Consider the following 57,671-nt stretch of genomic DNA (forward strand, 5'->3'; position numbering starts at 1 on the left):
CTGTGATCAGGTTGGTAAACCCCATCCGAATAACCTTTTAAAAGACCCTTATCAATCCATTTTTTCATTTCTTTCTCTGCCCAATGACGGTTAATGTCAGTTGGTGTCGAACTATTGCTCGAAGCTCCGAGCGCAAAGCTCGGTAAAGCAATAAAGACGCATAACATAAGGATGATTGCCTTGGAAATAAACTTCATTGGTTTCAATTTATCGTCTCCCTCGCTGTATAGTACAGGGATACTTTACCATCGTTGCTTATATACGACAATATTTTCAAACAATTATAGTTCTAAACGACTATAATTAATTCAATGAATGTAGGTCTTTTTAATCACAACATTATAAAAACCTCGCCTACGGCCAGGTCGTTGTTTAAACCCATACGTCCAGGCATGGGCGGGGAATTGGGTATGCAATGGTGTCAGAAAATATTCCATAAAATGGTTGATACGTATTGTATCATGTGATACGATACGGATATTACCAGTATAGAGGACGGTTAGACTGATGGAAACAAAAAGAGTCGATATGAATATTCCAATTGCCTTGCTCGCACTAATTGACGATTATCAAGAAAAGGAATTTTTGTCCAATCGCACAGTAGCAATACTAGAATTAGTACGAAAAGGATTACAAAATGATTTAAAATTAATCACCACTAGAACCACATCGGATAATTCACAAATAATAAAATAAAACCTTTGGAGGGAATCATCATGTTACACATTGTAAATTATTTTTACCTTGAGTCAGAGGACAAGATGAGCGAGTATGGAAATATGAAAGAAATAAACTATCAAAAGAAAAACGAGTATTATTTTCGCTGCATAGTGAATTTCTTTAAAAGTAGCATTTATTTCAATCCATCTGCAAAACATTATTTCATTTGCAATAAGAATGAACATCTAAATTTTATTCGTGGATTTGATTTTTTGAAATTTTGTAATGACAACAACATTGAAATAATAAAACAAAATACCCATTACACAAAACCAACAAAAAAATGGGCAGGTTCTATGTACTTTTTTGATGCTTTATCTCACTTTGAAAATGCAGACTCTTCAAATAGATTTGACAATGACCTTTTCTTATTTTTTGATAATGACGTAATTATCAACGCATCTCTTGAAGAATACTTTGAAACTCATAAAGACTCTGATTGGTTCGCTTACGACATTTCAGAAGAAATGAAAAAAAAGTCCTCGTTTCATGGAGTTAATTTAATGAAAATGGATAAAAAATTTACAACAATTGGTGGAGAGGCAGTAGGTTTTCGAGGTCGCTTCATCAAACCATTTTTAGCAGAGTTCAATAACATTTACGGAAAAGTTGAAGAATTTTATACAGAAGAACACTATCTATCACAAATTCTATCTGTAAATTTTAATAACACTTACAAGGGTAGCTATATTAATGATACATGCAAGCGAGTCTGGACAAATATGTTCGGTAAAGGTAACATACAAGAAAATGACAAAAACTTTAAAATTTTACACTTCCCCTCTGAAAAAGAATATGGCCTGTACTGGGCAAACAAATATTTTAATAATCGCGAGTATGACCCAAAAGCTACTTTGAGGTTTGTAGGAATTCTTCAAAAACCAACTCACATTATAATGAAATTTTATTTGAAAAAGGCAAGAAATAAATGGGAACAGATTAGATCCTAATCGTTAGCCAACGTGTGACGAATTCGGGTAATGTAAACTACTGCACGAATAGCAGTGTCATTGCAGCCTTAAGCTGTTACGTTTTCAACTCTCAAGTAACCTGCATTGCCTTGGGTTGCATGTGAAGCATACACATTTGACGGTAAGCCAATATAATCAATTGGTTCGACTGTAGTCCCTTTAATATGAACATCATTGTGGTTGACCTTCGTCTGCAATGGCAATCACAATTTTATCTTTGGATACGTCTAAACCTACATACTTTACGGCAATACTCATAGTAAACCGACTCCTTTTGTGTTTAGCTCTGATTTTGAAAGATTGGGTTGTTGTCTCGATAACATCATCCATTCTTCACAAAATTAACCTACGTTACGCAAAGTGGCAGTCGGTTTTGTTCATTTTAACTATTTCATTAAAACCGCCAGTTTTTAACCGGATTCGCGGAAATACGATGCCTTTTAAAGCATAGAGAACTGTAGTTCCGCTTAATGACCATTGCAGCCGAAAAGACTAGCCATATACGCATCGTAGTTCCGTTCGTCCTCACGACGTAAATACAAAAAGCCTCTCGCGAGGCTTTCATTTTGGCAACTATTCACAGCGTCCTTAATACGTGCCTCTGCTGCTATTGCCTGTGATTGTGCGGATGTTCATCCATGAAATAACAATTCCGGCAGCCCGGAACAGGTAGCCGACCACCGGAATGTAACTTAAAAACGAAAATACGACATTGATGATCGTCATATTCGTCGTACCGTTGCGGGCAAGCAGTGCAAGCACCAAGCTCACAAACACGAGCGGGATCACCCAGGTACTCGACCACACATATACGAAAGGAATAAGGCCTAGCAAATAACCGATGCCGATGCCGATTTCGGACAGCACTTGCAGCAAGTTTAGGATGCGAATCGTATCTGATCGCATGAAGCTCTCCTCCATTTCGGATAAAGGAATGCCAATCGCTTTCATTGTAGCATACCCGCTGCGAACAATCGTTAGCCCTATTAACGAGCTTCGTCCCTGAAACGCCGCCTGAAGATCCTATTCCGCTACAGTGGCGGCACTTTCCCGATGTCCCTGCTGCTGCAGCTGGTACATCTGGTAGTAGCGCCCGCTGAGCTGCATTAGCTCATCGTGATTGCCCTGCTCGACGATCTCGCCATGGTCGAGCACCAGAATCTGGTCGGCGTTCTTAATCGTCGACAGGCGGTGGGCAATGATGAAGGTGGTCCTCCCCTTCTTCAACACATCAAGCGCGGCCTGAATAACGGCCTCGGTTTCCGTATCGATGCTGGCTGTCGCCTCATCGAGGATCAGAATCGCCGGGTCAAACGCCAGTGCCCGGGCGAAAGAAACCAGCTGTCTCTGCCCGGCGGACAGCGTGCTGCCCTTCTCAATCACAGGCTCGTCGATGCCCTGCGGCAAGCTCCCGAACATCTCCGCGGCGCCCACGTCGCGGAGTGCCTGCTCCACCCGTTCCCGGGTAATGGACGAATCGTCCAAGCTAACGTTGGACGCGATCGTCCCTGTGAACAGGAACGGGTCTTGCAGTACGATGCCCATGTGCTGGCGCAGCAGCTGCTTGGGCATGTCGCGCACATCACGGCCGTCTACCGTGATCAAGCCTTCCTGCACATCATAGAAGCGGAACAGCAGATTCAGTATCGAGCTTTTGCCCGAACCGGTATGCCCAACCAGCGCCACCGTCTGTCCTTGCCTCGCCTCAAAAGAAATATCCTTCAGCACGTATTCCCCTTCTTTATAGGCAAAACGCACGCGCTCGAACTTAACGTTGCCTAAATAACGGTCGGCCTTCCCTTCAGCTACATCAGTGCCCTGCTCATCAAGCAATTCGAACACGCGATCCGCCGACACAATCGCCCGCTCCAGATTCGGCAGCTGATTCACGATACCGACCATCGGATGGAACATCCGGTTCAAATAATCGACGAAAGCATACAGGACGCCTACGCTTATTAATGTATTCATCGAGCTTCCGCCCACATACCAGATCAGTCCGAAGAAAAACAGATTCCGGATCACATTCATCAAATTATGCGAGGTGAACGAATTCAGGCTGAGCAACTTGTTCTGATACCGCGTATATTCATCGTTCAATTGATCGAATTCCTCGATCGATTCCTTTTGCCGGCGAAACGCTTGAATGATCGTCATCCCTTGAATCGACTCATTAATCATGCCGTTGATGGAGCTGAGGCGCTCTCGAATTTCATGATTATAGCGGGATGCGAATTTGCGGTACACGATAATCCACACATAGAGGATCGGGATAATCGGCAGCGTAATGAGCGCCAACCGGTAATCGAGCACGAACAAAGCGGCAATAATGCCGACGATATAGATCGTGCCTGTAAAAAAGTTCGCCAACACCTGAACATATAGATCCCGTACGGCCTCGGTGTCATTCGTGATGCGGGAGACGACTTTGCCGGCAGGCTGATTGTCAAAATAGTTAATCGGCAGCCTCTGGATTTGGGCGAACACATCGGTCCGCATGCGTTGAATAATGCGGTTTGCCACCGCCTGAAGCAAATACCGCTGCCCGTAAGTAAATCCGGCCCCCACAACAATCAGCGCCAAATAAATCGCTGCCAACCTCATCAAGCCAGTAAACTCCGGCTCATAAAAGGTGTAAAGCTCCTGCAGGCTTAGCTTCGTCGCCGGATACACCGCCTGTTTGCCGTCTTGCGTGATCGTGAGCTTCCCGTCTGACAGCTTTCTCACGCCGTCAAAGTCTATCGGCTGTTCGACAAAAGCGAATTGGCTGCCCGCCTGCAAAATGCGAACCTCTTTCCCCTTCGCTTCGCCTTCCGCGAAATGATCGCTTCTCTTGTACCATATGCCGTTATGCGGAACGGCTTTGTCGGTTTGCTTCACGGTCGCCAGCGCGTACCACGGCTTTTCAATGCCCAGAATGTGACGGTCGATCATTTGCTTCGCAATGAAAGGTCCCGCCAGCTCGGCTGCTACCGCTACGGCCAGAAATAGCAGCGCGATCAACAGTGGTTTTTTGAACAAAGTCGCATATTGGAATAATCGCTTGCCTGTATGTCTCATAAGAGGGCTTCACCTTCTTTTCTGTATATGGTTTAGAACGCTATCCTTCTACGCCTCAATTTGCTCTTCCAGCTGTTGCCGGTCGTACTGTTCCTTATACCAACCGCCAAGCGCCAAAAGCTGCTCATGCGTGCCTTCTTCCACGATATAGCCTTCATCGAGCACAAGGATCCAATCTGCGTGCTGGACGGCAGAGAGGCGGTGCGTTGTAATCAGCGTCGTCTTGCCGGCGCGCTCGGTTCGTATGCCGCGAATGATCTCCGCTTCCGTCTTGGCATCAACCGCAGAAAGCGCGTCATCCAGCATCAGAATTTCCGGGTCCACATAAAGGGCGCGCGCAATCGATACGCGCTGCTTCTGCCCTCCGGACAGGGCTACGCCCTTCTCGCCAACCAGCGTTTGCAAGCCATCCGGCAGGAACTCCACGTCCTTGCGGAATGCCGCCAGCTCCAGCGCTTGGTTAAGTTCCGCATCCGTTCCTTCATCGCGGCCGAACATGATGTTTTCTTGTACGGTTTTGGAGAAAAGGATCGGCTGCTGCGGCACATAGCCAATCCAGCCATGCAGCGTATCGACCGTTAACTGCTCAACAGGGGTACCTGATACAGCAATCGTCCCCTGCCCGAGCGGATATTCTCTAAGGAGCTGCTTGAGCAGCGTCGTTTTGCCGCTTCCCGTTCTGCCTACAATCCCGAGCGTTTGACCGCGCTGCAGGTCAAAGCTGATGTTCACCAGGTTATCGATCGAAGACGACGGATAACGGAATGTAACTCCTTTGAAAGCTATAGAATTCGGCAGCAGGAGTGTTGTCGCGTCAGGCGCATCCTTGACGTCAGGCTTGTAGCCGAGCGTCTCATTCACACGATCCAGTGAGGCATTCCCGCGCTGCATAATGTTCATCAGCTCGCCGATCGCGAACATCGGCCAGATCAACATGCCGAGGAACGTATTGAAGGATACTAATTCGCCCAACGTTAATTCACTGCGGAACACCATGTAGCCGCCATAGCAGAGCCCGATTAAATAGGAGAGGCCGACAAGGATTTTGACCGTTGGCTCAAATAGAGCGTCGATCTGTGCGACGGCAATATTTTTGCGGTACACATCGTCCGTCATCGTTTTGAAGCTTTCTTGACTCGCTTTCTCTTGGACGAAAGCGCGGACAACCCGAACACCCGCAATCGTCTCAAGCACTCTGTCGTTCATCGCTCCGAAAGCGTCCTGAGCACGCATAAACCGCTCATGGATGCGACCGCCGTACATTGTTATGGCAACCGCCATAATCGGCAACGGCAAAATCGAGGCAAGCGTCAGCTTCCAACTGATGAGAAAACCCATCATTGCGAGAATCGTCATCATGAACAGCGTGGAATCAATGAAGGTTAAAATACCGAAGCCTGCGGTCGTAGCTACCGCCTGCAAATCGTTCGTCGCTCTCGCCATAAGATCTCCTGTACGATTACGCTCATAGAAGGTCGGCGTCATACGCAGCAGATGTCTCATTAATTTGGACCGCAATATGCGCTCCAGCACAAAAGCACCGCCAAACAGCTGGTACAGCCAGACATAGGATAGCACATAGCCCACAACGATGAGTGCGCCCCAAAAAGCCAGCAGCTGGAACAGCTTCACGCCTGTTAACGTCCCTGTGTGTATACCGTCAATCGCGTAGCCGATCAGCTTCGGCGGAATTACATCAATGAAACCGACGAAAATCAATAATCCGACGGCTAACGTATACCGTTGCCAATTCATTCGGAAGAACCAGCTTAATTTTTTTAATACCGTAAACATATCTATCGTCACTCCTCTCAAATTGCCCGAATTGCCCGCATAGCCTGTAATCTCAGCATCTCTGTTCACGCAAAAAGGCACACCGCACGCAGCGATATGCCTTCTATGAAACATAAAAGCGCACGTTACGAACTTTCTTCGTAACCCGCGCTTTCGGATAAGCGTATTTGAGGATGCCGCAGCAGCCTTGTTAGATACAATCAACGCATGTCAGCTGTCGGACGGGTTACTGAATATGAAATTGGTTGGTTGATGCCGCTAAATCCATGATGAGCGCCCCGATCCATCCTAATCACATTCATCAGTAATCCCTCCTTTTCCAAAAGTTGTCTATTTCTCTTTACAAAAGTGATCTTAACACCCCTCCCCTTGAAGTGTCAACCGGAGAGAATACCTATAATCAACTGTCATCTTCCCCCTCGAATGTCACACATGTTTCATAATTATTCGGCATATGTTGGAGTAAAGGGTTATACAGAAGGGAAGGATTCACATGGTTGATCAGGTGTTCGCTTTGCTGGGCTGGATCCTCATTTTCGCCGTCATTATGGGCGGCACACTTATGGCTATTGCCCGATTTATCAGCCGGGATTCGACGAATTATGATATGGAATTTCTGTGGGATCACCGTTACTCCTTAGAGGAGCTGGAACTTGCAAAACGGGACTAAGCGTCGTATCGCCAATCTTGGCGGAATAAACCCAGGCGCCTCCTATTTGCGTAGAGGCCGTACCTCAGGTCCTTGTCTGAACCCATGCGTCCAGGCATGGGGAGGGAATTGGGCGTGGATTGGGTGTGGGATTCCAACCGCTATCGCTTTTCCACCCCACACCCATTCCCTTTTGTGTTCTACTTTGTGCTGCCTTCTTCTCTTTTCCTGACCTGTCTTCCATCCGGTATTCCTATGCATGAACACCCCTGTAAGATTCCAGATACATTTCCCCTCCGCAAGCTTCGTAAAAAAACAGAGGAGGCACCGCCGGACCGTCCATGCCCCAAGCATAGCGATATCGACGGAACTACAAAGCCTTATTCCACGATAACGTCCCTTTTCTACCCCGGAAGAGGAACTAGGGTGCGTTAAATGAGCGAAAATGTGCCTGAAACCCCACTATAACCCAGCATTTCCCACTCATAACGCACGGTAGTTCCGCGAAATGTCCCTACAACCGAAAATACCGCCTCTTAGAGCATCTACGTTCCGCTCACCCGTGCAAAAACACGATCTATCGCAGATCGAGGCGGAATTTCAATACTACAAACCGCTGATGCACTCCCGGATCGTCTACGTCCATCCTGTCATGTGCTCATACCGCACGATACGTGCGGAATCTCTCCGCTCTGCGAGCTCATCACACACACACCTGACGACATATGCTTTCTCCGTTAGAACGGGTAACCCTAATGCTTAAGTTCTGTAAAGAACTTAAGCATTCATATATGCAGAAAAAAGCCCAACCCCCTTCAAACTTAAGGGTTTTGGGCTTGCATCTGTTTGACCTTGCTTATTTCGCTGCGGGACTAGCCTGCGCATCCTGCGGCTTTTGCACGTCTGATCCGCCCTGGCGAGCCCCACTCTGACCCGGGCCTCCTTGGCCTGGACCGCCTTGACCTGATCCGCCGTTCTGCATCATAGGGCCGCCATTCATCGGCCTATGCACCATTTTGCCGCCCACATGTCCCGTATAGGAAACCAGAATCACAGCGACAAGCGCCCCTATCAAGTAGATCGGATTGCGGCCGATCTCTTTCTTTTTCCAAATCAGAAGCCCGAGTCTAACGATTGTTAACACAATTGCCGCGTACATTGTTAGAAAAGCGTAAAGCGCATGCGTCTGCACGAGCGGGTTGCGGGATTGTTCCGGTCCTGTGATGACCGATGCGATAGCGCCAAGCGTCCCTACTATCAGGCTGAGCAAACCAGCTGCATGCCATTCCCGCTTCTTGGCAATAAGCGCAAGCAAATCAAAAACCAAACTGAAGATTAGTAGAGCAATTGGAAAATGCGTAAAAATAAAGTGCGCGTTCTTGATCATGTAGTCCATTATTTCTCTCCTCATCATCTTTTTTATATTAAACTACAAAGTGTAGTTTAATTTCCGAAAAAGAGATTCAGGTGAAGGTCACCAGAATCAATAGAGCCACTATGGATATCATCGTGCGGATAATCGGCATTTTTAGCGAAAGCTGCGTTTGCGGCTCCAAGATGTGCATGATCCGCAAGTTAATTGAGGTTTCAGCGAATGAAGCGTAAGAAACTAAAGGGTGGGGCGCTTGTCCCCGCTTCAGCATTTTCAGCAGGGCGCTGCCCAAATCCGCTCTATTACACAGAGTAGAGACGGCGAATTGATCGGCCATAATCTCGATAATAATTTTGTATTTCTCCAGCACCCACCTGAATAAAGGGACATACCACATCGAGACCGAGAGCATCCCCAATAAGAAAATCGCCAGCGGATCGCGGTGATGCAGATGGAACCTCTCATGCTCGATGACGGCTTCCAGTTCCTTGGGGTCGAGCATTCGCAGGAGCGCTGTAGAGACAACGATTCGCGGTTTAATGACGCCGAGCGTAAGAGCAACCGGCGCCGTATGATGAATGACGGTAAGTTCATGTTGACGTAATTGAAATTGGTTGGTGAACGTCTGGGTCAGCTGTTCATCCTGGCAGGCAAGGAGCCGCTTGTTGGATCGGATCGAAACGATCGTCTGTCTGCCAATGACCCAGAAACATGCAGTGAACGTATAGAGAACAAGCATATGGAAAATATCGCATACCCAAGGAGTCCGCAGCACGCGAAACAGCTCAAAGCATACCTTGAACACATTAAATGAAATACGAATGCCGAACAGCAAGTGTAAAGAGAAGAAGGTCATTTGAAGCAAAATGAAGCCTGCCGTTGCAAGAGAAGCGTAAAGCATCCATTTGGACCGAGTTTCCCACATCATTTATCTGTCCTTTTTCAGTTCTTTGATTTTCTGCTCCAAGCGATCCAAGAGTTCAGGATCCACCTGATCCAAAGCGTCAACCAGATGCACAACGGCTTGGGAGCCAAACTCTTCAATGAGGTCGAACGTCAATTCCTTGGACTGCGCCTCCATGAAGGCCTCCCGCGTCATCACAGGGCGGTAGACAAAGGAGCGAATGTGGGATCTTTTCTGAAGAATCCCTTTCTCCACGAGCCGGTTCATCACCGTCATGACCGTGTTGAAGGACATTGCCTTCTCCTGATCGAGCTTATGGTGCACATCCTTGATCGTAATTTCCGACTCAGCGCTCCATAAAACCTCCATGATTCTGGCTTCGAGCGGTCCAAAAAAGCGGCCAAGCCCGCTGCTTTGAAACTTGAAATTTTGCATTTTCATCGTGAACACTCCCTACACTACACATTGTAGTAGAAATGGGAATACTCCGTCAAGGCTGTCTTCCCATTCTCCCGCTTTTACGACGGAACTACGGTGCGTTATTTTCTCAAATTGCGCGTTTTTAACCGAGTTCGCGGAACTACCGTGCGTTATGGAGGTCATTGCCAGCAAATAAACCATGATTTTCAATGCATAGAGCACTGTAGTTCCGCGAAATGACAATTGCAGCCAAAAAGGCAAGCCATAAGGCATCGTAGTTCCCTTCGCACACGCGGAAATAACATCCTTCAAAGAACACCCAAGGTCGATGAACCGCTTCAGCATGCCAATTCGCTTCAACCTTTCCCGCAAAACATATGCATGCTTATCTAAAAAACAGCCCTCGTCCTTTAACGGACAGGGGCTGCTCTTTTTAATGGAGACCTTGCAGTCTCGACTTCTCTTCGTCCAGCTCTTGCCTGGCTTGCTGCACGGCCGGTTCATCGGAATGAGACTGTGCCTGCGCAATTGCCCGCTCTGCCTGCAGAATGGCATTCTGCGCTTCATGAATCGTTTGATCCGTCGGATGCGACAATGCATGAGACACCGCGAAATGCACATTGCCTATTGAATTTTGCGCCGAGGAAAGCGGGTTTTGCGTCTGTAGACTGGAATCCTTAATCGTCATGCGTAGATAACCTCCTGCCATTGCTTAATTTCGTTACAACGGCTATGGTGAGGAAATTCCATCAATTTTATGCAAGAGCTTACGAGATCGCCGCGACAATTTTTCTTTTGACAGCCATGAAAAGGGCATATGCCACACTGGCTCCAAGTCCATTGAGCAAAATGTCGTCCACATCGAAAGTCCCTACGTGAAGCAGCATCTGCAAAATTTCCAAGGCGACCAGCGGGCAGCCGAACATCAGGATGAACGTCCCGTAAGCAGTGGCGCGGCGGAATAAGAAGGGCAAACATACCCCATAGGGCATAAAAACACCAATGTTGCCAAACATATTGATAACCCAGGTACGCCATGAAAAAGCATGCATATGGAACAAGTAGTGACCAATCGTTCGCAGTGGAATCACATTATACATGAACGAATCCGCTCGATGAATCCCTCGCCCGAACCCAAGAAACATCCAGTACAGCAAACAACTGGTATAGCTTGCGAACAGCAGCCACATGATCCACCGCAGCCTTCTGCTGTTCAGAAGCGCGTTCGCCCAAGAAACTACGATTCGTTCCACTGGGCTTATTTTTTCCCGCCATCCACAAATTTCATGGATTCGAAAGCTTGATTCAAGCGCGCCTCATTGGCTTCGGTTTGAACGGCCTCATCAATCCGAAGTGTGACGGTGTAGGCGATATTATTTTTCTGGAACAGGTAGATTGTCTCCTGATACGGTATTTTGTAGCTCGTATAATGAACGACATATTTCTTCGCATTCACATCATCAAACAGCGTCACATCGGAATCCGTGTACTTATATTCGTTATCTTTTTCATAACTCTTCTTCTGAGCCGCGTCTTCCGCTTTCACCAGATCCTCGAAGGTGGATTTCAGATCCGCTTGGATGGCCAATTGCCCCCCTGTGAAGAGGAATGTCTTGCTCGCCGGATCTTTGCCGCCATACGCCTTGCTGCTGGACCAATTCTCAGGAACTTGCAGCGTATATTTGTACTTCTCATTCAGGTAAGGAACTGCCCGGTTCGGATCCCTCAGCTCATCCAGATCTTGAATGAAGCCGAGCTCGCGGTCCATGCTGTCTTTATCTACCTTCAAGGATGCAGTCAACCCTTCCAAAAGGCTCTTCACATCCTCTTGATCTGTCTCCTTCGGATACGTAAGCTCTACCTCGTATTTGTACTTATCCTTGATGAAAAAGAGGGAATACCCCGCCGTCCACTGGCTGCCAAGTGAACTTGCGTAAGCGACTTTCAAAGCAGGCACCCCAGCGATGGTCAGCTCCTCAGGCTCTTTGATACTGCGGTACTTCGCGACATAAACTTCTTCAAATTGTTTGCGTTGACGCTCTTCCCAAGACTTAAGCGTATCGCCAGAGGAAGCGGATGTCACTTTTACATGCAAAGCCTGCGCATAATCGTCGCTGTAGAAGGAGGAGCCGCCCGAATACCCTTCCTGCTGCCAATTGGCCGGCAGATTGAAGGTTAAGCCGTACTCGTTCGTATACGTCGTATTGCCATCGGAAAATACCGAAATATCTTTCAGAGACTCATCTTTTCGGTCAAAAGAAGGCTGAAAGCTGTCCAGCAAATCGTTATAGCTGTTTTGTTTAAAATCATTATTGTAGTGCTCTTTGCTCACAAAGAGTTGCAGCGTGTACAGGCTGCCATTGTGCAAATACCCGCGGGTTTGAACGTAGCCCTTCTCCCCGGAGCGACCGACAACCTTCGCATAGGAAACCCCTTCGCGCTTCACATACTGACGCTCCAGAATCGTAAACGGCACGCTGTCGTAATCGTAATCGTCGTCATTCTCACTCGCCAACCGGTCCAGCAGCGCTGACGGAGACAATTTGTCACTCTGGTGGCTTTCCACATTAAGCGACAAGGAAAACTCGCCCTTCGCATCAACGAAGCTGACGGCGTCGCCTTCCTCGGATTGATGATTCTTGATCAGGCCTGCCGGATATTTCATCGACCACCCGAGATGGCTGTCGCCGATTTTGGTTTTACCGCGGTCTGCATCCAAACTGGCGCCATCCGCTTCTTGCGCCCACTTCGTCTCCTGGCTTTGCACTTCTCCAAGCGTAATCGATTTCGTCACGGAGGAACTTCCCGATTGAATCGTCAAGCTAACCGAATCGCCCGGCAAATATTTTTTAAGCGTCTCGTTGTAGTCCACCATTGTTTTTACGCTGCCGTTGCCGATCGAAGTGATGAAATCATCCTGCTTAATGCCCGCACTGGCAGCCGGGGAATCCGGATCGACATAAGCGACGCGCAAGCCTGTTGAGCTTGGCAGCCCTACAACGGCTTCCCAGCTTTCTTCCAGCTCCAGCCCCATATAAGGGCGCTTCACTTTCCCGTACAGTTGGAAATGCTTCAAGACATACTTCACCGTATCCACGGGGATGGCAAAGCCAAGGTTTTCAACACCGATATCGGCATATTTCATCGTATTGATCCCGATCACTTCGCCATTCATGTTAATCAGCGCGCCGCCGCTGTTACCCGGATTAATGGCCGCATCCGTCTGAATGAGCTGATACTGTGAGTTGACTGAACGGTCCAGTCCGCTGACGATACCCACCGTTACTGAATTTCGCAAAGCGAAGGAAATCGGTGTGCCAATCGCCGCCACGGTTTCCCCTACCTTAATATCGGAGGAAGCTGCGAACTTCGCTGGCGATAAGCCGGTTGCATTGATTTTAACCAAAGCGAGATCGCTCTCTTCGTCGATGTTCGTGGCGTGGCCATTATAGGTAGTGCCGTCTGAGGTGACGACAACGATATTTTTCATATCTTTGACCACATGGGCATTCGTCACGATGACACCGCCCGATTCTACGATGACACCGGTGCCGTGTGCGAGATTGAAGCGGTTTTTCTCTAGTGTTTTGTTCGACGTCTGCGTTGGCTTACCGATAATAGCCACAACGGACGGCGATGTCTTCTCTATCACTTTGGGAACCTCAGTATTGACCTCGGCAGCGTAAGCTGGCTGTAAGCCCGCTACGGACAGTACCAAGAAACCGGCGATTACCGCGGCGATCCCCTTCTTCGTAAATCTATTCCATTTCCCCATTCTAGTCTTCCTCTCTTGGCAAATGTTAGCAGTAGCTAGAATCTAGCATAATGAAGAACGAAGAATAATACAACTTTTTCCATAAAAATAGGCCCTCTAGCCCCTTACGTCACCCGCCCCGGATGTGTGTAAACAGTAAGCTGGTCTCTGCGGATAAAACCAACAATCGTAATCCCCAAATCATGCGCCAGCCGCAGCGCCAGATCGGTAGGCGCGGATTTCGACAGCAGGATGCCTACGCCGATTTTGGCGGCTTTCAGCGCCACTTCAGAGGACACCCGCCCGCTGAACGCAATGAGCTTATCGCGGGCGGGGACGCGGTGCCGCAGCATATGTCCATAGATTTTGTCCAACGCATTATGCCGTCCGATATCCGACCTTGTCAGCAGCAGCTTATCCGCTGTGCACAAAGCTGCATTGTGCAAGCCCCCGGTGGCCCGGAAATCCGCCGACTGCTCCTGCATGCCTTCCATTAAATGAAAGATCTGCGCAGTCGTCATGCACAGCGGTGTTCGAACCGTTTTGGCCGTTTGGGCGTCATTATGAAAATAAAACTGGCGGCTTTTCCCGCAGCAGGACCCAATGAACCGCTTCGACACCATCGCTTGATTAAGCTGATGCAGATGGCGCAGCTTCACATACGCAAAGCCGCGATCCGCTTCCCAAGAAAGCGTCTCGATCTGATTCACGAATCGGATGATTCCCTCCGAAGCCAGGAAACCCGTGACTAAGTCAACCACATCTGTGGGGGTGCAGACTAAAGTCGCGAATTCATCTCCGGCAATTTTAATGGTAAGGGGAGCTTCTGTAGCGATCGTGTCCTCCTGCTCAAGCATGTCCGTGCCATTATAGCGGCGAATGTTCCACGTTGTGGTCGCACGCCCCGTTTCAAAACCGTGTTCCTCTTCAGCCATCCGCTTCACTCCACCTCGGTTTCCAGCTCTTGAATTCGCTTCTCGACATAACGCGTATCTTTGTGCGCATGGTAGGTCTCTGCTTTCTCCACAATGACCGCCGTGTTATATTCCGGAATTCCGGCATGTGGTTCATACACGCCTTTTGGAATCAAGCTGTTGCCCTCGGGCCAGTGCACTTCAATGTTCCCGGCCTTCACGGCTGCCTGCTTCACCCTGCCATGCATGCGACCGTAGCTATTATAAACAACGATGGCCTCTCCTTCTGCCAATGCCAGCGCCTTCGCATCGTCCTCATGGATAAAAACATCATAGCGATCCGCGTTATTGAACGGATCGACATCGCTGTAGATCATGGAATTGAACTGCTTGCCGCGGCGCGTCGTCACCGCGAAATGCCCTTCCGGCCGGCGCAGCTCCGGCAGCTCAATCGGCAGCAGCGCGCCGCGGCCGTCCGGCGTCGGACACATGCCGTCCTCGCACAGCCACGCGCCGCCCCACTGGAACACGTCTCCGCGCTCCCGCAGGTGCTGGACGCCGTCATAGCCCGGCGCGGCAACCGCGATCTCCGCGCGGATCGCCTCTGCGCTTCCGCAGCCGAGCAGTGCCGCGGCTTCGGGTTTCACGCGGCGGGCAAGATCAACATAGATCGCCCACTCCGCGCGGGCCTCGCCGATGCGCGGGCCGGCGATCTCCGGCGAGAAGTACACCATCCGCTCCGTCGAGGTGGACGTTCCGCCTCCGGGCTGCTCGTAGCGCGTCATCGCGGGCAGCACCACCACGGCCTCCCGCGCGTCAACGAGCGTGGAGCTGTTCAGGATGATGTCCTGGTGGACACGGACATCGACGCTTGCAAGCGCCTGCCGGACAAACTCAGGATCCGGCATCGTCTCTAAGAAATTGCCGCCGGATGTGTAGAACATCCGGAGCTTGCGCTCCTGCTCCTCCGGCAGGAGCGCATTCTCGAGGGTGACGCCGACGATGTCACCCTGCCAGTCCGGCAGCTCGAAGCCCCAGAGCTGCTCGATGCGCTTGCGGTCGGCGGCGGAGCTGAACTCGCCGCCGGGCAGGCTGAAGGGATCGGCGCCCATCTCGCCGGAGCCCTGCACGCCGCTGTGGCCGCGGATGGGCATCAGCCCGCAATGCTCGCGGCCGAGAAAGCCACGCAGGAGGGCGAGATTCGCCACCTGCGAAATGTTGTCCGTGCCAAAGCGGTGCTGTGTGAGCCCCATGCTCCACACGAAGACCGCGCTCTTGGCACGCGCCAGCAGCTCCGCGAACTCGCGTATGCGTTCGCGGGTCATGCCGGACGACTGCTCTAGCGTCGTCCAGTCCTGCTGCGCCACGTGCGCGCGCAGCTCCGCGAAGCCGTTCGTGTGCGCCTGCACGAACGCGTGGTCGATGGCGGAGCCTGGCTCGCGCGCCTCCATCTCAAACCAAACCTTCATGACGCCGTTCATGAAGCCGATATCGCCGCCGATGTTCACTTGATACACATCGTCGGCTAGCTTCGTGCCGAATAAGGCCGATTCGGCGATCGAAGGAATCCAGTACTGCTCCATCGACGGTTCGTAGTACGGATTAATGACAAGGATTTTCGTCCCTTTGCGCTTGGCAGCATACATATACTTCGTCGAGACCGGTTGGTTGTTCGCAGCCACACTGCCCCAGAACACAAGGACATCCGTGCCAATCCAGTCCTTGTAATTGCAAGTCGATGCACCTACGCCGACCGACCGTTTCAACGCCGTCTTCGACGGCGAGTGGCAGATGCGCGAAGCGTTATCGATGTTGCTCGTGCCGAGCAGCCTTGCCACCTTCGCCGCCACGTAATACGACTCGTTGGTAATGCCGCGCGCCGTCAAATAAAAAGCCATCTGCTTCGGGTCAACCGCCCGAATCTTCGCGGCAACCAGGTCCAGCGCCTCCTCCCAGGAAGCGCGGCTGAATCGACGCTCTCCCTGCCTGCGGATGAGCGGATACGGAATGCGCCCGAGCGCTCTAAGCTCGGTGCTGTTCATGCGGCGCAGCTCGTCGATATCCGCGTGCAGCAGCTCCTCGCGGATCGCGGGCATCGTATTCAGCCGCAGCACGTTCAGCCGCGTCGTACACAAATGCGGCCCCGCCAGCGTCTGATCGTACAGCCCCGACACGCCAAGCGCGCAGCCATCGCAGACACCCTGCGTCAGAATGCGGTACGCATAAGGCAGATTATCGCGATTTTGCCAGGCAATCTTGGCCGTTTCCCGGATATGGTGCGGCTTGATCTTGCCCAGACCGAAGGGTACCTTGCTCACCCACAGCTTCGGATCCGGCTTGGCAGGCAGTTTGACAGGTCCATTATGTTTCGTTTTCCCCATTGCAACCAGCTCCTTTGCTTTTTCGGAATCGCCTCATTCTAGATATGCCTTTCACTCGAACTGCTGCGCATTTCACCGTTTTTCAAGCAAAAAACCACCGCAAAACAGGCCTTCCGCTCCTTTTTTTCCAAGGAATCCAGTTGACTCGTCTCGCAGTGGTTAGTCTCCGGCAGGTTCGCTACCAAGTGCCAACAGCACCATACTTATGAAAAATAGGACACATTTCATTCGGCCTCGATTCGATTCATCGGCCATCCGCCTTTTTCATGATCTGTTTTCATCTTAGCAAGAAAGCGTATGCCCAGCAACTAATGATACGGTGATTTACCCAATAATTTGTTAATTCTTAATCCCCATCTTTTGCATTTCATGTATAATATAGCATACGCGTTCATAGATTCTATAAAACTACTAAAGGAGAGATCTAACGTAATGCCGAAAAAACGCTTGCAATGGTGGACCGCCACCGCACTTATCTTACTGCTCTTCGCCCTGACGGGATGTCAGGCTGTTCAAGGCCTCGAAATTGGGCAAGCTTTGCAAAATAGTTCGACTGCCAAATCACTCGAGTCCAGAGGCTCATTTGAGCTGGAGCTAACCCCTGGCGATACCGACCAACTGGCTCCCGAACAAAAAGCGCTGCTGCAAGCGCTGAAAAACACCAAAATCACCATCAATGATGCCAAAATGCAGGACAAACGGCATGTCTCGGTTAACGGCGAGTTTGAGTATTTGAAAGGAAAGGTTCCCTTCCAAATCGTCCTCGACGATATGAAATACACCATTTCCATCGCTGGTGGAAAGAAACCGATCGTCTTTGATCTCAAAGCATTAGCCGGAAGCGGAGCCGCCAGCCCGTTATCCCAGGAAATCCAGGAAAAATTAATGAAAAGCTCCGAACAATTACAGCCGGCACTTCTTAAATTTTTCATAAACAATGCACCGAATCCTAACAAAATATCCGTATCGAGCGTCACTGAGCAAGTGTATAACGAAACATTAAATCTGCAAAAGGTTCACGCTGAAATAGACGGGACTGAGCTTACCGGCCTCCTCAAGCAATTTCTGACCAGCGTTCTTGCTGATGAAAAAGGGCTGAAAGAACTGCTCAGCCAGTTGTATGATGTTGTTATGCCGATAATTAAAGAACAGGTTCAAACTTTACAATCCGCGGTCGGCGAGAAATCTCCGAAGCTGAAGTCATCTTTCGACCCGTCTGAAATGGCGATGGCCTATATGGATAATAAAACCTTGTGTGTAGAATTCGCCTATACGACCATTCAAATCTTTCTGAAAAAAGCTGTCGATCAGTTCGATACGGTTGCAAAAGACACCCTCTCGTCATCTAACAGTGAACAACTGCAAGCTGTACTGAGCAAAAAAACCTCACTTGTCGCAGACTTGTACATCGATCAGGATAAACAGGTCCGCAAAACGAAGTACCAGCTAGAGCTCCCTATCAGCAATTCCGATTCCGGCATAGCTGCCTTCAAGTTGACGGCTGCCTTCGAGTACTGGAACATCAACAAACCGGTTACTGCGGATACCATTGATATTTCTGGCGGGGTGCTGAGCGTAGATCCTACATTTGATAGCACTACGTTCCTCAACAACTTCGATAAAAACTCGCAGTTCTACAAGCTTTTGAAAGATGATTTGAAAGTTACCCGGAAAGAAATCCATTTCATCGTCGAAGGCCAGGATGACAGCAATGGAGATGGAGATCTTTATGCTGATTACGGTCCGCCTCGGCCATATATCAACGATGAGCAAGTCACAATGGTCTCTGCGAGATTCCTCTCCGAGCGGTTGGGCGCCCAGGTCAAATGGAATGAGGACTTAAAGCAGGTTACGGTTCAAGATGCATCAACAGGAACGACTATTATCATGACCGTCGGCAGTAAAACCGCCACAGTTGGCGGCACCAGCGTTGAGCTAGAGAGTGCTCCTGTACTTAGACATGGCGCAACTTATGTCCCGATTCGTTTTATCGCCGAGAAACTGGGCGCGAAAGTCGAATTCGACAACGATACGCAGCTTGTGACGATTACACGCGATTAGCACTTAACAAAAATGACCAAAGCGATTATCCGCTCTGGTCATTTTTTCTTATTTCTTCAGGAAGTACGTCTCCAGATCATCCAGCAGCAAATTAGCTGCTTTGATACCGCCTGCTGTGTTCCACACGGCATCGCTCACTTTATGGGTGTTGCCTTTTTTCACCACATCGAGATTTTTCCAGAGCGGATCATTCGTCCATTCTTGTTCGATCTTGTTGGCCTCGCCTTTCTCATTGTCCCACGTAAAGTAGAACATAATATCGCCGTTCATATCCGGAATCCGTTCCTTCGTCAAATCATCCGCGAACTTATCCTGATTCTGTGGATCCGGACGCTGGAAACCCAGCTTCTTCAATATCACGCCAGAAAACGTATCCTTCATATAGATGCGCACTTTGCCGGGCATGAAGCGAACGATGGATACTTTGGTATTCAGCTTATCGCCTGCTTTTTGTTTGAATGCGGTAATCCGCTGCTCGAAATCGCCGATAATCTTATCGCCTTCCGCCTTCTTATTCAGCGCTTCGGCATATAGCTTGAAGTTGATCTGCCAATCCCCGGACAGTCTCTCCGAAAATACCGTCGGTGCGATAGCCGACAATTGTTCGTACACTTTTTCCTGACGAACTTTATTGCCGAGAATCAGATCAGGCTTCAAGGACGCGATCAGCTCCATATTCGGCTGGTTCTCGTCTCCGACGACCGTAACGCCTGCCATGTCGGTTTTGATATGATCGTACCAATCCCCTATGGTAAAGGACTTCACCGCGCCAACTGGCTTAATGCCCAAGGCAAGCACGGCTTCAGTGCCCTCATTTGTTAATACAACGACCTTCTTTGGAGCGCTCTTGAGCTTCGTTTCACCCATAGCGTGTTTCACCGAATATTCCCCTGTGCTCGCCTGCGGGGTTGCTGTCTGTGTATCCTTGCTGGATGCGATATCCTTCTTTGCGGTATCTGTCTGTTGTCCGCAACCTGCTGCCAGAAGCATCACCGCTGTTGCCAGAATAAGAAGCTTGGCCCCTAAACGGCTTGTATACAATCTGCTCATTTGCATAAACTTGATCCCCTTCATGATGTGATAATGATTCTCATTCTCTTGCATTATCCTAGTCCTTTAGAACCCTCTTGTCAACCATTTGCATAAAAAAAGAGCCCCCACGTTCATTGGGCAGGCTCTGATAGCGTTAGTTCTATGGCACCATTTGTATAAACAATGCCTTAATTTCTTCTTCCAGGGCAGTGTCCGTAATCGTCCCCTCTGCGGTTATCTTCTTATTCACCAAGGGGACGGTGAGCCTCCCTGTTATCTTGGCTGTCATCATCTTTAATGTAATATAAAGAGAAGCATGCGCTTGCTCAGCGCCCGTCTGCAGAGGCGAAGCACTAATAATTACTGTCGGCTTGTCGAGAAATTCTCCCGAGGAGACAAGCCAGTCCAACGCGTTTTTCAACACGCCAGGCACTCCGCCGGCATACTCCGGCGTGCAAACGATAACGCCGTCTGCTGCTTTTAGCTGCTGGCGCCACGCTGTCACCGCTGCTGGCGACTCATCTCCGTCTATATCCGGATTAAAATGAGGCAGCTCCCCGATCCCTTCATAGAGCGTCACTTCGGTATCCGAAGATGCCAGCTTGGCAACTGCCCGCAGGAGATTCGTATTCGAAGAATTCGTGCGCAGACTTCCGGAAATCGCTACAATGTTCATGTCCCGCTTCCTTTCCTGAGTGAAAATTATTATAGGTTTCATTCAGCATAAACGATGACATTAGTGTGAGAGTCAATCCTTGTTTTTGCATAGCTTAAAATAAGTCCAGTTGTCTCGGTGCCAGTCCCTCATAATCCAAACCGAGCAGCGCCATCAATTCCTTCGCATTGCCAGCCGCATGGCCGCCTGAATTGTTATTGAAGATTACACAAATCTCCTTTACCTGCTCCTGCAGCTTAAGGAGATGATCCCTCCACTCCAGCAGCTCTTGGCGATTGTAGCGGTACAAATACCGTACCTCGCGCCAATTCGTCTCGCTGTTCTGCACCCAACCGCCCACGTTGCGACCGTGAAAGCGTACAATGGCCAGATCGGGGTGCGTCGTTTGCAGCACCGTCGGCACGGAGCCAATTCCTGCTTGCGGCTCATCGCAAATGCTGTGCATCCATCCCTCTCGCTGCATGAAAGTGACTGTTTTCTCCCGCATTTCCTCCGTGAACCAGCTCTGATGGCGAAATTCCAGCGCCACGGGGATATCCCCCATCTTGGCTTTGGCATAGCGGAGCACATCGACATTCGCTTTACTGCATTCGAACCACGGTGGGTACTGGAACAGTACTGCCTTAAGCTTGTCCGCTCCCTGCACGGGGCGGATCGAGCCTATGAAGGCCTGAAACATTTGCTCCAGACCACCGGCAAAAGGACTCTCTCCCCGCAGGTGTCCCGTCATGCCTTGGTACGCTTTAATGACAAATCCGAAACCGTCCGGTGTTTCCTGCACCCATTTCGAATAATTTCGCTCTGGTTGAATGGAATTTTGTGTGTACGTAATTTATTGAGAAAATATAAAATTCTGCTTACAATCAATATTGCACATATTTTTCCCATCAAGTAATTTCCTCGTTTGGGAATAATACATAGTATCCAACCAAAGGAACACCAAACCAAAGCATCATTAAATGTTTTTTTGATGTTTTGTCTATCCACGTTTCCCCTATGCGGGTATTCCACATAATTGCGTTTTGGCACAGTCATTCCTACCATACCTTTAGGTATGATACTATAGTCCTCTACCTTGTCCATTCTATTCACTAAAAATAAGTCCACGTGTAATGCCCCTGATAGACTTCCTCATCGAGTTATCAAACAGCAAAAAATTTACTCACGACAGAAACAACAGTGTAAATGAACCAAACTAAGTTCAATGCTTTCATATAATTACATATGAAAGCATTGAAAATGCGAACCCAACAATCTAGGATTTCATACAGTATTAAATGATAAGATTTTTTTATTAATATATTCCTCTGTAAGTGGCTCCATATAGTCCACAGTAATTAATTGAACTCCTTTTTGATTACATATATCCAGCTTTCTGGAATCATGCTCTTGAACCTTTTCAAGGGCTTCCTCACCACCCCAAGCATCGATGGGGTGAAAATGCTGTTGCCCTTGATACTCAATAGCAAAGTTTTTATTGGGTAGGAATATATCAAGTTCCAATCCATTTAACCATCCAGGTCTGTGGTGCCGTAATACCTTTTCATTAGGATGAAGATTACAGACAATTTGATAAAGCAATGTTTCCGATACCCAACCTTCACCCACTTTTCTAAAGCCAAATTATTGACGTACAATATTTTCGATTTTTTTGGTAAACGCCCTGCTTGTCTGACTTGCTAATCGCCTCAGTCTTTTCATTTCTTCGGCTTCTTCAAATCGGACATTACTCCACTATGTCGGTTCATCATCAGCAATATCCTCTCGCTTCTCCCCTGATGCAATTGCCATTAGCCTCTGTTCTTCTTTTTGTGCAATCTCCCCAATTTCAATTAAAGATTTTATATCTTGCTGATATTCTTCAGGGCAAACATCAGGTAAGTACTGGAATGATGTTGATATAATTCCCAAATGGAAGTACATCAGATTAACATACCAACCATAACTCTGAATGAATTGACCACCATACATTTCATGACAATAACGCAATGAAGGGGTACGCAAATTACATCTATGACACAATCCATCAACAAACTCTAATATCGAAATTGGATTATCAGGAGCAGAAAGTGATTTTTCAGCAATGACATCTGGAAAATAGTAAGAATCCAATATTGCTTCTCTTAATTTATCTGCATTACGTTCTCTTGGCACCCTTTTCATCAGGTTTATGTAATTGATAACTGCTGGTTTGGTGCAAAAACAAAGAACAGGAGATGAATTCTCATCTTTGGAAAAGGCAAAGAACGTCCCGTAGTGATTTGGATATATCACAACAGGATAAGGTAAATTGTCTTCTCTTACCATCTTGCCTAATGAGATTTCAACAAATTTGGAAATTTTAAAGTCGAGGGTCGCTTTTCTCTTTCTCATTCTATTCTTCATTAATTTGCTCCCCCTACCTTGCTCTCTTCTTTGAATTCAGTTTGTTCCAGTAATGATACTTGACATAATAAGTTTCAATAAGATTGATTTATTTTAAAGTAACTTCCTTCTTTGTAATTTATTGTTATTATCCCAAAAAAATACAGATATAAAATATCATCTACTGTCTTTATTCTATGCTATATTCATTTTATTTCGTATTATTAAATGAGATTGGACATCTGTTCCATAATTACCTCTGATACTTGTAACAATTAAGTGCCATTTTTTTATGTCTCTGAGAATGATTTAACCTTTTGAGAGAACTCTTTAAGAATTCCTTTTTTAGGTTCTGTGGTTTTCAGTTGTTCTTTTTTATATTTGTGCGATATTATTGAGTATTTCGGTGCGGCTGTGCCGATGGGTTAATGAGTGAGAGCCATAAGGTCATCAGATAATTGCCGACGAGCGGTATTAGCAAAGTTTATACTTTTAATTTTCATATATTTTTCTATTTTTCACTTTTCTTATACTTTTTCTTAAACAGAATACACTGAAATTCCGCACTATCAAATATAAACGGGTACACTGTGGACTAAAATCCATTGATGTACCCGTTTTAGTTACTGCTTATATTCTTTGTTCTTTTTCTTATTTTTGGCTATTTCTGAGATTTCATTAATAAACTTATCTGATGTATAATTCTTATACTTCAATAATCTATTTGAAGTAGCATCTGAATTAACTTTCCCATCTTTAATTTTCCATTGACCATCGTCAAAATTGTACGACCAATATTTACCATCAGTTGTTTTAGTCAATATCAAAACAACTTCCTCGCCTTGTTTCACAAACTTTTTACTTGCCTCTTTGTCTGTTGATATTCCATGTTGTAAATAAGTAAGTAAAGAAGAATCAATACTTCCATACAAGACCTTATCTACTTTAACTGTAGCTGGTGTTACGTCCAATGGAAAACTTTGCTTTGTGGCTACACCCGAATCTTTTTTGTAAGAATCTTCTTGACTTATAACTGTTCCTTTAATGACTAAATCAACGTTCCAAAATTCTTCCTCTAAACTCGAGGTAATAGGACTTACACTTTCGTTATTATCAATATGTGTTTTTCCTGAATTATTATAAGCTAACCCTACAGTAGAACCAACAATTACACTTGTAGAGAGAGCAATAATTGTAATGACAGTCTTCCATTTTTTCATTTTATACATTGCTTACCTCCGTTAAAAATTATATTTATTTTTTACCTCTGATATATCGTAGGATGATACATTGTAACCTCCGCCAAGATTTTGAGTCATTATAGAACTTCCTTGAGCAGGAATATATTGTTGATGTGCTAATCCAACGGCATGACCAATTTCATGCGCAAGTACTGCTCTCTTTCGAGAATCAGATGTCGAAACATTCCCACCGTTAGTATAAATAGCTGCATAAGTAATCGTAGCATTAGAACATTTCGTTTCAGGATTCGCAAAATTAGGAGTTGATACACAAGCACCAGATGATGAATATGGTTGAGTCCATGCTTCTCCATTCCCCCATCCATTATTATTCCATGTTGTTGAGGATACAGTTAAGAAATCAACATCTGAATTAGAGAAGCTTGTGGTACCAATGGAAATAGGTCCACCACTACTATACCATTTGTTAATGCCTGCATCGAAATTTGAATTTCCTGTATAATCACTACTCAAATTATCACCGTTCGCTGCTAAATATATCCATCCGCCGCCTACATTATACCATTTGTATGAGTAAGTAGTAGCATAAGATGTAGCTGCAAATGTTACCATAAAAGTAACAAAACATGCGACCAGCAAGAATTTATTTCTTTTAATAAAATTTAGTGTTTCCATGTTTACCTCCACCTTTGTGAATTTTAAATAAATTAAAAACTATTAATTTGAAAGCTGGCCAGCTATTCAAATCATAAACTCTTGAAAATATGAGTCCTATGATTTTTCCATTGTATCCCATTAATAGGTGGAAATAAATGGGATAAAAGTAATAAGTTTTAAACTTCGTTTCCGAATCAGAACAATTTCTGTCAATTAATTTAATAAAAGTGGCTGTATTAGTTGCACAATCTACAGTATAAAAAAATCTAACTTTTGCTGGAATTATGTAAAGTATAGTTATATTTAAGATAAGGAAATATCGAACGACTCAATTCCCTTTTTGACGATCCATCTGAAACTCAGATTCTCACACCCCATAAAAGGAAAATTTCACCATGTGTCGAACTACGTATTAAAGGTAATTATAGTTCGTTCATACTATAAACCATAAATGGTAGGGGTGTCTTATGAAAGGCAAGATTATTTTAGCACTATGTATAGCAATTGCAATTAGTGGTTGTAGCAAGCAAAATATACAAAATACCCAATTACAATCTCCAGATACAACATCTCCAGCGAATATTACACTGACTCCGACACCTACACCAACTGCAAACAAATCTGATTCACCGAAGGGCTATTTATTGGTTAATAATTCAGAGGTGCTTTTTATACGTTGGACAGAAGCAGATAAACAGCTATCGGGACAACTCCAAATGTTTTTCACCCAAATAAATAAAGACAAAAAACAGAATGACAGTTCGACTCATTCATTTACAGGTGTAATAGACAAAGAAAATATCTCGTTAAATTTCACAGGGAGTGTTTGGACAGACGGTTTGGGTGGTAACACGTGGACAGGAACCCTTAAAGATAAGAATCTGACTTTAATAATTCCAAACAAGGAGGGAAAACTAAACACGTTTGTATTCCAACCATCTACAGTTGAAGACTACAATACTGCCGTTTCTAACATTCAAAATAAAGTAGCTGATGACAATCAACGTACTGATATACAAAAGGCACAAGCCTTACAAGCTCAGGCACAAGCAGATAAACTATCGACTGAGCAAAATGCTGTTAAGAATGCAAACCAAAAACTTGCAAATAATATTGGTGTGCTTACCAATAGCATTAAAAACAGTGTAAATGTTAAACGATTTGATGATATTTTAACGAGTTATAATACTCATTGGAAAAGTATGCAAGACAACTTTCAAAAACTTAAATCCCATACTTCAAAAAATCCATTAACAAATGATGATTTATATCAAGGCAATTCAGACGTATACAATATGAACAGTGATAGATTCAATATCAGTTCAGATAGGTATACTATTAATTCAATAGAAAATGAATTCAATGAATATATATCTGGGCTTGAAGATGGAACGAAGTATATCCAGCAAAGTTGGGATAACTTAAAAACTGCTGTTTCAAAAAACACAACAGGAAGCCCAACAGCTAACTACAATCCAGAAGATATAAAAAAATTCTTGATTCCGCTCAGTCTGAAGTAGATAAAACAAAAACAATTTTGGATGATAAATTGGGTAAAGCATCTCAATTTGAGAAGCAAGCAGATGAATTGTTGAATACAGCAGAAGGTTACATTAAATCTTTAAAAGCAAATGATTAAGTCACGTCAAATTTACCAATTCTTCTATTCCAATTATAAAGCACCGATAAATATACATGGTTTACCATGTATATTTATCGGTGCTTTGCTTTGTTGCAATTATTGTTATGGCAATGCATTCAAAACTATATGTATTCATGTACAATTAACTTTACTCCAACGTCAAGTTCAAGTAATACCAATTATCCTCTTGAAACCACTCAAACCCAACATCTTGTTTGAAACTCAAAGTTCTGTCCCTACTTGTATCTCGTCTTCTGCCGATCCACCCTGGAACAATAGGATTGTCATTAAAATATATAGTCCCATGTCTAGTGCTAACATTTTCAGCCTGACCAGAATGTTGAACATGGACATAATAGGGATTATCCGTTAAACAAACAAAACGTTTAATTGCAAAATCATCGAAATTCATTAAACGCTCAATATCCTTCAATACATCGTACATATCATTATCAGTCGCACGATTAGATGATTTTTTAAAGCACTTTAATTCAACAGCAGCTTTAATGTCATTATAATAACAAACAATATCAATATTTTTACTTTGATACGAATGTTCCAACTCAATAGTAAACACAGCAGTTGCATTGAGGACTCTTTGTTAACCCTAATACGCCCCAATGATAATCGCCTAATGAATATATTCCAAGCTAATTCAAGTACATAATTTAAGCGTTCTTTATGGTTTATTGGAACAGTAAGATCTTTCATTAATACACCTACTTTAAAAATACTTAATTATGATATTATAACAATTTCCTGCATATTTCTTCATGATTCCTATAATTAAAGAAAAAAAGCAAGAGTTATCCTCTTTGAGAAGATATTCTTGCTTTTATTTTTATTATTAAAAAGTGTTACTTGGACCTCTCCATTGGATATCTTTTCGATTTTGTAATTACATTTAAGTGACTTGAATAAGTGATCAACTTGAAGAATAACATCTTCTGCATATACTTCGGGGTTATCTTTTCTAATTACTCCAAGAATTATTATTTTTACTTTATTAATCAAACTTCCGAAGTTTTGCCAGTCTTATCATCAAAGCTTGTACACTTACTTGAAATGTTTCAGCCATTTTTCTTATCTCTTTATCATCATTGTAATCAATATAGCCATGATTGTTTTCAATATATTCTTCAATCATTTCTTCAGGCATTAATAATGTAGCTGCAAAAGCATTAGCTTCCATCTCATCCATATTCGTACCTTGTGAGGAATCAGCATCTCTAAAATTATATCTAATTGACCTATCTATGTAGGTTTCATTTCCTTCATGTAACAAAAAATGCCCAATTTCATGAGCGATTGTGAATCTTTTTCTAGTGTCAGCATGTTCTTTGTTAACACCAATCACATACTCGCCTAATTCTTCGTTTCTAATAAGTATTCCTGATAGCTCTCCATCAAATGATTCATATTGAATATGAATTTTCATTTCTTTCGCTATTTTTTCCAGATTAATTGGAGGGCAGACTATTCCAAATTCGCTCAAAATTTGTTCAGCACGTTTTTCAGCAGAACGGACACTCATTTTTCTCCCTCATTTCTTTTGAAATTTGCGTAAACTTTCTTTGCAAAATCAATTACTTCTTGTTCAACTTCACTTAATTTTCTTTCGTTTTCTGGAAGCTCAATATTATTTAGCAAAACGCTTTCATGTGGAAGCAATGAAAACACACTTACACCAAGTATGTCAGCAAAATTATACAAACCATCAATAGGTATTTTTTGTTTTCCTCGTTCAATATTTGTAATAGACGTACGTGTCAAATCAACAAGTTTGCCCAGTTCTTCTTGCGTCCACTTTTTAACTTCTCTTGCTTCTCGAATTCGTTTACCAATTTCCTCATAAATGACATCTTCTCTTATCATCGTTATTCCCCATCCATTTTCATAATATTTACATAAAGTATCCTTAAAGTATCCTTTATGTTTATTATGAGATACTTATAGTATCCTCTATACCCAAGATTTTTGTCAATAACGCAAACAAAATAAAAAGTAAAAGTCAAGTCTAATTGTGAACACTTTTTTTGTAATCAGGAACAAATTATACAAGTAAATAAATATGTATAATTAAACGATACATATATTTAAAAAATACCATTATTTCACGTTAAACATGCAATGTGTTACATATAACTTTGCGCAATTAAAATAAAATGTAATGCAATACTTGACATACATTTGGGATTAATGCTAGTATTAACACATAGAAACAAATGCCAGCCACTTTGGAGAATGAGGTGAAGCAATAATGGCAAAAAACGGACCCACAGGTGGTGGTCGTATCGGACAAGTCTCTAATCGTAGCCAATTCCAAGCCCCTAATGGAAATTGGACGAAACGTGACACAGAAACTGGTCGCATACTCGACCAAAAGACAAGCAGCCCTACCCCTTTCAGGGGTATCAGAAAAGAGAAATAAAAAAGAAGACTTCTGAAAGTCTTCATCCGTGATGCATTCTTTACCAACACGCTTATCGTGGGTCTGTTCAATTACCAATATGGTTCAGTGGTTGCAACACTGAATCCTTGGCAATTCAACGAATACATATTCTTTATAATAGCTGGCCAGTTCAATACACGCAATAATAAAGTTCTGCTTACATTAAGAAATGCGTGTAGCTATTGGATGCTGTACTCAATGAATGGATATGGACAAGCCCATGATAAGTTACTAAAAACTACAACTTATGAAAGAGGTTTCCTATGCCCAATATTAACTTGCAAGACGTAATGATTTTTGTAAATGGTACTTCACGTTATAATAATAATTCTTTTGATACTGTGCTTGTTAAAACCACAATCAAAACTGATGAGCCAATTTTGGACGAGTATTATGTTCCAAGTGGTGTTACTGCAAGTCCTGCATTGCTTGATTTCCTTCGTTTACAGAACCTAGAGGTAACGCCATTCAGAGCAAGCACGTTATTAGCGGGTACAGAGGACATTCAGCAAGAAGCTCTTAATGGAAATCCAACTGGTACGTTAGAAGATGCTGCTAAACTACTTCTGCTGTCTGTCTTGAAGAAATCTACACTTACCCCTGTAGCTGGCTCAACAAACTTGTATGAATTGTCATATGAGTACAAAATCTTTCCACTAAACAACGTAGGATTGCCGAACACCTATGAATTGCAGATTCGTGTCCCATTCGATGGACTCGGAATGCCAAATGGTAGCCGTGTAGAAGTTACAACTATCTTACCGCGATTCGCAGAGGTAGATGCCAATGGTACGAATGGTAAAGATACCAACAATCAGGAAATTACAGAACTTGTTTATGACCTTCCAAATGTGAACCGCAAAGTTGTAACATTTGCTTATCAACTAGATCCTCTCTTCACAATCCGTTACAACCATACGCAAGGTCTTCAGGGTTAAAACAAAATCCCCCCACTAAAAAGGGGGCCACTGAAGAACTTACGTGTCCAAGCGTTAGGCAAAAAATGCGGCACCTGTTCCGATTTTCCCGGAGGGTGCCGCATTTTTCATAGGGCTTTACGCTATTTTTTAGTCAGCCAGTTTCAATATCCGCTTTAAGTTTACTGCGAATATGGCCATAGCTCCTTGTATCTGCATGCCTAACAGACCCGAGGACGTGGCTACATCGTACCCGTGCCGGTGCTTAAGTTCGCTGTTTTTGGCCTCGATTTTGTACCGTTCTTTCGCCTTCTCTTTGAAATACTCCGTTTCCTGGAATGCCATCTGCTCGGCGTGCTCACCGGATTTCATGCTCACCGAGTACGTTTTACTTTTGGAGCCCTCCTTGTAGCATCCTTCTTTGAAGGGGCATCGTTTGCATACCTCCACATCGAAATAGTAAGTGTCCTTTTGGTTTTTGCTGATTCCCTTTTTTCCTGTCCGTGCTTTCCGGATCGCCATATGGCCTGCCTTGCATACATACATGCCTGCATCTTTATTGAATTCGAATTCATCTTCCTTTTTGCGTATACCCTGGGTGATTTGCGGGTTAAGCCGGGAGACGAGTTCAATCTGATTTCTCTTGCTGTATGCGATGTTTTCTTTTTCCGAATAGGCCATATCGCCAATTACCGTCTTTACCTCCATGCCCGCAGCCTTGCTTTTCTCGATGAGCGATTGCAACTGCTTGCCGTCGTTCTTCTCTCCGGTCGTTACAATTGCCGCCGTAATGATTCGTTCCTCGGTCATGGCGATATGCGTCTTATAGCCAAAAAACGAGGAATCTGCGCTCTTGTGGCCGAGACGCGCGCATCCTGATCTTGCGAGATGCGCAGTTGTTCTATGTCATCCTCGACGGTCTCTTTTAGCAGGTTCAACGGTTCTGTAATCTTAGGCAGTTGGGCGATACCAAGCCCAGTTTCGGTTACTTCGATGAGCTTCTGGCAATAGTCGATCTCGGCCTCGAGCGTATCCACGGCGTTCTTGGCAGGCAGCTTCCCCTTCAGCAAGTCGTCGATGGAGTAGATGGCTTTTCGCAATTTACGGGAACGGTCCTGCAAAATCTCCCTCGGTGATTTCTGGTTATAACGGGCTTTTGTATGCGTCGCGTCCACGATGATGGACGTGCTCGTTAAAATCCCTTGCGCAGTAGCCAGCTCAACTGTCTTGCCGATGAGCAGATCCAGCAGATCCATGTTTTTTAACCGCAACTTGCGGAACTTCGTAAGGGAGCTCGGGTCGATGACGGCTTCTTCTGGAGCCATCTGAAGGAAGTATTTAAAAGACATGTCGTACCGGGAGCGCTCGACCAGGTCCACGTCCGACACCTCGAAAATAGCTTTCAGAAGCAGATATTTAAACATCCGCAACGGATCGATAGCGTTACGGCCGTTGTCCAAACAGTAGTTAGTTTTCAATTCGTCGTAGACGAAGGAGAAGTCAACCAGCTCATTTATCTGGCGCAGCATGTTGTCTTTCGGCACGATGAGGTCATATAGCGCTGTGTACGGGCTTAATGCAAATGAAAGTTGAGGCTGGAACATGATCTTCACCCTTCCGACGTATTATTACTTTAAAGTATACAAGAAAAAAGGCACAGCTCCCTCAAAATAATGAGAGGCTGTACCTTTTCATTAATGGACTTTTTCAGTGCCCCCCACGTTCATTGGGCAGGCTCTGATAGTGTTAGTTCTATGGTACCATTTGTATAAACAATGCCTTAATTTTGGATCGGCTAATCTAAGTTAGACAGAAAAAATAAGGGCTAGTAGAATAGAATTAGAGATGAGGAGCGAATCTACTATGCCAAAACAAAGACGAACATTTACAGCAGAGTTCAAGCAGCAGATGGTACAGCTATTTGAGAATGGAAAATCAAGGGCGAGCATTGTTCGGGAATATGACTTGAGTGCGTCTGCCCTGGATCGTTGGATTTCACAAAGCCAAAACTCAGGATCCTTTAAGGAGAAGGCCAATCGAACCCCAGAGGAAAATGAACTTATTGCTTTACGGAAAGAAAATCAGCGTCTAAAAATGGAGAATGATATTCTAAAGCAAGCCGCGCTGATCATGGGACGAAGGTAAATGTGATTCGCAATAATGCACACAAGTACTCGGTATCAGCAATGTGTGAAGTCCTGCAATTACCAAGAAGCAGCTATTACTACAAGCCTGAACCGGCTGAGAACGAAAAGGAACAGCGCCTAGAGGATGCGATCATAGATATCTTCACTGCTAGTCGGAATAACTACGGTACACGCAAGATAAAGGTGGAATTAAAGAAGCGAAACCTTGACGTTTCACGCCGTAAGATCGGCCAAATCATGAACAAACATGGGTTAGTTTCTAATTACACAGTTGCCCAGTATAAGCCCTCAAAAAGCGATTCTAATGAGTCTGCTGTAAAGAATGAGTTACAACGTGAATTTCATCAAGAAGAAGCATACGCCGTTGTAGTCAGCGATCTTACCTACGTAAGAGTAGCTGGCAAGTGGCATTACGTATGCTTGTTTGTCGACCTCTTTAACCGGGAAATCATTGGCTTTAGCAGCGGTCCAAGAAAGAATGCAGAGCTTGTTTACAAGGCGTTAGCAAGCATCAAGGTACGGCTCAATCGCATTCAAATGTTTCATACCGACCGTGGTAAAGAATTTGGCAATAAGCTCATCTCTGAAGCATTGACAACATTTGGTGTTACAAGATCCCTTAGTAGGAAGGGTTGTCCCTACGATAACGTCGTAGCCGAGGCGGCTTTCAAACTCTTTAAAACGGAATTCGCGAATCAAACTCATTTTTTAACCGCTGAGCAGCTCGACCTCGAACTTCGTGATTATGTCCACTGGTATAATCATCACCGAATTCACGGAACACTCGGCTACCTTACTCCTGCCGAGGCTAGAAGTATGCCCTTATAAAAGTTGTACAGTTTAGTGTTGACAATCCATTTCTTCTTCCAGGGCAGCGTCCGTAATCGTCCCTTCTGCGGTTATCTTCTTATTCACCAAGGGGACGGTGAGCCTCCCTGTTATCTTGGCTGTCATCATCTTTAATGTAATATAAAGAGAAGCATGCGCTTGCTCAGCGCCCGTCTGCAGAGGCGAAGCACTAATAATTACTGTCGGCTTGTCGAGAAATTCTCCCGAGGAGACAAGCCAGTCCAACGCGTTTTTCAACACGCCAGGCACTCCGCCGGCATACTCCGGCGTGCAAACGATAACGCCGTCTGCTGCTTTTAGCTGCTGGCGCCACGCTGTCACCGCTGCTGGCGACTCATCTCCGTCTATATCCGGATTAAAATGAGGCAGCTCCCCGATCCCTTCATAGAGCGTCACTTCGGTATCCGAAGATGCCAGCTTGGCAACTGCCCGCAGGAGATTCGTATTCGAAGAATTCGTGCGCAGACTTCCGGAAATCGCTACAATGTTCATGTCCCGCTTCCTTTCCTGAGTGAAAATTATTATAGGTTTCATTCAGCATAAACGATGACATTAGTGTGAGAGTCAATCCTTGTTTTTGCATAGCTTAAAATAAGTCCAGTTGTCTCGGTGCCAGTCCCTCATAATCCAAACCGAGCAGCGCCATCAATTCCTTCGCATTGCCAGCCGCATGGCCGCCTGAATTGTTATTGAAGATTACACAAATCTCCTTTACCTGCTCCTGCAGCTTAAGGAGATGATCCCTCCACTCCAGCAGCTCTTGGCGATTGTAGCGGTACAAATACCGTACCTCGCGCCAATTCGTCTCGCTGTTCTGCACCCAACCGCCCACGTTGCGACCGTGAAAGCGTACAATGGCCAGATCGGGGTGCGTCGTTTGCAGCACCGTCGGCACGGAGCCAATTCCTGCTTGCGGCTCATCGCAAATGCTGTGCATCCATCCCTCTCGCTGCATGAAAGTGACTGTTTTCTCCCGCATTTCCTCCGTGAACCAGCTCTGATGGCGAAATTCCAGCGCCACGGGGATATCCCCCATCTTGGCTTTGGCATAGCGGAGCACATCGACATTCGCTTTACTGCATTCGAACCACGGTGGGTACTGGAACAGTACTGCCTTAAGCTTGTCCGCTCCCTGCACGGGGCGGATCGAGCCTATGAAGGCCTGAAACATTTGCTCCAGACCACCGGCAAAAGGACTCTCTCCCCGCAGGTGTCCCGTCATGCCTTGGTACGCTTTAATGACAAATCCGAAACCGTCCGGTGTTTCCTGCACCCATTTCGAATAATTTCGCTCTGGCTGAATGGCGTAGAACGAAGTGTCCACCTCTACAATGGGGAAGTGCGCCCCATACTCACGCAGCTTCCCCTTACTGCCTTCTCCCAGCTCATGGTCACCCCAACCGGCAAGTCCAATGTAAATCACAAATTCGCCTCCTTGCTCCCCTTGCTTCTCTTTATTGTAACTTTAGTTTAAGCACACAGCAAAAAGAGAGCTGAACCATCAGCTCCCTCTAGATGTGCAACACGAAAACCCCGGGAGTACCCCGAGGTTCGTTGGTTGGAACCGGATTAGTTTGAAGCCCGCTTAGCCCATTTCGCTTTCAAGGCGCTTTCCACTTCGGCGAAAATCTGTTCCGTCGTTTTGCCCTCTGTGCTGATGCCTAATTTCCCGGCTCTTTTGGCCACGCTCTCCGCTTTCTTCGCCTCATTGGCTTGATTTAGCGCAGCGCGGATCTGCTTCGCCGTCAGTCCATCTGTAGAGATGCCCGCTTTGACCGCTTTTTCTTGCAGTTTGGCAAGCTCAGCTGCTTGGATCGCTGTTTTCAAATCTTTACTGGATTTGCCATCCGTGCTAATTCCTAATTTTTGGGCTTTAGCCTGGAGCTTAGCTTCACTTGCGGATTTAATCGCAGCTTTAAGCTCGTCGATTGTTTTGCCTTCCGTGCTAATTCCCAGCTTCGCAGCCGCTTTATTCAAGCGCTCCGTTTGGCGGGCGGTTTCCGCTGCTTGAATATCTGCTTTGATTTGTGCATTCGTTTTTCCTTCGGTCGTGATGCCAAGGGACTGCGCTTTGTCCTGTAAAAGCTGTTTGCCCGGATGAAACGAGCTGCTGGTGGTTGCAGATGCAGCGCCTTGAGCGGACTCGGCAAAAGCGGCAGCCGGTACAGACAATACGATTGCGCTGACCAAAGCGAATCCAGTTAACTTTTTCAACATAAGGTTCACTCCTCGATTTCTTCTCATTTAGCTTACGAACCTTATCCTACAGGAGAAATATGTCATAAGTTTGTCATGCTGGCACAGGCAAGAAAATCGAGAAAACCGTCCCTTTCCCAGGCTCCGATTGCACGCGAATCGTACCACCGTGAGCCTCCACAATATGCTTGCAGATCGTGAGTCCAAGCCCTGCGCCGGAGCGATTTCGGCTTTCATCCGCTTTGTAGAAGCGATCAAACAAATGCGGCAGCTTTTCCGCTGGAATCCCAGGGCCGTTGTCCCATACTTCAATCCAGCGGTCATTTTTCGTCGCACGCATGCGGATTCCTGCCGACGATCCAGGCGAAATGTGATTGATCGCATTGTCCAGCAGATTGATGAACACCTGTCTCAGCCTGTCCGCATCGACAGGGACGATGAATGGCTCCCCTTCCTCAGCCGACAGCTCAATTTCCTTCGCTTTTGCCTTCATCTTCAGCTGCGTGACGACAAGCGTCATCAATTCCGTGACATCGACCTCCTGAATGTCCAGCTTCACCTGCTTTTCTTCAAAAGAGGAGAGTTGCAGCAGGTCGTCCACCATGTTGCTTAATCGCATCGTTTCACCCAGTGAGACTTGGATAAAATCGTGCGCATCCCGGGGTTCGACAACGCCGTCTACGATACCTTGAAGCGATGCCCGAAGCGTTGTAAGCGGTGTCCGAAGCTCGTGGGAAATTTCAGAAAGCAAGCGCTTGCGGCTGACTTCCACCTTTTCCAATTTACCCGCCATCCGGTTAAGGGAGCCTGCCAACGAAGCGATTTCGTCGTTCCCACGGACCGTGACTCTCCCGCTAAAATCACCTTCCGCCAGCGCCTCGGCCCTCTTGCTCATGAGCTGTATCGGCTTCACAAAGTGGCGCGAAACGAAGTACAGTACCGCCACCGCCAGAATCGAGATGAGCAGAGCAGACAGATAAATGGCCCGGTTAATGCCATCCGTCAATCCTTCAATGTTCTCGATAGGCGTATACAGAAAGATGCCCCCGACAACCTTGTCATTCAGCAGGACAGGCTGTCCGACAATCAGCATTTTCACCGTGCTATTCTGTGCAAAGTTGCTTTCTACAGTTACCTGCGCCCCGCCCAGCACTTGATCAACCCATTCCTTGCGTGCAGGCACCTCGCCCACCGAAACGAATTTGTCCGAATTCAGTTTCGGATGTCTGACCACGGATACGCGGACTTTGGACGTTTTCTCAATCGTATTGATTTGTTTGCGGAAATCCTTCTGCTGCATCGCGTTATCGAGCAAATCTGTGGCCAGCGCCTCCACCTGCTCCACCTTTTCCAGAAGAAGCGTCTCGCTGCGTTCATAGGTGATCTGATGCATGGAGTAGCCAATTGTACCGGAAATCGCCAGAATTGAAACAATGGTAATACTTATATAGATGAATAATAGCTTACGATAAAAAGAGTTCAGCATATGTCTGGTCCCTCGAACTTATACCCGACACCCCAAACCGTGCGGATGCTCCAGTCCTTCTTCCTCTCCGTCAAGGCGGACAACTTCTCCCGCAGTCGCTTGATGTACAGGTCGACGACACGATCCTCGCCTTCGAAGTCCCAGCCCCATATTTTCGTAATGAGATCCTCGCGTGTGAACACCTGATTCGGGTTTCGCACGAGGAACAACAGCAGCTCGTATTCCTTTTTGGGCAGCGCCACTTGCTTCCCTTCTACGGAAACTTCATGCGAACTTGCATCCAGCCGAAGACTGCCCACTTCGTAAAGATTCGTTTGGATCGGCCTATCCGTTCGTTGAAGCGTTCTGCGAAGAATTGTCGTAATGCGCGCCACCATTTCATTCGGGTCAAAAGGCTTTACCAAATAATCGTCAGCGCCCATATGCAGACCCTCGATCCGCTCCTCCACTTGTCCCCTTGCGGTCAACATCAGGATGGGCACGTCGCTCATGGCACGGATTTTCTGGCAAACGGACCAGCCGTCACGCTTCGGCATCATGAGGTCCAGCACCACAAAATCAGGCTGCAACGCATCGAACTGCGCGAGCGCCTGCTCCCCGTCATGGGCGGTTTCAACGGCATAACCGCTCTTCTCCAGATACAGCTTCGTAATCCGGCAAATATTAGGATCATCGTCCACGACCAGTACGGTTGTCATTTGGCTCACTCCTTTGAACTTTTTGCGCTGCGCTGCTGGTTGCTTTTTACTCCCGTAAGGCCTTTTTCGGGCCTTACGAAGCAGCTTTCCCGCTACGCTTCACCTGTAGCGGCCAAAAAGGGCCTTTCAGCTCGTGCGTGGCACGCGGCTCGTTGCTTTTCACTCTGTAAGGCCCTTTTCGGGCCTTACGAAGCGGCTTTCCCGCTACGTTTCACCCGTAGCGGCCAAAAAGGGCCTTTCAGCGCTTGCCAGGCACGCGGCTGGTTGCTTTTCACTCCCGTAAGGCCCGTTTACGGCCTTACAAACCAGCCTTCCCGCTACACTTCACCTGTAGCGGCCAAAAAGGGCCTTTCAGCGCTTGCGTGGCACGCGGCTGGTTGGGTTTCACTCCCGCAAGGCCCGTTTACGGCCTTACGAAGCGGCCTTCCCGCTACGCTTCACCTGTAGCGGCCAAAATGGGCCTTTCAGCGCTTGCGAGGCACGCGGCTGGTTGCTGTTCTCTCCCGCAAGGCCCTTTTCGGGCCTTACGAAGCGGCTTTCCCGCTACGCTTCACCCGTAGCGGCCAAAAAGGGCCTTTCAGCGCATGCGAGGCACGCGGCTGGTTGCTTTTCACTCCCGTAAGGCCCTTTTCGGGCCTTACAAAGCAGCCTTCCCGCTACACTTCACCTGTAGCGGCCAAAAAGGGCCTTTCAGCTCGCGCGTGGCACACGGCTGGTTGCTGTTCACTCCCGAAAGCGGGAGGCGCACAGCCTCCGCAATCAACAAAGAATCCTAGTTTACACTAGGATTCTTGTTGCGTTTGATTCCATCTTGCCACTCCGGCTAGACGACAAACGAGCTTTTCAACGAAACGATCAGATTGAACACCAATCGATCGTTCGTCGTATATTTCGGATCCACGTTGAAATAACCGTGGCGGAAAAACTGAAACTTATCATGCGGCTGCGCCTGCTTCATGTTCTCTTCCACGAAGCCTTGCACGATTTGCAAGGAATTCGGGTTCAAGTTCTCCAAGAAAGACGCGCCTTCGTTCTCTTCATCGTCCAGAATCAGCGGCTCATACAAGCGGAATTCCGCTGGCACCGCGCTTTTCGCGTCCACCCAGTGGATCGTTCCCTTGACTTTACGGCCGGTGAAGCCGCTGCCGCTCTTCGTTTCGACATCGTACGTACAGTGCAGTTCGACCACTTTGCCGGTCTCATCTTTAATGAAATCGTTGCACTTGATGAAGTATGCGTTCTTCAAGCGAACTTCATTGCCGGGGAATAAACGGAAATATTTGCTCGGCGGGTTCTCCATGAAGTCATCCTGCTCGATATAAATTTCTCGCGAGAACGGAATTTGACGGGAACCCATCTCCGGATTCTCCGAATTGTTTTCCGCTTCTAGCATCTCAACCTGATCCTCCGGATAGTTGGTAATCACCACTTTGAGCGGGTTCAGGACACCCATCGTACGCAGCGCCTTCAATTTCAAATCCTCGCGAATGAAGTGATCCAGCATCTTCGCATCAACGGTACTGTTGCTTCTTGCAACGCCGATTTCGCGGGCGAAAGCGCGAATGGCTTCTGGCGTGAAGCCTCTGCGGCGAAGCCCGGAGATGGTCGGCATCCGCGGATCGTCCCAACCGTCCACAGCTTTCTCATCAACGAGAAGCTTCAGCTTTCTTTTGCTCATCACGGTGTTCGTTAGATTCAAGCGCGCAAATTCATACTGTCTAGGCACGTTCGGCATTTCACACTCGCGAATAACCCAGTCGTAGAACGGACGTTGATCTTCGAACTCCAGCGTACAGATCGAGTGCGTGACGCCTTCAATCGCATCCTCCAACGGATGCGCGTAAGCGTACATCGGGTAGATGCACCAAGCATCCCCGGTATTGTGGTGATGCGCGTGAACGACACGGTAAAGAATCGGATCACGGAAGTTGATGTTCGGCGACGACATATCAATCTTGGCGCGAAGCACCCGCTCGCCGTCCTTGAATTCGCCCGCACGCATGCGCTCGAACAAACCAAGGTTCTCTTCCACCGTGCGGTCGCGATGCGGACTATTTTGACCTGGCTCAGTCAAGGTTCCGCGTGTTTCACGGATTTGATCAGCCGTTTGGTCGTCTACATAAGCAAGCCCTTTGCGAATCAAAACCAGGGCGCGATTGTACATTTCATCGAAATAATTAGAAGCAAAGAACAGACCGTCCCACTGGAAACCAAGCCAAGCGACGTCTTCCTTAATCGACTGGACATATTCGACGTCTTCCTTCACCGGATTCGTATCATCAAAGCGCAGGTTCGTTAACCCCTTGAACTCATCCGCAAGCTCAAAATTGAGACAAATCGATTTGGCATGACCTATATGAAGGTATCCGTTCGGTTCCGGGGGAAATCGAGTGATAACCTGGCTGACTTTGCCTGAATTTAAATCTTCGTTTACAATGTTTTTAATGAAATTAGATGGAGTGCTCGTTGGTGCAGTTTTCGTATCCATTGTTTGCCAGCCTTTCTCCCACGGTTCAAGTTTTATTTTCTATCATACACTAAATCTTACTAAAATATAAAGGAGCTAGCGAGATGAAGACATTTGAGCAGTGCCTGGAGCAATATGCAGAGCTAGCCATCAAGGTTGGACTGAACGTCCAGAAAGACCAAACCGTCGTCATTATGACGCCAATTTCGTGTGCAGACTTTGTGCGCAAAATAACGAAAAAAGCTTACGACGCCGGAGCCAAAGATGTCGTTATCGACTGGGACGACGACGAGGTTAAGGCACTCCGTCTGAAGCATGCTCCGGAATCCACGCTTCGCGAGTATCCAATGTGGCGGGCGAACGGACTAGAGGAGCTAGCCAAAGGCGGCGCGGCGTTCCTGCAAATTTATGCGCCAAACTCCGATTTGTTCAAAGGCATCGACCCTGAACGGGTTGCCGTCTCAGGCAAAGCAGCCGCTACTGCACGTGAAGGCTTCCTGCAATATATGCGCAGCAATCAAGTGAACTGGCTGATGATTTCTTATCCGACTGCCGAATGGTCGGCCAAAGTATTTCCGAATCTCAGCGCATCTGAACAAATTACAGCGCTGTGGGAGCAGATCTTTAAGCTTACTCGCGTAGATAGCCACGATCCGATAGCGGCTTGGGACACACACATCCAGCTTTTGAACAACAAGCAGAATATGCTGAACGGCAAAAAATACAAGCAATTGCATCTGCAAGCGCCTGGTACCGATCTCTATATCGAGCTTGCACCTAAGCATCTCTGGGTCGCTGCGGGAAGCCACACGGATAGCGGCATCTTCTTCGTGCCGAACATCCCGACGGAAGAAGTGTTCACGATGCCGCGCCGGAACGGCACGAATGGCACAGTTCGCAGCACGCTCCCGCTGAACTACCAAGGCTCCCTCATCGAAGGCTTCAGCCTGACGTTCGAGAACGGCAAAGTGATCAGCGCCACTGCAGATGTCGGTCAAGAAGTGCTGAACAAGATGCTGGACATGGACGAAGGCGCCCGCTATTTGGGCGAGGTTGCGCTCGTGCCTTACGATTCGCCGATTTCACAATCAGGCATTATTTACTACAACACGTTGTTCGATGAAAATGCCTCCTGTCACGTAGCGTTAGGGAATTCCTATCCGTTCACCATAGAAGGCGGAACCGCGATGAGCCCTGAAGAACTGGCCGCGAACGGTTACAACAAAAGCTTGATTCACGTGGACTTCATGATCGGATCAGCTGAGATGGATATCGATGGAATCAAGGCTGATGGCACGCGTGAGCCTTTGTTCCGCAAAGGCAACTGGGCGTGACAACTTAAAAAACACCGCAGGCTGTTTGCACAGAACTCGAATTCCCATCGAGTTTGGGCAACACTGCGGTGTTTTTCATTAGCCTACGTACATGATCGATCGAAGTTTGTTTATTGATGCCCTGCGTGACCAGGCTGCAGTTTTTTCTGAATCGTAGATTCACGCAGCACCCACTTGCCGTTCTCCCATTTCCAGAGGGAAGTCACATATCCAATCGTATCGGCATTGGCAATTCCCGTGATCCGCTGAATCCCTTTCAGCTCACAGACGCCGTCACCGTTGGTGTCGATGGGTTGAAGCAAACCATACGGATTGACGTCAACGATGATCGGCTTGATCAGCCTGCCATTTTTGTACACGCCGAATCGGTCGTAATCCGCTTTCTTATCTTTGATATCGATTTTGTAGGATTTGCCGGTTTCCCCGATTTTCAGCTTCACGACATAATTGTTCTTAAACGTCGCTTGGACGTGCAGCGGATCAGGGAGAGGAATCGCCGTCGGCACGTTATTTTTTAACGTATACAGATAGTAATAGGAGAGACCCCCGCTACCTCCTGTTTCGGCGGACACATAGATCTCAGGCACGCGATCTCCATTGACATCGCAGAAACCAAGCTGCGGATTATAACCGCCTTCCAACGGAATAACGACCTGCGTCTGCGACGGACCCGAGACAACGATGAAAAGCTTCGTGAAATAAGGGCTAGCGTTATCTTGCTTCGTCCCGAAGAGTGCCACATTGTCTGGCTTGCCGTCGCCAGTGACATCAATTTCGCGGGTTTGCAAGAGTTGTCCCTGCGAGGCATTGGGTCCCACCGGAGGCAGCTCCTCCTTATTTTCGGCTGCATGGACATTCGTTCCCCACATGGATAGCCCAACTAAAAGCAAACCGATTGCCGCCGTGTGCAGGGCGGTTCTTGCAGTCTTTCTAAACAATGTACTCAACTCGCTTCGGCTGGATTTCAAATCCGCCTTATTATTTCAACTATTTCCATCATGTATGCGGAGCCACTCGCGCGGCGAATGGAGAATTTGCAATCCGGATCGGCTTACATTAAAGGAATTCCTCCCCGCGCAATCGAATTTTACACGAAGAGTAATGTATGAATGAGGTGCTTTTTTTGAAAATCGATCGCCTGCTCGCTATCACAATGCTCCTGCTGAACCGCAGAAGAATTAGCGCGAAGGAGCTTTCCGAGCGTTTTGAAGTTTCCCTAAGAACGGTATACCGCGATGTAGAAGCGATTAACCAAGCTGGAGTCCCCATTGCCTCCTACGCCGGGACAAGCGGCGGCTATGAGATCATGGAGCAATACCGGCTCGATCGCCAGTTTCTTTCATTAGAAGAACTGCAATCCATTATCGTCGGACTCAAAGGCATCCGCTCCACCGTTGGCGAACAGGAAGTGGGCAACCTTCTCGATAAAGTTGGCGCCCTTGTCGCCAAATCGGAGCAAAACACAGTTGCCAACTTGAACGACCAGTTCATCTTCGATATAAACCCATGGCGTAAAGGCAGCGCAGACAAAGAGAAGCTCAATACGCTGCGAACTGCCATCCGGCAATCCCAGCTTATTTCTTTCCAATACATCACCTCGCAGAGCCAGATTTCTGTGCGTACTGCCGAACCTATGGGCATCGTCGTCAAAGGATTTGGCTGGTATTTGTACGGATATTGCCTGCTTCGCCAGGATTATCGCATCTTTCGGCTATCCCGGATGAAAGAGATTGAAGTGCTCTCCCGAACCTTCGAACGCAAAGCAGAAACGATCGAACAGCTTCACTATGGCTGGGGCAAAAGAGATCACGACAATTTCGTCAAACTCGTGCTTCAGGTGCAACCGGCTTCACGCGCCCAGGTGGAGGATTACTTCCAGCCTGAACAAATCGCCGAGCAGCCCGACGGCACTTTGCTGGTCACCTCGGTTCAACCGGACGAATCGTGGCTGTACGGTATGCTGCTGAGCTACGGTCCGCACTTGCGCATTATTGAACCTGCCCATATTGCCGAGGCTATAAAAGATAGAGCTCAACAAATTGTCGAGATCTATACCAAGGAACACTGACAGTATGTTGTCAGCAGTGCTAGTCTATGATAGATCTATGCTTTTCAATCAAAGGAGGCTTCACTCATGTTTACAACGATCTCTTCCTTCATCGATGAATGGAACATTGAATCCGCAGCTACACTAAAAGTCCTGGAAACGTTAACAGATGCTTCGCTCAGCCAGCAGATTGCTCCCAATTTCCGCGCATTGGGGCAATTGGGGTGGCACATTGCCACCACCATTCCGGAAATGCTGTCGCGTACCGGACTCCAGCTCAATTTCCCTGAAGGCGAAGAACACGCCCCCTCTTCTGCAAAAATGATCGCAGATACATACCGCGCCGCCTCCGCAGCGCTGGTGGATGCCATTCAGTCGCAGTGGACGGATGCAACGCTAGCTGAAAGCAGTGATATGTACGGAGAGATGTGGCCTAACAGCCTTACGCTGCGTATCCTCATCTCCCATCAAATCCACCATCGCGGCGAAATGATCGTCTTAATGCGCCAAGCCGATCTTCGCGTGCCGGATATCTACGGCCCGACCCGCGAGGATTGGCTGGAGCGCGGCATGCAGCCGTTGGTTTAGAAAGTACCCAAGAGAAATCGAAGAGCACAGAGATGTGCTCTTTTTTGAAACTAGCAACTTTCTGTCTTTCGCGAGGGTCATCACTAGAATACTTAGGTTCACTGAAGGAGATTAATGACTTGCGCTTGCTGATACGGGAATTCAGTGACAATCAGGAAATCACTGTTTATGAAACAACGGAGCTGTATGGGGAGAAGGGTTTATTTCGAGTGATGCAGTTTTCCAACCAGGCTATTCAGGGTGCACTGGATATGAATAATCCGCAGCGAATCGTGTTTGAATATCCGCGGGCGATTATACACTTAATGGAGGCTAACAACCCCTCATTCGAAAAGGTATTTGTCATCGGCCACGGAATTGGGACGATTGCCAGCCACTTCTCGGAGAAGCGCTTTAAAGTAGCCGAGCTTGATGACAAGGTCGTGGCGCTCAGCAGGAGGTATTTTGGGTACAGCCAGGATAATGTACTTGTAGGCGATGGCAGGTACATACTCGGGCATGAAGCGCCCGGCGCGTATGACTATATTATTTTGGATGCCTTCAGCGATAAGGGAACTCCGCCACATCTAATTTCCAGAGAATTTTTCGCGATAGCTCGTGAAAAACTCGATTCCCAGGGGTCTATCCTGATGAACCTGATGGGGAAAGGGCAGAACGACCAGCTAATCAACGCTGTGCATACGACACTGGGCGAGGAATTCGCTTATACCAAATCATTTTCCTTACCCTCGGAGGGCGGCGCGGACATTCAGAATATCATACTCATCGGCAGCAACCAGCCCATTCTGTTCCAATTACGAAGCATGTCCGGTTTCACGGAGATCGCTCCCAGACCTGGTTATCTCATAAGGGATCGCTCTCCTCATCCGTCTGCGAACGATTGACCCTTAGCGACTAGCGCCCGACGGAGCTGTCCCAGCGCTTTTGGCCCCATGCCGTGAAGCTGCAATATCTCTTTCTCGTTAAGCTTAGCGAACTGCTCCAGCCACAAGTATCCCGCCCCAATAAGCGCCCGGCGCGCAGGCTTGGCTAATTTGACCGGAAGATCGTTTTCCGGTTCTTTTGGCATGTTACTCTTCGGCATGATTCATTTCCTTCCAAGCTCTGAATGAACTTCGACGTTACTTCTGTACGTTTCGCCCCACTGTTTCATGGCAAGGATAATCGGCTCCAGCGTTCTTCCAAAAGTCGTTAGCGAGTACTCCACTTTTGGCGGCACCTGGTGATAGACCTCACGGTGAACGATGCCAGTGTTCTCGAGTTCCCTTAGTTGCAGGGTGAGCATTCGCTGCGTGATATGCGGACATATTTTGCGGAATTCGTTGAACCGCTTTGTCCCCCCAACTAAATGGTAAAGAAGAATCCCCTTCCATTTCCCCCCTATAAGTTCAAGCGTAAACTCGACAGGACAACCTTCCTCATTCGTGCAATCCTCGTATCCACTTTTACGATCTCGCATCTATCTCTTCCTTTCTCCATAGTATATTATTTGATACTACATATCAGAAATGTGCGTACTTACTAATATGAGTATTATCCCATATAATGGGGTCGAATCCAATAATAGAGATGATGGGAATAACATGACACTCATGAAAGCTGTTGGATTACATAAGTATTTACCGATCGATCATCTGGAAAGTTTGGTTGATGTTGCAGTAAGTAAACCTTCGCCGCAAGGGCGGGATTTGCTTGTACAAGTGAGGGCCGTTTCTGTAAACCCCGTAGACGTGAAGGTTCGCTCACCAAAAGAAACTATTGAGGAGCATCCGCGCGTACTCGGTTGGGATGTCGCAGGCGTCGTGGAAGCTGTCGGAGCCGATTGCACACTTTTTAAACCGGGAGATGAGGTGTTTTATGCAGGAAGCATTACTCGACCGGGCGGTAACAGCGAGTTTCATCTGGTGGATGAACGGATTGTCGGCAGAAAGCCCCTGACCCTGGACTTTGCGCAGGCAGCGGCGCTTCCATTGACCGCAATTACAGCTTGGGAAGGGCTGTTTGACCGACTCGGCATCTCGCAAGTTCAAGCTGACAATACCGGCAAAACGATAGTCATTATCGGCGCAGCCGGAGGTGTAGGATCAATCGCAACTCAACTGGCAAGCGCGGCCGGTTTAACCGTGATCGGTACCGCATCTCGCCCGGAATCGTCCGAATGGGCTTTAACGCGCGGCGCCACCCATACGATCAATCATTTCGAACCCTTTTTGCCGCAATTAGAAAAGCTCGGTTATCGCACTGTCGACTATATTTTCTGCTTGAATCAAACAGAAGCGCATTGGAAAAGTATGGCTGAGGCTATCGCCCCGCAGGGTAAAATTTGCTTAATTGCAAACACAAAGTCGCCTTTAGACTTAAATTTGTTTCAAAATAAAAGCGTAACCTTCGTTTGGGAGCTTATGTATACGAGATCCATGTATAAAACGGCTGACACGATTGAACAACATCACCTCCTGAATCAAATTGCGGATCGTATCGATGCAGGCGAACTGCGAACAACCCTTTCCCAGCGGCTCGCACCAATAAATGCCGTCAACTTGCGCAAGGCTCATGCGATCGTGGAGTCGGGTAAAACAATTGGAAAAGTGGTTGTGGAACAATTTCAATAGGATTTTCTCGTTCTATTCGAAAGCACACAGACGACCGATCAAGCATCCCCATCATCCTTACCATAGCTAAGTCCTAATTAGGCGTGTATGCCAATATTTAGTTTATGGATAATATCTGGAATATCCATCCATGCTAAATGGTGTTTCTTCACATTTAACTCCGGGATGTGACCGTCATTGGACTTTTTCCATAATCAAGAATCCCTAACGACAATCCAGTGGATGCTGAGAGCCGTTGTCGCTTATTTGTTTCTACTCATCGCCGCTAAATCATTGGGCCAACGCTCAATCTCCCAGCTCCGCTTTTTAGACTTCATCATTGCTTTGATTCTTGGGAACATTCTCGCCCATCCGCTTTCGGATGAACATTCGGGGTTGGCAGGATCGATGACAACAACCATCGTCCTCATTATGTTGTATGTATTGACTTCATGGCTTAGCCTGAAATGGAAATTCCTGCAGCATTACCTGGATCCGCCGCCGCTCACGCTCATTCAACACGGTCAAATTCAAATGAATAATCTATTGAAAGCGAAAATCTCGATCGACCACCTATTCTCCGAGTTGCGCAAGCAGCAAGTCGAGAATATCCAAAACGTTGCTCTAGCCCTATGGGAGCCCGGCGGGACGATATCTCTATTCATAGAACCCCAGCACCAGCCAGTGACCGCGTCAGATATGAACATAAGCACATCGCCTTTCACTCTGGTGAGGCCGATTATTATGGACGGTACGGTAGATCACAGGCTACTTCATCAGCTTGGCAAAAATTCCGCATGGCTGGAGGCCATCATACATGCCGCTGACCATCACATTCCTGATATCGCGTTAGCCACGATCGATGATCATGAGCATGTGCGTGTGTATTCGAATCTTTCTAATCAGAAAAAGAACAAACAATCCTTGGTCTAGCTTTTGATAAATGTACGGAGACGGCACCCTTGCAACCTGGAAGGAGGGTGCTTTTTCGCATTTCGAAACCATTTACAGACAGTAAACTTTATGTTATTATTTATTTACGTAATTACGTATTTAAATAATTTACAAGAGGTGATCCTTTTGAGCGCATCACGGGACTATGGAAGCGAACTAGATCGCATGCAAGCGCAATTGAATGAACTTCAAGAACTGGTCAGACAGTTCATGCATAAGCCGGAAGAGGCAGGCAAGCTTAAAATCCAGCGTCAGGTCTCGGAAAACGATAATGGAGGCGTGTTTTATTCGGGGCAGTACCGCAGCGGACAATCCAGCTTGCGATGGGAGCCTCAGGAAAGGCGTATCAGCCAGCTCCTGCACGTGGACAGCGACAAGGTTGCGAAAATACTAGCTGCACTAGGGCACAAGCAGCGATTGGATATCCTGCGATCCGTACTGCAAGAGCCTTTGACAGGGCCTGAGTTGGTAGAACGTCTGAACATGGGGACGACAGGCCAGCTATACCATCATATGAAAGCATTGCTAGGCGCCGATCTGCTTGTCCAAGAAGAACGAGGCGGTGCCTATTCGTTGCCTGCCCATCGCGCGCTGCCCCTGCTTCTGCTGCTTGCGGCCGCTTCCGACATACTGGATACGAGCGATTATATGGACATGACGGAAGCCCGAAATAACGCTGGCGACTACCTCGGCAGCACGCAGGAGTCGTACGATCCTCATCATCTGCTATGGGCCGTCATTGAGAATTCCATCCTTGAGCATCAGGCCGGCTATTGCAGCGAGATAAGCCTCTTCCTGCACGGAGACGGTAGCGTAACCGTTGCGGACAACGGTCGGGGCATTCCCGTTGAGGCGCTCCCTGACTGCGAAAGTCCTCGCGTTCAAACGATCCTCACGGACATGAACCGTCTCAGCGCAAGCGCTTCGTTCTTAGCGCCCGGCGGTGAAAAGGGCATCCGCATGCCCGTCGTCAATGCCCTCTCGCTAGAGCTCTCCGTCGAAATCCGCCGAAACGGCAGAGTGTTCCAACAGCACTACAAGCACGGCATTCCGCAGAGCGATCTGCTGACTGTTGGCGTGACCAAAGAAACCGGAACGAGCATCACGTTCCTGCCGGATCCTGACATTTTTCATGCAACGTTCGATCTAGCGGTCCTGCACAATCAAATCGCTGAAGTGTCCAAGGCCTACCCGAATCTGCACATTCAAGTTATTTAGGCGCGTCTGGACAGCAAAAATAGGCTGTCGAACAAGTCGACAACCGAAAACAGATCGCCTGCGGGTAAGTAGCTAGCCTGCTAGACCAACTTAGCGGAACTAGAGTGCGCTATTTACCAAAAAAACGCTGAATCAACGCACAGGAGGAACTGTGATGCCTTATTCCATTGATTTTCGGGTTCAAACACCCTTTTTCCCGCCGATAACGCACCCACGTTCCGCCAGTTTACAAGAGTAGAACATTTTCCACCCGATAGCGGATTGTCGTTCCGTTAAACTTACACAAATCGCTTCTCGATTTGCTTGGTGATGACGAGGGAAAGCGCAACGAACAAAACAACGTAGAGGATTTGAAACGGATGCTCAATAAATCGTCTCAAATCGTAGCCGATAAAAGAAACCGACAGCACCATAACCCCTTTGCCAAGCGCCACAGCAATCAAGAAAGAACGCAGCCTCATCCCCACAAGCGCCGCCGCCATGTTGACCACAACAAAAGGCCCTACGGGAAACAAGCTGAGAATAAACACATAGCTAAACGCCTGGCGACGGGCCCAGACGAGCGCCTTTTGCACCTTGGGCTTCAGAATCCAGCGCTCCAAATAGCGGTGTTTGCCTAGCTTCTTGATGAGAAGAAACGTCGTTACACATCCGCTCACAATACCGATCCAAGAATACAAAAACCCGAGCCACAGCCCATACACCGCCGCATTCACACTAATAATTACAAGAGTGGGGAGCGGTGGTACGAACGATTTCATAAAGGTTAGAAAAATGCCCGGAAAGGGACCCAATGCGCGGTACTTTTCCAGCCACAGCATTAAATTTTCTTCGGTCAAATAAGACAACAGTTCTGAAACTCCCATATGCCAACCTACACCTACTTCTGCTAAACTCCTAATCGGCTGAAAAGAACCTTATAGGCATGATAGCATAGAAATAACCGAGCCTGCATGGAAAAAGAAACCAGTTGGATTTCTCGTCTGGTTTCTTTGATCTGACTCAGGAGCTTACGCCTCCATGGGGTTCACGGCTTCATGGAGCAGCTGCTCCAGCTCCGCGGTGTAGGCGCCCTTCTGCGCTTCGTCCCAGCCGAAGCGCTCCGCGAGGAAGGCGATCGCCGGCGCCTTCCACCGGTTGGCCCACGCGATGTCGAAGAAGAGGGCGCCCGTGCGGCGGATGAAGAAATCCGCCGGTTTTACGACCATCTCGCACTCCATCGCGTACGCGAGCGCAGCGAGCACCGCGGCGGGCAGGCCGCGCTCCGCCGCTTCGCCCCGAAGCTGCTCTAGCCGCTCATAGACGGCATCCACGTTGGAGCCGTAACGGCGCGCGAGCAGCGCGGCCTCCGCCTCGGTCAGCCCCAGCCGCAGGCCTTGGCTGACCTTGCTTTGCAAGAACGGCGCCAGCTTTGCGGAGCCGCCCACATCGCCGCCGGAAATCGGCAGCGTGCGGGTTCGGCTCGGCGTCAGCGCCGCCGGAGCCTTGCCCTCTGCCGTCAGCATGCCGGCGATTTTGTCTACGACCGTCTCCGCCATTTTGCGGTAGCCGGTCAATTTGCCCCCGGCCATCGAGATCAGGCCGGAGTCCGAGACGAAGATTTCGTCGCGCCGCGAAATCTCCGAGGGGTCTTTGCCCTCCTGATGGATCAGCGGGCGCAGCCCGGTCCAGCTCGATTCGACGTCCGCCTCCGTCAACCCGAGGGACGGGAACATCTCATTGGCCGCGCGCAGCACGTAGGCGCGATCCGCCATTGTCATGCGGGGATTCACGATTTCCCCGTTGTAGTTCGTGTCCGTCGTCCCGATGTAGGTTTTGCCATCCCGCGGGATGGCAAAGACCATGCGCCCATCCGGCGTATCAAAATAAACCGCCTGCCGCAGCGGGAATCGGCTCTGATCAAACACCAGATGGACCCCTTTGGTCAGATGCAGCGTTTTGCCATGCTTCGAATGGTCCATTTCCCGCAGCGTATCTACCCACGGTCCTGCGGCGTTGACGATTTTGCTGGCGTAGAGTGAGTAGGAAGCGCCTTGACCATTGTTCTGGCTTTGGTCTTTGCCCAGACCTAATCCGTGCTCTTGTTCTTGCCGTTGCTCCTGCTCTAGCTCTTGCCCTTGTTCTTGCTCCTGTCCTTGCACTTGCACTTGCACTTGCACTTGCACTTGCACTTGCACTTGCTCCTGCTCTTGCTCCTGCTCTTGCCCTTGCTCTTGCCCTTGCTCGTGCTCTTGCCTTTGCTCTTCCACTTCCTCGTGCCCTAGTCCCTGCTCCCCTCCATACTCCCGTCCAGACTGCTCCTTGCCATACCCCGCCTGCGAACCCCCAATCTGATCGACCACCCGTATGCCGACCAGCTTGCCGTCCTTCACGAGCAATTCCTCAACCTTGGCATAATTCACCGCCACAGCGCCAAGCTCAACCGCTTTTTTCATCACCTCGATCGTCAACCGGGCATCGTCCGTCCGGTACTCGACGTAGTAGCCCCCGCCATTGAGGTCATTTTTTTTCAATAACGGCTCGTGGGCTAACGTCTGCCCCGGATCGAACATGCGGCGGCGCTCCGAACGCTTCACGCCAGCCAAGAAATCGTACACTCGCAGACCGAGCGACGTCGACATTTTGCCGAACGTCCCCCCTTTATAAAAAGGCAAAAGCATCCACTCCGGCGTTGTCACATGCGGTCCATTTTCGTACACGATGGCGCGTTCCTTGCCTACCTCAGCAACAACCTTCACATCCAGCTGCTTCAAATAACGCAGCCCTCCGTGCACCAGCTTCGTCGAACGGCTGGACGTACCTGCCGCAAAATCCTGCATATCGACAAGCGCCGTCCGCAAGCCTCTGCTCTGCGCGTCCAAAGCAATGCCCGCCCCTGTAATACCGCCGCCAATCACGATCAAATCAAACGTTTGATCCGACATTGCTTGCAAGTTTGCAGTTCGATTCAATCCCGAAAATCCATGTTTATGCATCGTCATCGCATTCTCTCCCCTTCGAAGGTAAAAATAAAAACCACAACATTCCTAATACGTCTGCACGCATAGGCCCGCTGTGGTTTCTCCAATTCTCCAACCGAATATGAACTTGTCATCAGTATAACATTGACTGCCTTTATTTAAAAGCCATCGCGGCATGAACCGCCTTTTTCCAACCATTATACAACCTGCCTTGAACCTCGCTGTCCATGTGCGGATCGAATGCCCGCTCCACCTGCCACTGCGCCGCAATCTCCGCTTGATCCTTCCAGAAGCCAACGGCTAAACCAGCTAGATACGCAGCCCCCAAGGCCGTCGTCTCATTAATGCGCGGACGCTCGACCGTGACGCTCAACATGTCGCTTTGGAACTGCATCAGGAAATCATTTTTCACGACACCGCCGTCCACACGCAGTTTCGTCAGCTCAATGCCTGAATCATCCTGCATCGCCTGCAAAACATCTCTCGTTTGGTACGCCAACGACTCCAGCGTCGCCCGGACAAAATGCTCCTTGGACGTCCCTCGCGTCAGCCCGAAGACCGCGCCACGCACATCGCTGTCCCAATAGGGGGTCCCCAGCCCCACGAAGGCCGGAACGACATATACCCCATCTGTCGAAGCTACACGTGCCGCATACATTTCGCTGTCCCCGGCAGACTCTATCATCCGAAGTCCATCACGCAGCCATTGAATTGCCGAGCCCGCCACGAAAATGCTGCCTTCCAGCGCGTATTCCACGTTCCCATTCAGGCCCCAAGCAATCGTCGTCAGCAATCCGCTGCGCGAGGGAATTACTCGATTGCCTGTATTCATGAGCATGAAGCAGCCCGTGCCGTATGTGTTCTTGGCCATCCCCTTTTCGAAGCAAGCCTGCCCGAACAAAGCCGCCTGCTGATCGCCCGCTGCGCCTGCAATAGGAATAGAAGCTCCAAAGAAATGGCTTTCCTGCGTGTATCCATATACCTCCGAAGAAGAGCGCACCTCAGGCAGCATAGAAGCCGGAATATCGAGCAATCGCAGCAGCTCCTCATCCCACCGAAGCTCATGAATATTGTAAAGCAGCGTCCGTGAAGCGTTCGAATAATCCGTTACATGCACATCCCCTCCGGTTAAACGCCAGATGAGCCATGTATCCATGGTCCCGAAAAGCAAATCGCCCCGGACTGCCCTCTCGCGTGCGCCTTCGACATGATCGAGGATCCATTTGATTTTCGTTCCGGAAAAATAAGCATCGATCAGCAGCCCTGTGCGTTCTCGAAATAGATCATTCAGGCCTTGCCGCTTCAGCTCCTCACAGATATCGGCCGTTTGCCGCGATTGCCATACAATCGCATGATACACCGGCAATCCAGTATCCCGATCCCACACGACCGTTGTCTCACGCTGATTCGTGATGCCAATGCCAGCAATCTCTGCAGGCTGCACGCCCGCTTCCGAAAGCACCCTAGCAATCACGCCCAGTATCGAGACCCAAATTTCGTTCGCATCATGCTCCACCCAGCCCGGTTTAGGGAAATGCTGCTGAAACTCCTGCTGTGCTGCATGCACGATAGCGCCTTGCTTATTGAATAAAATGGCTCTGGAACTTGTCGTACCTTGATCCAAAGACAGCATATAGGTTGCGTTCATTGGCACGTCCCCCCCTTATTTAGAACTTTTTTCGTAATGCTTCCACAGCTCCGTATAGGACGTCGTAACCGCTGTCGCTCCCGCCTGCAACGCAAGATCTACATCGTTAACAGTGCGAATGAGGCCGCCAGCGAAAATGGGAATCCCCGAGCGTTCCTTCACTTCAGTAATAATGTGCGGAATGACCCCAGGCAGCACTTCGATGAAATCAGGCTTCGTCCTCTCCAGCAGTGCATAGCCCTTATTTAAAGCTGAACTGTCGAGCAGAAAAAGCCGCTGAATCGCCAACAGTCCGTTCTGCTTCGTCTTCGTGATCACATTTGCCCGCGTAGAAATCAGTCCTGCCGGACGTATGCTTTGGCACAAAAACTCAGCCGCATACTCGTCATTTTTCAAGCCTTCGATCAAATCCGCATGCAGCAGCAGCTTCTTTCCGTTTGCTCGCGCAAGATCGACAATGCTTTTGAGCTGGCCGATATGACTATCGAGCAGCACAATGTACGTGTAGCTTGACGCAAACAGCTTTTCTAAATCTTTGATTTTGCGAATGGCCGGTAAAATACGCTGCTCTTGCAACGACATGATGTTCGTCTCCATTTCGTATCGTGAAATTCCAGAACAAAAAGACTCACGAAAATCGCCGAATTATTCATTTGGCAATCTGCGTGAGTCTCCTGTTCTCCGTCACATGTATGAACTTATTTCCATTCTATCTACCCCGACACCCCGTGTCAATGGTTATTGGTTCCTTTGAAACCCTTCCACCCTATTGCCTTGTGCGCGCAGCCTGTTTCACGTATTGAAACCAAATGACCGCTTTGCGCGTATAACATACATGAAATATACGAAATATAAGCAATCATCATAGGAGGATTTTAGAACAAATGGACCCCGAACACACCAGCTTTTGGAGCTTACTGAAGAAAGGCAACATGTCATCCGCCAATGCAGCCATTGGCAACACCTTCATCGCCATTGTCAAAGGCATTGCAGCCGCCATGACAGGTAACGGCGCAATGTTCGCTTCAACGATGCACTCCGTAGCCGATGCCGTGAATCAAGCTTTTGTTTTTACAGGCAGCGTACTTTCCGAAAAGAAACCCACACGTCGATTCCCGACTGGCTTCGGGCGTGTGATTCATATATTTTGTATGATCGCGGTTATCGTGGTCACGATTATGGCTTACGAAACGATTAAAGAAGGCATTCATTTGCTCAAACACCCTGTTCATTCATCCGGTTTATGGCTGAATTTGGCCGTACTCCTCCTATCCATAGCAGTCGATGGCTACGTGCTAGTTAAAGCGATGAAAGAGGTTGTGCACGAAGCCCGCGTTGAAGCTCACGGATTGGCCAAAGTTGCTGCCTCCTTCAAAAATATCAACCGCGCTGCGCCGTCGACCCGGTTAGTTTTTTATGAGGATTTGGTCGCAACGACAGGATCATTGCTCGCTTTAATCGCCGTCGTTGTCACTTCCGTCTCCAATTTCGCCGTCCTCGATGGCATCATGACGATCGTGATCGGCGTTCTGATGGTCGGCGTCGCGTTCCGGGTCGGCTACGACAATATGGTCGGATTGATTGGAGTCGCTGCTCCTCCGGAAGTAGAAGATAAAGTCGCACAAATTATTTTCTCCGAAGCCACCGTCACCGACATTTACCAGATGCGCGTATTGCAAGAAGGACGCTACTACCACGTGGAAGGCTTGATTGAGCTGGATCGCGGTTTATCGCTTGCCGATGCTGACGACATCAAGTTCAAAATCCGCGAGAAACTGCTGCTTGACCCGCACATCACAGACGTAACCCTCGGCATTATCGAGGATAACGGCGTCAGAAACTGGGTGTCGGTGCATAACCGCTAACTCACGGGATTACGGACCTGATCAACTTACCAAAAGACTGCTGTACGGAGCTACCGTTCAGCAGTCTTTTTTCCGTCTCTGGTTGCGCTTCCCAGCCTTGGAACGCCACCTCACTTCTGTAAGCGCCACAATGGGCGCTACAGCACCGTATTCAAGCGCTCCTTGTCACGTAGCGCCCTAAATGGATCTTTCAGCTCCATCCAGCTTCCCTTGCTGGAGCCTGCTTCTCCTGTAAGCGCCACAATGGGCGCTACAGACCCGTCTTCACGCGCTCCTTAACCCGTAGCGCCCAAATTGGACCTTTCAGCTCCATCCAGCTCCCCTTGCTGGAACCTTCATCTCCTGTAAGCGCCACAATGGGCGCTACAGACCAGACTTCTACGCGCTCCTCTACCCGTAGCGCCCTAAATGGACCTTTCAGCTCCATCCAGCTCCCCTTGCTGGAGCCTTCATCTCCTGTAAGCGCCACAATGGGCGTTACAGCCTTGTTTCCACGCGCTCCTCTACCCGTAGCGCCCAAATTGGCCCTTTCAGCTCCATCCAGCTCCCCTTGCTGGAGCCTGCTTCTCCTGTAAGCGCCATAATGGGCGCTACAGACCAGACTTCTACGCGCTCCTCTACCCGTAGCGCCCTAAATGGATCTTTCAGCTCCATCCAGCTTCCCTTGCTGGAGCCCGCTTCTCCTGTAAGCGCCAAAATGGGCGCTACAGACCAAACTTCTACGCGCTCCTCTACCCGTAGCGCCCAAAATGGACCTTTCAGCTCCATCCAGCTTCCCTTGCTGGAGCCTGCATCTCCTGTAAGCGCCACAATGGGCGCTACAGACCAGACTTCTACGCGCTCCTCGAACCGTAGCGCCCTAAATGGACCTTTCAGCTCCATCCAGCTCCCCTTGCTGGAGCCCGCTTCTCCTGTAAGCGCCATAATGGGCGCTACAGCTCTTTCCCACAAAAAAAACGCAAGAAGCCCACACAGCCTCTTGCGCTTTTTTAATTGTCCGCAATATGCAGCCCCCGCAGGTAAGTAGTCAGCAGTCGCCTCAAACTCTCATCGCGCTCAAGCTCCATGCGAAATCCGTTCTTGAGTTCTAAAGAGGCGAAGCCGTGCACGATGCTGCGAAAGCCGCGAACCACATGCAGCGCATCATCCTGACTGAGCGCGTACGGCTCCAAGAGACGCAAGATGAATCCTACCACTTGACTGCTCGCTTGCTGCAATTCCGGATCCCCATTATCATGCAGAGATGCCATCGCATCATACAATCCCGGCTGCTGCCTCGCGAAAGTCACATAGGCGAAGCCAGCGGCTAGCAGCGCATCCGCACCGGCCTTTCCGAGAACAGCTTCCACCATCGCTTCTTTTATCCGAATTAAACTGATCAGGAAGAGTTCTCTTTTAAGACCCGGCAAGCCCTTAATATGGTTGTATAAGGAAGGTGTCTTAACGTTCAAATTAGTAGCCAGCGCGGCTAGCGTCACCTGTTCAACCCCATGAATGTTAGCGAGCTCGATAGCCGCTTGTAATACAGTTTCTGCATCTAACCCTTGTCGGTATGCCATGTCTGCCCCTCATCTCTAAATACTTGCTACTTCTATATTAATCTTTTTTGCCGCTTCTTCCAACGCTTTATCCATAACTGGCAGCGGATTCTCAATCATGTTCCCGTGCCCGACAGCAAGCACACTTGGTTTCAGATCTCTAAGCTTACGCGCGCTCTCCAGCGACACTTGTTTATTCCACGTAGCCATGGCGGGAAAAGGGAACCACGCTTTCAGCACACCGGACACGGCAACGCCGCCGCGTATCTGGAACGCATCGCCGGCAATCAGCGCACGGCTGCGCACATCAAGGAACGCCATCATCCCCGGCGTATGCCCAGGAGCGGCAACAGCCTGTAGAGAGCCGACCCGGTCGCCATCCTGCAAAAGCACATCGGGCTTCGTTTGCACCGCTCCCGGTTTCGGCACGCCCCCTTTGATCGGCGTATTAGGTTCGCCGGCTTCCAGCTCCATACTTCCCGCTAACAGCTTGGCATCTCTTTGGGAGATGTACACCGTCGCCTGCGGCAATGCTTTCTTCAAGCCATCCAACGCACCGATGTGATCGCCATGGGCGTGTGTAAGCACGATGCGCGTAATGGGCTTTCCAATCTTTTCAGCGGCTTCCATAATTCCCTTTACGCTAAATGGAAGCGCAGCATCAATCAATGTCAATTCCTGCTCTTCCTCCACCAAGTAACAGTTCACTGGAAAGAACCTCGGCATAAAAGCTACTTGATACAAACCGCCAATACGTGTCAATTTCATTTAAAACGCCTCCCGTTTACTATTTATATTAGTATAATAACTAATAACATTAGTTTAGTCAAGGGGGTATTTTCCATCTCCCTCAGATCAAAGGAGTTTTCATCCGATCTATGGTAAAATAAGTCATACGTTTGAACCAACTAATCTGGTTTATTTTCATAAAGTGAGGGTACCCACGTGAATACAGAAACATTAGCGCTTTTTCGTACGTTGACGGAAATGCAAGCTGCGCCGGGCTTTGAGCGGGACATTCGCAAGTTCGTTCGCGGCGAAATGGAGAAATATACGGACGAGTTCATCCAGGACGGGTTAGGCAGCCTGTTCGGCATTTTGCGCGGCGATGAAAACGGTCCAAAAGTGATGGTTGCCGGACAC

The 57,671-nt window shown here is 48.0% G+C and carries 54 protein-coding genes and 2 pseudogenes (2 of these 56 cut by a window edge); 16 read left to right on the forward strand and 40 right to left on the reverse strand.

Translation table 11 applies throughout. From position 1 onward, the window contains the following. On the reverse strand, window positions 1–197 hold the 5' end (the start) of the coding sequence (locus ABRS97_RS09035) for an S-layer homology domain-containing protein (protein WP_367813614.1). It extends 2,674 nt beyond the left edge of the window; 197 of the gene's 2,871 nt are visible here — the first part of the coding sequence; the start codon lies at window positions 195–197; its stop codon lies off the left edge, out of view. A gap of 310 nt (window positions 198–507) precedes the next feature. Here ABRS97_RS09035 and ABRS97_RS09040 point away from each other — a divergent pair, with 310 nt between their 5' ends. After that, window positions 508–696: a hypothetical protein gene (locus ABRS97_RS09040; protein WP_367813069.1), complete on the forward strand. Its 189-nt coding sequence runs from the start codon at window positions 508–510 to the stop codon at window positions 694–696. Window positions 697–716: 20 nt separating this feature from the next. Continuing rightward, window positions 717–1,670, forward strand: coding sequence for a hypothetical protein (locus tag ABRS97_RS09045; RefSeq protein WP_367813071.1), 954 nt, complete (start codon window positions 717–719; stop codon window positions 1,668–1,670). A gap of 609 nt (window positions 1,671–2,279) precedes the next feature. Here ABRS97_RS09045 and ABRS97_RS09050 read toward each other — a convergent pair. The 3 genes from ABRS97_RS09050 to ABRS97_RS09060 all read right to left on the reverse strand — a co-directional run bounded on the left by ABRS97_RS09050 (window position 2,280) and on the right by ABRS97_RS09060 (window position 6,545). Continuing rightward, window positions 2,280–2,597, reverse strand: a complete 318-nt coding sequence (locus ABRS97_RS09050; RefSeq protein ID WP_367813072.1) for a hypothetical protein — start codon at window positions 2,595–2,597, stop codon at window positions 2,280–2,282. 117 nt (window positions 2,598–2,714) lie between these two features. Next, complete coding sequence (locus ABRS97_RS09055) at window positions 2,715–4,751, reverse strand: ABC transporter ATP-binding protein (protein ID WP_367813073.1); 2,037 nt, start codon at window positions 4,749–4,751, stop codon at window positions 2,715–2,717. A 48-nt stretch (window positions 4,752–4,799) separates the two neighbouring features. Then, the gene (locus ABRS97_RS09060; RefSeq protein WP_367813616.1) at window positions 4,800–6,545 is read right to left on the reverse strand and encodes an ABC transporter ATP-binding protein; all 1,746 of its coding nucleotides are present in this window, start codon (window positions 6,543–6,545) and stop codon (window positions 4,800–4,802) included. A 493-nt stretch (window positions 6,546–7,038) separates the two neighbouring features. Here ABRS97_RS09060 and ABRS97_RS09065 point away from each other — a divergent pair, with 493 nt between their 5' ends. After that, entirely contained in the window at window positions 7,039–7,215 is a 177-nt protein-coding gene (locus ABRS97_RS09065) for a hypothetical protein (protein ID WP_367813074.1), read from the forward strand. Window positions 7,216–8,050: 835 nt separating this feature from the next. On the opposite strand, the gene ABRS97_RS09070 is transcribed toward ABRS97_RS09065, so the two are convergent. From ABRS97_RS09070 to ABRS97_RS09105, 8 genes are all read right to left on the reverse strand, one after another. Beyond that, complete coding sequence (locus ABRS97_RS09070) at window positions 8,051–8,590, reverse strand: DUF2231 domain-containing protein (protein ID WP_367813076.1); 540 nt, start codon at window positions 8,588–8,590, stop codon at window positions 8,051–8,053. Window positions 8,591–8,657: 67 nt separating this feature from the next. Beyond that, on the reverse strand, window positions 8,658–9,494 hold the full coding sequence (locus ABRS97_RS09075; protein WP_367813078.1) for a M56 family metallopeptidase: 837 nt from the start codon (window positions 9,492–9,494) through the stop codon (window positions 8,658–8,660). Beyond that, on the reverse strand, window positions 9,495–9,911 hold the full coding sequence (locus ABRS97_RS09080) for a BlaI/MecI/CopY family transcriptional regulator (RefSeq protein ID WP_367813080.1): 417 nt from the start codon (window positions 9,909–9,911) through the stop codon (window positions 9,495–9,497). Window positions 9,912–10,323: 412 nt separating this feature from the next. Then, on the reverse strand, window positions 10,324–10,578 hold the full coding sequence (locus tag ABRS97_RS09085) for a hypothetical protein (protein ID WP_367813081.1): 255 nt from the start codon (window positions 10,576–10,578) through the stop codon (window positions 10,324–10,326). Between the two features lie 79 nt (window positions 10,579–10,657). After that, window positions 10,658–11,143 carry a VanZ family protein gene (locus ABRS97_RS09090; protein WP_367813083.1) on the reverse strand — a complete coding sequence of 162 codons (486 nt, stop codon included), beginning with the start codon at window positions 11,141–11,143 and terminating at the stop codon, window positions 10,658–10,660. A gap of 5 nt (window positions 11,144–11,148) precedes the next feature. Then, window positions 11,149–13,665 carry a trypsin-like peptidase domain-containing protein gene (locus ABRS97_RS09095; protein ID WP_367813085.1) on the reverse strand — a complete coding sequence of 839 codons (2,517 nt, stop codon included), beginning with the start codon at window positions 13,663–13,665 and terminating at the stop codon, window positions 11,149–11,151. A gap of 104 nt (window positions 13,666–13,769) precedes the next feature. Further along, a complete protein-coding gene (fdhD, locus tag ABRS97_RS09100) occupies window positions 13,770–14,579 on the reverse strand; it encodes a formate dehydrogenase accessory sulfurtransferase FdhD (RefSeq protein ID WP_483312434.1) in 810 nt (269 codons plus the stop codon). A 5-nt stretch (window positions 14,580–14,584) separates the two neighbouring features. After that, window positions 14,585–16,939 carry an FdhF/YdeP family oxidoreductase gene (locus tag ABRS97_RS09105; RefSeq protein WP_367813086.1) on the reverse strand — a complete coding sequence of 785 codons (2,355 nt, stop codon included), beginning with the start codon at window positions 16,937–16,939 and terminating at the stop codon, window positions 14,585–14,587. A gap of 432 nt (window positions 16,940–17,371) precedes the next feature. Here ABRS97_RS09105 and ABRS97_RS09110 point away from each other — a divergent pair, with 432 nt between their 5' ends. Further along, complete coding sequence (locus ABRS97_RS09110; protein ID WP_367813088.1) at window positions 17,372–19,000, forward strand: copper amine oxidase N-terminal domain-containing protein; 1,629 nt, start codon at window positions 17,372–17,374, stop codon at window positions 18,998–19,000. Window positions 19,001–19,048: 48 nt separating this feature from the next. Here the strand turns inward: ABRS97_RS09110 and ABRS97_RS09115 are convergent, their stop codons facing one another. From ABRS97_RS09115 to ABRS97_RS09145, 7 genes and pseudogenes are all read right to left on the reverse strand, one after another. Beyond that, window positions 19,049–20,056 (reverse strand): ABC transporter substrate-binding protein, encoded by a 1,008-nt coding sequence (locus ABRS97_RS09115; RefSeq protein WP_483312435.1) that lies wholly within the window; start codon window positions 20,054–20,056, stop codon window positions 19,049–19,051. A 136-nt stretch (window positions 20,057–20,192) separates the two neighbouring features. Then, entirely contained in the window at window positions 20,193–20,708 is a 516-nt protein-coding gene (locus tag ABRS97_RS09120) for an NADPH-dependent FMN reductase (protein WP_367813090.1), read from the reverse strand. Between the two features lie 94 nt (window positions 20,709–20,802). Next, window positions 20,803–21,522, reverse strand: a pseudogene (locus tag ABRS97_RS09125) (DUF72 domain-containing protein); the annotation flags it as partial. 449 nt (window positions 21,523–21,971) lie between these two features. Continuing rightward, entirely contained in the window at window positions 21,972–22,211 is a 240-nt protein-coding gene (locus ABRS97_RS09130) for a PDDEXK family nuclease (RefSeq protein ID WP_367813092.1), read from the reverse strand. 231 nt (window positions 22,212–22,442) lie between these two features. Then, complete coding sequence (locus ABRS97_RS09135) at window positions 22,443–23,093, reverse strand: hypothetical protein (protein WP_367813094.1); 651 nt, start codon at window positions 23,091–23,093, stop codon at window positions 22,443–22,445. Between the two features lie 602 nt (window positions 23,094–23,695). Next, a complete protein-coding gene (locus ABRS97_RS09140) occupies window positions 23,696–24,301 on the reverse strand; it encodes a hypothetical protein (protein WP_367813096.1) in 606 nt (201 codons plus the stop codon). 12 nt (window positions 24,302–24,313) lie between these two features. Continuing rightward, window positions 24,314–24,949, reverse strand: coding sequence for a zinc metalloprotease (locus tag ABRS97_RS09145; protein WP_367813098.1), 636 nt, complete (start codon window positions 24,947–24,949; stop codon window positions 24,314–24,316). A 449-nt stretch (window positions 24,950–25,398) separates the two neighbouring features. Between ABRS97_RS09145 and ABRS97_RS09150 the strand changes: the two genes are divergently transcribed. Beyond that, window positions 25,399–26,451, forward strand: a complete 1,053-nt coding sequence (locus ABRS97_RS09150; protein ID WP_367813100.1) for a hypothetical protein — start codon at window positions 25,399–25,401, stop codon at window positions 26,449–26,451. A 270-nt stretch (window positions 26,452–26,721) separates the two neighbouring features. On the opposite strand, the gene ABRS97_RS09155 is transcribed toward ABRS97_RS09150, so the two are convergent. The 3 genes from ABRS97_RS09155 to ABRS97_RS09165 all read right to left on the reverse strand — a co-directional run bounded on the left by ABRS97_RS09155 (window position 26,722) and on the right by ABRS97_RS09165 (window position 28,448). Further along, on the reverse strand, window positions 26,722–27,150 hold the full coding sequence (locus ABRS97_RS09155; RefSeq protein ID WP_367813101.1) for a hypothetical protein: 429 nt from the start codon (window positions 27,148–27,150) through the stop codon (window positions 26,722–26,724). A gap of 429 nt (window positions 27,151–27,579) precedes the next feature. After that, window positions 27,580–28,107, reverse strand: a complete 528-nt coding sequence (locus ABRS97_RS09160; protein ID WP_367813102.1) for an ImmA/IrrE family metallo-endopeptidase — start codon at window positions 28,105–28,107, stop codon at window positions 27,580–27,582. Next, the gene (locus ABRS97_RS09165) at window positions 28,104–28,448 is read right to left on the reverse strand and encodes a helix-turn-helix domain-containing protein (protein ID WP_367813103.1); all 345 of its coding nucleotides are present in this window, start codon (window positions 28,446–28,448) and stop codon (window positions 28,104–28,106) included. The genes ABRS97_RS09160 and ABRS97_RS09165 overlap by 4 nt, the downstream gene beginning before the upstream one ends. Before the next feature lie 840 nt (window positions 28,449–29,288). On the opposite strand from ABRS97_RS09165, the gene ABRS97_RS09170 reads away from it, so the two are divergent. Then, entirely contained in the window at window positions 29,289–29,963 is a 675-nt protein-coding gene (locus ABRS97_RS09170) for a hypothetical protein (protein WP_367813105.1), read from the forward strand. Between the two features lie 129 nt (window positions 29,964–30,092). On the opposite strand, the pseudogene ABRS97_RS09175 reads toward ABRS97_RS09170, so the two are convergent. After that, window positions 30,093–31,546, reverse strand: a pseudogene (locus tag ABRS97_RS09175) (IS1182 family transposase). A 241-nt stretch (window positions 31,547–31,787) separates the two neighbouring features. Here ABRS97_RS09175 and ABRS97_RS09180 point away from each other — a divergent pair. Next, window positions 31,788–32,917 (forward strand): IS3 family transposase gene (locus ABRS97_RS09180; protein WP_483312436.1). Its coding sequence is split into 2 segments (ribosomal slippage): window positions 31,788–32,052 and window positions 32,052–32,917, totalling 1,131 coding nucleotides; the frame shifts between segments, so codons are not numbered across the junction. A gap of 12 nt (window positions 32,918–32,929) precedes the next feature. Here ABRS97_RS09180 and ABRS97_RS09185 read toward each other — a convergent pair. From ABRS97_RS09185 to ABRS97_RS09210, 6 genes are all read right to left on the reverse strand, one after another. Next, window positions 32,930–33,430: an NADPH-dependent FMN reductase gene (locus ABRS97_RS09185; RefSeq protein WP_367813108.1), complete on the reverse strand. Its 501-nt coding sequence runs from the start codon at window positions 33,428–33,430 to the stop codon at window positions 32,930–32,932. A 94-nt stretch (window positions 33,431–33,524) separates the two neighbouring features. After that, complete coding sequence (locus ABRS97_RS09190) at window positions 33,525–34,361, reverse strand: DUF72 domain-containing protein (RefSeq protein WP_367813110.1); 837 nt, start codon at window positions 34,359–34,361, stop codon at window positions 33,525–33,527. A 146-nt stretch (window positions 34,362–34,507) separates the two neighbouring features. Beyond that, window positions 34,508–35,155, reverse strand: coding sequence for a hypothetical protein (locus ABRS97_RS09195; protein ID WP_367813112.1), 648 nt, complete (start codon window positions 35,153–35,155; stop codon window positions 34,508–34,510). Between the two features lie 73 nt (window positions 35,156–35,228). Beyond that, window positions 35,229–36,620 (reverse strand): sensor histidine kinase, encoded by a 1,392-nt coding sequence (locus ABRS97_RS09200; protein WP_367813114.1) that lies wholly within the window; start codon window positions 36,618–36,620, stop codon window positions 35,229–35,231. Beyond that, the gene (locus ABRS97_RS09205) at window positions 36,614–37,318 is read right to left on the reverse strand and encodes a response regulator transcription factor (RefSeq protein WP_367813115.1); all 705 of its coding nucleotides are present in this window, start codon (window positions 37,316–37,318) and stop codon (window positions 36,614–36,616) included. Before ABRS97_RS09205 ends, ABRS97_RS09200 begins: the two co-directional genes overlap by 7 nt. A gap of 823 nt (window positions 37,319–38,141) precedes the next feature. Continuing rightward, window positions 38,142–39,806, reverse strand: a complete 1,665-nt coding sequence (locus ABRS97_RS09210; RefSeq protein WP_367813116.1) for a glutamine--tRNA ligase/YqeY domain fusion protein — start codon at window positions 39,804–39,806, stop codon at window positions 38,142–38,144. A gap of 83 nt (window positions 39,807–39,889) precedes the next feature. Here ABRS97_RS09210 and ABRS97_RS09215 point away from each other — a divergent pair, with 83 nt between their 5' ends. Beyond that, window positions 39,890–41,119 (forward strand): aminopeptidase, encoded by a 1,230-nt coding sequence (locus tag ABRS97_RS09215; protein WP_367813117.1) that lies wholly within the window; start codon window positions 39,890–39,892, stop codon window positions 41,117–41,119. Between the two features lie 110 nt (window positions 41,120–41,229). Here the strand turns inward: ABRS97_RS09215 and ABRS97_RS09220 are convergent, their stop codons facing one another. Beyond that, window positions 41,230–42,057, reverse strand: coding sequence for a hypothetical protein (locus ABRS97_RS09220; protein ID WP_367813119.1), 828 nt, complete (start codon window positions 42,055–42,057; stop codon window positions 41,230–41,232). Between the two features lie 185 nt (window positions 42,058–42,242). Here ABRS97_RS09220 and ABRS97_RS09225 point away from each other — a divergent pair, with 185 nt between their 5' ends. The 3 genes from ABRS97_RS09225 to ABRS97_RS09235 all read left to right on the forward strand — a co-directional run bounded on the left by ABRS97_RS09225 (window position 42,243) and on the right by ABRS97_RS09235 (window position 44,638). Beyond that, a complete protein-coding gene (locus tag ABRS97_RS09225; RefSeq protein WP_367813120.1) occupies window positions 42,243–43,187 on the forward strand; it encodes a helix-turn-helix transcriptional regulator in 945 nt (314 codons plus the stop codon). A 66-nt stretch (window positions 43,188–43,253) separates the two neighbouring features. After that, a complete protein-coding gene (locus tag ABRS97_RS09230; RefSeq protein ID WP_367813121.1) occupies window positions 43,254–43,754 on the forward strand; it encodes a DinB family protein in 501 nt (166 codons plus the stop codon). Window positions 43,755–43,855: 101 nt separating this feature from the next. Further along, a complete protein-coding gene (locus tag ABRS97_RS09235) occupies window positions 43,856–44,638 on the forward strand; it encodes a spermidine synthase (protein WP_367813621.1) in 783 nt (260 codons plus the stop codon). On the opposite strand, the gene ABRS97_RS09240 is transcribed toward ABRS97_RS09235, so the two are convergent. Beyond that, window positions 44,617–44,838 (reverse strand): helix-hairpin-helix domain-containing protein, encoded by a 222-nt coding sequence (locus ABRS97_RS09240; RefSeq protein WP_367813122.1) that lies wholly within the window; start codon window positions 44,836–44,838, stop codon window positions 44,617–44,619. The two genes, ABRS97_RS09235 and ABRS97_RS09240, sit on opposite strands and share 22 nt — an antisense overlap. A 3-nt stretch (window positions 44,839–44,841) precedes the next feature. Beyond that, on the reverse strand, window positions 44,842–45,213 hold the full coding sequence (locus tag ABRS97_RS09245; RefSeq protein WP_367813123.1) for a winged helix-turn-helix transcriptional regulator: 372 nt from the start codon (window positions 45,211–45,213) through the stop codon (window positions 44,842–44,844). 124 nt (window positions 45,214–45,337) lie between these two features. Here ABRS97_RS09245 and ABRS97_RS09250 point away from each other — a divergent pair, with 124 nt between their 5' ends. The 3 genes from ABRS97_RS09250 (at window position 45,338) to ABRS97_RS09260 (ending at window position 48,517) form a co-directional block, all read left to right on the forward strand. After that, window positions 45,338–46,366 (forward strand): zinc-binding alcohol dehydrogenase family protein, encoded by a 1,029-nt coding sequence (locus ABRS97_RS09250; RefSeq protein WP_367813125.1) that lies wholly within the window; start codon window positions 45,338–45,340, stop codon window positions 46,364–46,366. 177 nt (window positions 46,367–46,543) lie between these two features. Continuing rightward, window positions 46,544–47,278, forward strand: coding sequence for a DUF421 domain-containing protein (locus ABRS97_RS09255; protein WP_367813127.1), 735 nt, complete (start codon window positions 46,544–46,546; stop codon window positions 47,276–47,278). Between the two features lie 186 nt (window positions 47,279–47,464). Beyond that, window positions 47,465–48,517 carry an ATP-binding protein gene (locus tag ABRS97_RS09260; RefSeq protein WP_367813623.1) on the forward strand — a complete coding sequence of 351 codons (1,053 nt, stop codon included), beginning with the start codon at window positions 47,465–47,467 and terminating at the stop codon, window positions 48,515–48,517. Between the two features lie 278 nt (window positions 48,518–48,795). Here the strand turns inward: ABRS97_RS09260 and ABRS97_RS09265 are convergent, their stop codons facing one another. The 4 genes from ABRS97_RS09265 to ABRS97_RS09280 all read right to left on the reverse strand — a co-directional run bounded on the left by ABRS97_RS09265 (window position 48,796) and on the right by ABRS97_RS09280 (window position 53,707). Beyond that, window positions 48,796–49,383 (reverse strand): TVP38/TMEM64 family protein, encoded by a 588-nt coding sequence (locus ABRS97_RS09265; RefSeq protein WP_367813128.1) that lies wholly within the window; start codon window positions 49,381–49,383, stop codon window positions 48,796–48,798. 144 nt (window positions 49,384–49,527) lie between these two features. After that, complete coding sequence (locus ABRS97_RS09270; protein ID WP_367813625.1) at window positions 49,528–51,441, reverse strand: glycerol-3-phosphate dehydrogenase/oxidase; 1,914 nt, start codon at window positions 51,439–51,441, stop codon at window positions 49,528–49,530. 190 nt (window positions 51,442–51,631) lie between these two features. Further along, window positions 51,632–53,125: a glycerol kinase GlpK gene (gene glpK / locus ABRS97_RS09275; RefSeq protein ID WP_367813129.1), complete on the reverse strand. Its 1,494-nt coding sequence runs from the start codon at window positions 53,123–53,125 to the stop codon at window positions 51,632–51,634. A 15-nt stretch (window positions 53,126–53,140) separates the two neighbouring features. Next, window positions 53,141–53,707, reverse strand: coding sequence for a glycerol-3-phosphate responsive antiterminator (locus tag ABRS97_RS09280; RefSeq protein WP_367813130.1), 567 nt, complete (start codon window positions 53,705–53,707; stop codon window positions 53,141–53,143). Window positions 53,708–54,009: 302 nt separating this feature from the next. Here ABRS97_RS09280 and ABRS97_RS09285 point away from each other — a divergent pair, with 302 nt between their 5' ends. Further along, window positions 54,010–54,990, forward strand: a complete 981-nt coding sequence (locus ABRS97_RS09285) for a cation diffusion facilitator family transporter (RefSeq protein WP_367813132.1) — start codon at window positions 54,010–54,012, stop codon at window positions 54,988–54,990. A gap of 250 nt (window positions 54,991–55,240) precedes the next feature. Here ABRS97_RS09285 and ABRS97_RS09290 read toward each other — a convergent pair whose 3' ends face one another. The 4 genes from ABRS97_RS09290 to ABRS97_RS09305 form a co-directional block, all read right to left on the reverse strand. Further along, on the reverse strand, window positions 55,241–55,459 hold the full coding sequence (locus ABRS97_RS09290) for a hypothetical protein (RefSeq protein WP_367813134.1): 219 nt from the start codon (window positions 55,457–55,459) through the stop codon (window positions 55,241–55,243). Between the two features lie 8 nt (window positions 55,460–55,467). Beyond that, window positions 55,468–55,914, reverse strand: a complete 447-nt coding sequence (locus tag ABRS97_RS09295) for a hypothetical protein (protein ID WP_367813136.1) — start codon at window positions 55,912–55,914, stop codon at window positions 55,468–55,470. Window positions 55,915–55,979: 65 nt separating this feature from the next. Beyond that, window positions 55,980–56,549, reverse strand: a complete 570-nt coding sequence (locus ABRS97_RS09300; protein ID WP_367813138.1) for a TetR/AcrR family transcriptional regulator — start codon at window positions 56,547–56,549, stop codon at window positions 55,980–55,982. 15 nt (window positions 56,550–56,564) lie between these two features. Continuing rightward, window positions 56,565–57,296, reverse strand: a complete 732-nt coding sequence (locus ABRS97_RS09305) for an MBL fold metallo-hydrolase (RefSeq protein WP_367813140.1) — start codon at window positions 57,294–57,296, stop codon at window positions 56,565–56,567. 177 nt (window positions 57,297–57,473) lie between these two features. Here ABRS97_RS09305 and ABRS97_RS09310 point away from each other — a divergent pair, with 177 nt between their 5' ends. Beyond that, window positions 57,474–57,671, forward strand: the 5' end (the start) of a protein-coding gene (locus ABRS97_RS09310; protein ID WP_367813142.1) for a M42 family metallopeptidase. The gene runs 876 nt beyond the window's last position; only the first 198 of its 1,074 coding nucleotides appear in the window; its start codon is at window positions 57,474–57,476; the stop codon falls past the right edge of the window.

Source organism: Paenibacillus tabacirhizosphaerae, from assembly GCF_040812395.1.
Taxonomy (GTDB): Bacteria; Bacillota; Bacilli; order Paenibacillales; family NBRC-103111; genus Paenibacillus_E.

Excerpts from the sequence above, each read along its gene's own strand:
- ABRS97_RS09260 (WP_367813623.1), top strand. The coding sequence starts at position 47,465 with ATGCAAGCGCAATTGAATGAACTTCAAGAACTGGTCAGACAGTTCATG.
- ABRS97_RS09215 (WP_367813117.1), top strand. The coding sequence starts at position 39,890 with ATGAAGACATTTGAGCAGTGCCTGGAGCAATATGCAGAGCTAGCCATC.
- ABRS97_RS09160 (WP_367813102.1), bottom strand. The coding sequence starts at position 28,107 with ATGAGTGTCCGTTCTGCTGAAAAACGTGCTGAACAAATTTTGAGCGAA.
- ABRS97_RS09270 (WP_367813625.1), bottom strand. The coding sequence starts at position 51,441 with ATGTCGGATCAAACGTTTGATTTGATCGTGATTGGCGGCGGTATTACA.
- ABRS97_RS09060 (WP_367813616.1), bottom strand. The coding sequence starts at position 6,545 with ATGTTTACGGTATTAAAAAAATTAAGCTGGTTCTTCCGAATGAATTGG.
- ABRS97_RS09285 (WP_367813132.1), top strand. The coding sequence starts at position 54,010 with ATGGACCCCGAACACACCAGCTTTTGGAGCTTACTGAAGAAAGGCAAC.
- ABRS97_RS09245 (WP_367813123.1), bottom strand. The coding sequence starts at position 45,213 with ATGCGAGATCGTAAAAGTGGATACGAGGATTGCACGAATGAGGAAGGT.
- ABRS97_RS09075 (WP_367813078.1), bottom strand. The coding sequence starts at position 9,494 with ATGATGTGGGAAACTCGGTCCAAATGGATGCTTTACGCTTCTCTTGCA.
- ABRS97_RS09300 (WP_367813138.1), bottom strand. The coding sequence starts at position 56,549 with ATGGCATACCGACAAGGGTTAGATGCAGAAACTGTATTACAAGCGGCT.
- ABRS97_RS09115 (WP_483312435.1), bottom strand. The coding sequence starts at position 20,056 with ATGCAAATGAGCAGATTGTATACAAGCCGTTTAGGGGCCAAGCTTCTT.
- ABRS97_RS09150 (WP_367813100.1), top strand. The coding sequence starts at position 25,399 with ATGAAAGGCAAGATTATTTTAGCACTATGTATAGCAATTGCAATTAGT.
- ABRS97_RS09280 (WP_367813130.1), bottom strand. The coding sequence starts at position 53,707 with ATGTCGTTGCAAGAGCAGCGTATTTTACCGGCCATTCGCAAAATCAAA.
- fdhD (WP_483312434.1), bottom strand. The coding sequence starts at position 14,579 with ATGGCTGAAGAGGAACACGGTTTTGAAACGGGGCGTGCGACCACAACG.
- ABRS97_RS09200 (WP_367813114.1), bottom strand. The coding sequence starts at position 36,620 with ATGCTGAACTCTTTTTATCGTAAGCTATTATTCATCTATATAAGTATT.
- glpK (WP_367813129.1), bottom strand. The coding sequence starts at position 53,125 with ATGAACGCAACCTATATGCTGTCTTTGGATCAAGGTACGACAAGTTCC.
- ABRS97_RS09165 (WP_367813103.1), bottom strand. The coding sequence starts at position 28,448 with ATGATAAGAGAAGATGTCATTTATGAGGAAATTGGTAAACGAATTCGA.
- ABRS97_RS09040 (WP_367813069.1), top strand. The coding sequence starts at position 508 with ATGGAAACAAAAAGAGTCGATATGAATATTCCAATTGCCTTGCTCGCA.
- ABRS97_RS09140 (WP_367813096.1), bottom strand. The coding sequence starts at position 24,301 with ATGTATAAAATGAAAAAATGGAAGACTGTCATTACAATTATTGCTCTC.
- ABRS97_RS09105 (WP_367813086.1), bottom strand. The coding sequence starts at position 16,939 with ATGGGGAAAACGAAACATAATGGACCTGTCAAACTGCCTGCCAAGCCG.
- ABRS97_RS09110 (WP_367813088.1), top strand. The coding sequence starts at position 17,372 with ATGCCGAAAAAACGCTTGCAATGGTGGACCGCCACCGCACTTATCTTA.
- ABRS97_RS09295 (WP_367813136.1), bottom strand. The coding sequence starts at position 55,914 with ATGGCGCTTACAGGAGAAGCGGGCTCCAGCAAGGGGAGCTGGATGGAG.
- ABRS97_RS09070 (WP_367813076.1), bottom strand. The coding sequence starts at position 8,590 with ATGGACTACATGATCAAGAACGCGCACTTTATTTTTACGCATTTTCCA.
- ABRS97_RS09080 (WP_367813080.1), bottom strand. The coding sequence starts at position 9,911 with ATGAAAATGCAAAATTTCAAGTTTCAAAGCAGCGGGCTTGGCCGCTTT.
- ABRS97_RS09230 (WP_367813121.1), top strand. The coding sequence starts at position 43,254 with ATGTTTACAACGATCTCTTCCTTCATCGATGAATGGAACATTGAATCC.
- ABRS97_RS09240 (WP_367813122.1), bottom strand. The coding sequence starts at position 44,838 with ATGCCGAAGAGTAACATGCCAAAAGAACCGGAAAACGATCTTCCGGTC.
- ABRS97_RS09135 (WP_367813094.1), bottom strand. The coding sequence starts at position 23,093 with ATGAAGAATAGAATGAGAAAGAGAAAAGCGACCCTCGACTTTAAAATT.
- ABRS97_RS09210 (WP_367813116.1), bottom strand. The coding sequence starts at position 39,806 with ATGGATACGAAAACTGCACCAACGAGCACTCCATCTAATTTCATTAAA.
- ABRS97_RS09170 (WP_367813105.1), top strand. The coding sequence starts at position 29,289 with ATGCCCAATATTAACTTGCAAGACGTAATGATTTTTGTAAATGGTACT.
- ABRS97_RS09085 (WP_367813081.1), bottom strand. The coding sequence starts at position 10,578 with ATGACGATTAAGGATTCCAGTCTACAGACGCAAAACCCGCTTTCCTCG.
- ABRS97_RS09185 (WP_367813108.1), bottom strand. The coding sequence starts at position 33,430 with ATGAACATTGTAGCGATTTCCGGAAGTCTGCGCACGAATTCTTCGAAT.
- ABRS97_RS09120 (WP_367813090.1), bottom strand. The coding sequence starts at position 20,708 with ATGAACATTGTAGCGATTTCCGGAAGTCTGCGCACGAATTCTTCGAAT.
- ABRS97_RS09250 (WP_367813125.1), top strand. The coding sequence starts at position 45,338 with ATGACACTCATGAAAGCTGTTGGATTACATAAGTATTTACCGATCGAT.
- ABRS97_RS09195 (WP_367813112.1), bottom strand. The coding sequence starts at position 35,155 with ATGTTGAAAAAGTTAACTGGATTCGCTTTGGTCAGCGCAATCGTATTG.
- ABRS97_RS09065 (WP_367813074.1), top strand. The coding sequence starts at position 7,039 with ATGGTTGATCAGGTGTTCGCTTTGCTGGGCTGGATCCTCATTTTCGCC.
- ABRS97_RS09205 (WP_367813115.1), bottom strand. The coding sequence starts at position 37,318 with ATGACAACCGTACTGGTCGTGGACGATGATCCTAATATTTGCCGGATT.
- ABRS97_RS09095 (WP_367813085.1), bottom strand. The coding sequence starts at position 13,665 with ATGGGGAAATGGAATAGATTTACGAAGAAGGGGATCGCCGCGGTAATC.
- ABRS97_RS09050 (WP_367813072.1), bottom strand. The coding sequence starts at position 2,597 with ATGCGATCAGATACGATTCGCATCCTAAACTTGCTGCAAGTGCTGTCC.
- ABRS97_RS09055 (WP_367813073.1), bottom strand. The coding sequence starts at position 4,751 with ATGAGACATACAGGCAAGCGATTATTCCAATATGCGACTTTGTTCAAA.
- ABRS97_RS09145 (WP_367813098.1), bottom strand. The coding sequence starts at position 24,949 with ATGGAAACACTAAATTTTATTAAAAGAAATAAATTCTTGCTGGTCGCA.
- ABRS97_RS09045 (WP_367813071.1), top strand. The coding sequence starts at position 717 with ATGTTACACATTGTAAATTATTTTTACCTTGAGTCAGAGGACAAGATG.
- ABRS97_RS09305 (WP_367813140.1), bottom strand. The coding sequence starts at position 57,296 with ATGAAATTGACACGTATTGGCGGTTTGTATCAAGTAGCTTTTATGCCG.
- ABRS97_RS09265 (WP_367813128.1), bottom strand. The coding sequence starts at position 49,383 with ATGGGAGTTTCAGAACTGTTGTCTTATTTGACCGAAGAAAATTTAATG.